Here is a 55,507-nt window from a genome sequence, read left to right as displayed (position 1 = left end):
GACTTCGGCACCCAGGCCGAGGCCCAGCGCTACTACGTCCGCCTCGGCGGCCCGGACCAGGACCCCGACAACCTCGACTCCGACGGCGACGGCGTCGCCTGTGAGTCCAACCCGTGCCCGTGCTCCACCTCGACCGACGACTCCGGCTCCGGCGGCGGGACGTCCGACGGTCCCGGACGCCGTCCGCTCCACGTCAACCGAGCCGTCGTCGTCCACGTCGTCGACGGCGACACCGTCGACGTCCGACTGCGCTCCACCGACCGCCGCGTCCGCGTCCGCCTGATCGGCATCGACACCCCCGAGATCCACGGCAGCCGCGAGTGCGGCGGCGCCCCGGCGTCGAGGGCGCTGAAGGACCTCCTCCCCGTCGGCACCCGGGTGGTCGTGACCAGCGACCGCAGCCAGTCGCTCCGCGACCGCTACGGCCGGTGGCTCCGCTACGTCCAGAAGGCGTCGTCCCGTGCCGACGTCGGCCGTGTCCAGCTGCACCGCGGCCACGCCCGCGTCTTCGTCTACCGCAGCAACCCGTTCACCAAGGTCCGCACCTACCGCGCCGAGCAGTCCGCCGCCCGCCGCGCCGAGCGCGGCCTCTGGGCCCGCTGCCGCTGACGGCCCCTGAAAAACAAAGAGCCGAGCCGCTGGAGTCTCGGGTCACCAGCGGCTCGGCAAGAAGAACGTTAGCCGCGCCGCCCCGACCGCGCAGGAAAACCCGAAAACTTCTCCACCATCGGTGACGCTGCCCGATCGGGCAGCCGTGCCTTCGTCAACGGCCGGGTCCGACGCCCTTGCTGCCCTGCTCCGGGGGCTGCGACCGTCCCGAGGGTGGAGCAGACGTGGCGCGCCGACCGCCGTCCCTGACCGAGGGCGACGTCGAGCCCCACTCCGGCGTGCGGCCCGCGCGACGTGAGGAGCCCGACCACGCGGCCGCCGCAGCACGGGCGGACGGTCCGATGGGCGCCGGATCGGTGCAGCGGCTGCAGCGGTCGGTCGGGAACGCCGCCACCAGCGCCCTCCTGGTCTCGCGGATGACGGTCGAGGACGAGCCCGCGGGTCCCGGGTCGGGCCAGCAGGCGACGGCGGGCGGGGGTGGCGGGTTGCAGCTGCCGGCGCCGGCGACGACGTCGCCGCCGCCGGGCCCGACCGCCGGACCGCCGCCGGCCCGGCTGCTGCGCCGGGGCACCACCGGGCCCGACGTCACCGAGTCCCAGACCAGGCTGAACACCGCCGGTTCGGCCACCCCGCCGCTGGCGCTCGACGGCGTCTTCGGGCCGCTCACCGACGCCGCCGTGCGCCGGTACCAGGCCGCCCACCCGCCCCTCGTGGTCGACGGCATCATCGGGCCGCTGACCCGCGCCGCGCTGGACGCCGGCGGGGGAGGTGGCGGGGGCGGCGGAGGGACGGGTCCCGTCCCGGCCGACCCGCTGCTCGGCATCTGCACGGTCGACGGGCACGGCGCGTCCGACGCCGCCGTGGCGCGCGCCCGGGAGCAGGCGGTCGAGCTGTACGGCGGGATCGCCCCGGCCAACCGGACGGCGATGCAGGCCGACCCGGTGACCATCGACGTGATCCCGCACGACAAGAAGCTCACCGAGCTGGCGGAGTACGCCCACCTCGCCGGGACGAGGACGTTCGACGGCCGGGTCTGGGACGACGTCCGCGGCATCCAGACCACGGTCAACGGCGTACGCCGCGTCGCCGTCGCCGAGGAGGACCTGGTGACGGTGCCGGGCAAGGCGGCCAGCTACGGCGCGGGCTTCCTCGCGGCCCACGAGGGCGGCCACGGCCTCGAGGCGTCCGGCCTGACCCCGGCCCAGAAGACCACGCTCACGACGATCTACGACGCCCGCGTCGCCGCGCTGGGCAAGCCGACCCAGACGACGCCCGTCGGCCCGGCGACGGCGGGGTGGCTGACGCCGTCGTGGTACTCGGCGGCCAACCAGCAGGAGTACTTCGCCAACTCCGTGGCGGCCTACCACGGTCACCCCTACACCAACGACGCCGCGGACGTGGCAATCTACGACCGGGCCTGGTTGCAGGCCAACGACCCGTCGATGTTCGCCCTGCTGCAGCAGGTCTACGCGGCGTCGCCGACTCCAGGAGGCACCCCGTGAGCGCACCCGCCTACCGCGTCTACCGCGACGACGAGCTGGTCCTGGACGTCGCCGACGAGCCGGGCATCCTGGTCAGCACCTCCGCGCCGCCGCCGCTCCCGGGCCAGGGGCCGGTGACCCACCCGTTCGCGACCGCCAGCTTCTACTCGGCGACGGCCGAGGGCGAGCTCGGGGCGCTGCTCCGGGGCGCCGAGACCATGGCCGGCTTCCTCGATGCCGTCCGCGCCGCCGGTTACCGCGTCGAGCCCGTCTGAGCGCAGCCCCGGGTCACTGATTTGGGGGATCTACCGCCCGCTCGGGCGTGCGGCTCGACGGGTCCCGCTTGGGTGGGCCCGTGACCACCCTGCGCCGGGCCTGCGCCCGCTCGTTGCTCGCCGGCGTGCTCGGCGTCGCTGCCGTGCTGGCCGTCCCCGCGACCGAGGCGGTGACCGCCGCTGCCCCGGCCGCGCTCGCGCCGGACGGGATGGAGTTCGGGGCGCGGCTGGGCCCGCGCGCCGGCGAGACCGACCGCGACGCGATCGAGCGGGTGGAGACCGAGGCCGGCCGCAAGCTCGACGTCGTCCGCGACTTCCAGGTCTGGGACGCGCCCTTCCCGGAGAGCTTCCACACCTTCCTGCGCGACTCCGACCGGACCCTGCTCCTCTCGGTCAAGGCGCGCCGGGCCAACGGCACCCACGTCCGCTGGGCCGAGATGGCGGCCGCCCAGCCCGGCAGCCCGCTGTACGCCGACATGGCGCGGTGGGCCGACCGGGTGAAGGCGTTCGGCAAGCCGATCTACTTCACGTTCAACCACGAGCCCGAGTCCAAGGCCAGCGTCCCCAGCGGGGAGGCGGCCGACTTCATCGCCGCCTGGCGGCGCTTCCACGAGGTGTTCGCCGAGCGCGGCGTCACCAACGCGCGGTGGATGTGGATCATGACCGACTACGCGTTCTTCGTCGGGCCCCAGGCGGCCAACGACGCGGCGAAGTGGTACCCCGGCGACGACTACCTCGACGCCATGGGCGCCGACGCCTACAACTGGTACTCCTGCCGCACCGGCATCAACACGCCCTGGTGGTCGCTGGAGCAGATCATCGAGCCGTTCCGCGACTTCGGCGCGGCGCACCCGGACGAGGAGCTCTGGCTCACCGAGTGGGCCAGCACCGAGGACCCTGCGCGACCGGGCCGCAAGGCCGAGTGGATCCGCGACGCGCAGGCGCTCTTCAAGCGGCCCGACTACGCGCAGTTCGAGGGCGTCGCCTACTTCGACTTCCGCGGGCCGGACTCGTGCCAGTGGTACATCGACAGCAGCGACAGCGCCGAGGCGGCGTTCCACAGGATGGGAACCGACCCCTTCTACGGCGGTACGGCGACCGAGCCGCCGGCCGACATCGCGTTCGTCGCCGGCGCGACCACCAACACCAACGCGACCAGCCACGCCGTCCGGGTGCCGACGACGGTGCGCGCAGGGGACACGCTGCTGCTCTTCTACACCGCCAACCTCAACGCGGCCACCACCACGCCGCCGGCCGGGTGGACCGCGGTGCGCGGCGTCGACCCCACCGGCCTCCGCGGGCGGCTCTGGACGCGCACCGCCACGGCCGCCGCCGTCGGCGCCACCGTGACCGTGCGCAGCTCGGAGATCACCAAGGCCGACCTCAAGGTCGTCGCCTACCGCGGCGCCGGCCCGACCCCCATCGACGTGCACGCCGTGGCCACCGAGACCACCACCGGCACGACCCACCGGGCCCCGTCGGTCACCCCGACCCAGCCCGGCGACACCGTGGTCGTCTACTGGGGCGACAAGTCCTCCACCAACACCGACCACCGCGTCCCCACCCCCCTCGTCGAGGTGCTGCCGACCACCCGCGGCACCGGCGGCGGCTACATCACCGCGAGCGTCGCCGACCGCGTCGTCGCCGCAGCCGGTCTCCCGACCGGCACCTTCACCGCCACCGGCACCGGCCCGTCCAGCCGCGCGGTGATGTACACCGTCGCCCTCCGCCACTGAGCCGTCCTCCAACGGTGGTCGAGGAAGGCCGCGTAGCGGCCTGTCTCGAGACCACACCGGACCGCCGACGGCGACCGACGCTGGTCGAGGAAGGCCGCGTAGCGGCCTGTCTCGAGACCACCCGGACCGCCGACGGCGACCGACGCTGGTCGAGGAAGGCCGCGTAGCGGCCTGTCTCGAGACCACCCGGACCGCCGACGGCGACCCACGCTGGTCGAGGAAGGCCGCGTTGCGGCCTGTCTCGAGACCACACGTCCCGCCGGCCGAGGGGCCCCCGTCACCCGAGCCGGCGCGCAGCCCGCTGCTGCGCGCGCTCACGCCGCCGCCGCAGCAGCCGTCGTACGACGAGCGGGTCGTGGGCGAGGGCCTCGGGCCGGTCGATCAGGGCGTTGAGCAGCTGGTAGTGCCGCACGGAGGTGTGGCCGAGGGTGGCGCGGATGGCGGCGTCCTTGGAGCCGGCGTGCTGCCACCAGGAGCGCTCGAGGTCGAGGATCGCGACCTCGAGGTCGGTGAGCCGACCGCGAGGGTCGGCGTGCGCGGGTGTGCCGGTGGAGAGGGCCATGCGCGGGACGCTAGGCGCGACCACCGACACTCGACGGTCCGACCGCGATGAGTCGGGGCGCCGAGGCCGGTCGGATCAGCTCACCCCCGACGCTCCAGGAGCCCCGATGTCCTTCCAGGCCTACCTCGACAACGCCGAGAAGAAGACCGGCAAGACCCCGCAGGAGCTCGTCGACCTCGCGCACGCCCGCGGCTTCGGTCCGGACACCAAGGCCAACGAGATCCTGGCGTGGCTCAAGGAGGACTTCGACCTCGGCCGCGGCCACGGGATGGCGCTGGTCCACGTCATCAAGAACGGTCCCGGGATCCCCGACACCCACGTCGGCAGCACCGGTACGCACCGCGACGAGTCGGCGATGCTGCGGTTGGACGGCATCGCGGCCCGCTGAGTCCGCCCGAGCGTCCGCACCTCCGCGCTCAGGTGAGGCTCAGTGCCTCCTGCAGCTTGTCCAACCCCCGGGAGGTGTGGCTCTTGACCGTCCCGGTCGAGATCCCGAGCTCGCGTGCCGTCTCCTCGACGGAGAGCCCGAGCCAGTGCCGCAGCAGCACGGTCTTGCGCTGCATCACCGGCAGGGCCTGGAGGGCCTCGAACATCGCCGACCGCTCCTCGAGGGGGAGACCGTCGCGGACGGCCTCGTCGTGATCGTCCAGGCCCACGCGCTCCCGCCGCCACGGGCGGCGGTGCTCGCTGATGTTGGTGCGGACGATGATCTGCCGGACGTACGCCTCCGCGTTCCCGCTGCGGTGGAGCCGCGGCCACGCGGCGTACAGCTTGATGAGGGAGGTCTGCAGCAGGTCGTCGGCCCGGTGCCAGTCACCGCACAGCGCGTAGGCGATGCGCCGGAGATGGACCCGTCGCGCGGCGACGAACTCGCTGAACTCGTCGTCCCTGGACGGACTGCTCATCGCAGGCCCTCGCCCGAGGCGTACTGGGCCCGGGCGCCGGACAGGAGCTCGTCGAACGTGCTGCCGGCGACGTCACCGGGAGGGGTGGTGATCACGTCGAGCGTCCCGTCGATCACCCTCCACACCACGAAGTAGCGTCCCTCCTCGCCGGCGACCGAGACGAGAGCCGCGCCCGTCGTGTCGGCCGGGTCGGCGAAGTCAGGACCGAGCTGCGGGTCGTCGGTGCGGTCGGAGACGCGGGTGCCGGCCGTCGGGACGACCTGTCCCTGGTCGTCGAGCCGGAAGGTGTCCGGCCAGCCGCTCCCTGCGTTCACGTCGACCTGCTCGGCGACGTAGTCGGCGAAGCTCGCCCAGCCGTTGCTGGGCTCCGAGGTCGACGAAGCGATGCCGAGAGGGTGCGGGCGTTTCTCGAGAGTCAGCCACAGCCGTCGGTCCTTCCACGTGACGTCGAGCGCGTCGGAGCGCGAGGGCGGCTCGAGGCCGTAGGGGTTGCGGATCCGCTCGTGGACGGTCACCCCCGGCCGGACCTCGAGCTGCCCGTCGACGTACCGGATCAGCTCGCCGTTGGACCACGGCGCCGGGGGAGGCGCGGTGGGGGTGGGCTCCGCGACCTCCGAGGCGCTCGGCGTGGCCGTGGGCCCCTGGTCCTGAGCGGGCAGGTCGGGGCCGGCGGGGGAGCCCGGCCAGGCGGCGTAGGACGCCGTGACCACGACCACCGCGGCCGCCGCCAGGCCGGCGGCGCCTCGTGCCACCTTGCGCCGTACGTGGGCGTGCCTGGCGGCCACGACGTGGGTGTGGACCGGTGGGAACGGGGGACCGTCGCCGAACGAACGGTCGAGCTCTTCTTGCAGTGTGTTCATCTCGCGCCTCTCGAAGTTCCACTCTCTCGATGGGATGACGCAGCCCCTCGTCCATCGGTTGTCCCGCCGGTCCTCCCGGGTGAGGAGACGTCGAAGCGTCGCCTGCCTCGCAGGCTCTGGGCGCACCTAGGGCGCACGGGGGTCCTGAGACACAGCAAGGCCCCGCCTCCCTGGATGTGGGAAACGGGGCCTGACCTGCGGTGATGCGTGGTGGACGATACTGGGTTTGAACCAGTGACCTCTTCCGTGTCAAGGAAGCGCGCTACCACTGCGCCAATCGTCCGTGGTGGTGCTGTTGAGTTGTCGTGTGGAGGTGGGTACGGGATTTGAACCCGTGTACACGGATTTGCAGTCCGTTGCCTCGCCTCTCGGCCAACCCACCGTGATCTGGCTGGAGGTCGGGCCGTGACACTGACCTCTCCGAGCGGACAACGAGACTCGAACTCGCGACCTCAACCTTGGCAAGGTTGCGCTCTACCAACTGAGCTATGTCCGCACGCGCTCCGGTGATCTGGAGTGCGTGAGAACCGTACCCGATGCCGCGCGCGGCCCCCAAACCGGTATGCCTCTCGCCGTGTCGGGGCGGGTCCGGTCCCTACGATGCGGGCATGCAGGCATGGGTGGACGGGACGCTTCTGGAGGATCCGACGGGGCCCGCGATCAGCGTCGCCGACCACGGGCTGACGGTCGGGGACGGGGTGTTCGAGGCGGTCAAGGTCGTCGACCAGCAGCCGTTCGCGCTCGGGCTGCACCTCGAGCGGCTGGCGCGCTCGGCGGCGGGCCTCGGGCTCGGCGAGGTCGACGAGGCGCACGTGCGGGCGGGGGTGGACGCCGTCCTCGACGGCCAGGACCTGCCGCTCGGCCGGATCCGGATCACGCTGACCGGGGGACTGGCGCCGCTCGGGTCGGGACGGGGCGACCACCCGATGACGGTGGTCGTGGTCGCCGCCCCTATGTCCCCCCAGCCGGCGACGACGGCCGTGGTGACCGTGCCCTGGCCGCGCAACGAACGCGGGGCGCTGGCCGGCCTGAAGACCACGTCGTACGCTGAGAACGTCGTGGCGCTCGCCGAGGCGCAGCGCCAGGGGGCCTCGGAGGCGGTGTTCGTCAACCTCGCTGGCCACCTGTGCGAGGGCACCGGGACGAACGTCTTCTACGTAGTCGACGGCGAGCTGCGCACCCCGACGCTCGCCAGCGGCTGCCTCGCCGGCGTCACCCGCGCCCTGCTGCTCGTCTGGTACGGCGGTCGCGAGGTCGACGAGCCGATCGGCGTGGCCGAGGCGGCCGACGAGGTGTTCCTGGTCTCGACGACCCGCGACGTCCAGCCGGTGGTGCGGTGGGGCGAGCGGACGCTCGAGATTGGTCCGGTCACCCGCGAAGCCGCGGCGGCGTGGCGCGCGCGGGAACCGGAGCTGCTGGGCCGCTGACGGTGGTCGAGGGAGGCCGCGTAGCGGCCTGTCCCAACGGTGGTCGAGGAAGGCCGCGTATCGGGCCTGTCCCAACGGTGGTCGAGGAAGGCCGCGTAGCGGCCTGTCTCGAGACCAGGCTCAGCCCAGCAGGTCGGTGAGGAGGTCGTCGACGTCGATCGACTCCTCCCCGGGCCGCACTGCGAGCCAGGTGCGGCCGAGGAACGCGAGCAGCTCAGACGTGCGCACCTCGACCTCGAGGCGACCCTCGGGGGAGTGGAAGTCCATCCGGACCACCGCACGGCCGTCCTCGTCCAGGCCCGGCCGGAGCCGGATGTCGCCGTCTCCGGCAGGCTCGCCAAGCCCGCGCATCAGCAGGTTGCGCGACACGACCCACGGGATGTCGCCCGCCGGCACGTGGAAGGTGACGCGGACGGCGTAGGGGTCGGCGGCGTCGTAGGAGAACGTCGCGATGAACGCCATCGGACGACCCAGTTCGTCGTCGCAGTGCAGGGCGATGTCGGCGGTGACCGCGGGAGCAAGCGGCTGCTGCGTCATGTGGGGAGTTCCCTTGTCCGAGACGGATGGAGCAGGTCCTGCACCCATAGACGCACCTGCAGCCGGTTTGGTTGCCTGTTTCCCCAAAACTTTCTTCCAACCGTTACCGGGTGCGGGACGCCGTCCGCCATGCGCTAGGCTCGGCGACCGCACGGGGGCGATTGGCGCAGTGGTAGCGCGCTTCGTTCACACCGAAGAGGTCACTGGTTCGAACCCAGTATCGCCCACCCCATTTCCGCAGGTCAGAGGCACGTTTTCCGGTTCCGCAGACTCGGTGAGGAACATACGAGGAACAGCGCACGCCAGGTTCGGGCGGCGCCGGCGCCAGTTGGAGCCCCGCGCGGAAACCCCGATGAGGTTTCGCGAAGGGGTCTTGAGCGCGGGGTCGCGCCGGCAATCCCCTGTTCCGGGTCGACGCCATCAGTGTGCCGCCTGCGCGTAGTCGCCCAGACTCGCCACGCGCACTTCGGAGCGTCGGTGAGACCGATGCTTTCAAGCATCCAGAGACAGCCTTGCGGCCCCGGCGGTGGAGTCAAGCACCAGGCGGCGTCTGAGCCGCGGCGACCTGCCGGCGCCACCGGCACGCACGGCCGCCCGCCGCGCACGTCTATGTGGGGTCTCCCAAGACTCCGCGAAGACGCCTAAGCGATCGAAACTGCGTGCGGATACGGTCCGGCGGTTGACGTGCCGCATCGCCCGGCCTTACTTGACCGAATGTTGATCACTCAGCCCCGGCTGCGGCTCTGTGTGGACGGCCGCCCCGGTCAGAAGCGTTGGAGCCTGGCCGCAGTCCGACGCGGTACACCTGATCATTGGAGACGAGCGCAAACCTCTCAAGGTCAGTCCGTGCGCCCGAAGACCGGGACGGGCGGGTGGATGTTGTGCACGAGTGAGCGGCTTCTTTCGTCGAGGCAGATACCGGTGCCCTGGCGATGACGTGCCAAGCACCTGAGAGTAGTTGCATCCGTGGCCGTCCTGCAGGCATGACCGTCTTGGCTGCCTTAGTGCGAATTGCGGTCAGTCCAGCAGTGGTTCATTGAGAGGACCGTGTGCTGTCACATGAGGCACTCACTTCGCAGTGTCGCCGCTCCTGGGTTCTTCTGCCCGGTCGAGCATCGCGGCGAGGAGCGCGTATGAGTCCTCTGCGGCCTCTTCGAAGAAGCCCGCCGGCCACGACCTCATGGAACCATCCGGCTCAGGTGTCGCCTCGTGATACCTGGTTACTCCGTCGTGTCTCTCGGCAAAGACGATGCGGATACTTTGCCGAGTCGACTCAGTTTGGTCCTCTGCAGCGCGCCGGCGGAGCCGAGAGACTAGGTAATCGCTGTGGGTCTCAACGATGAGCTGGCGTCCACTGCGTGCGACCGCAAGAAGGAAGTCAGCCAGACCCTGCTGCACCGCAGGGTTGAGGTGTAGCTCGGGCTGCTCGATAAGCAACAGCGAGCCTGGCGGCGCGTGCAGACACATGACCAGGACGGGGAGGAGCTGACTGACGCCGGTGCCTACGCTCGTCAGGTCCAGTTCAATGTCGACATCTGGCTGCGTGACGAGCAGTTGCAATCCGAGGCGGCCCTGGTCGGTCGTTTGGAAAGAGTCACCGATTCCTAGATACGCAGCCCAGGCGTTAACGGCTTGCCCCAAGGTAACGAGGTGACGAGGGGTTCGTTGCGTCGGGCCTGGCGGCATGGGGGCGTCAGGTGCTGGCTGACGTCCGCTGGTCTGTAGCACTGACGCGGAGTACTCGCCTTTAGCGCCGATGAATCCCGGCTGTGATGCCGGGGAGGAGCGGTACACCACTTGTGGGTCCATGCGCAGCGGGCCGAGATGCTGGACCCTATTGGCCAGGAAAAATCGGACCTCATCTAGTGCCTCATCGATGACGTCGGGCAACGGCATTGGGCGGGTTGCTCGCTTCTTCCAACCCAGTTCCTTCGACACGGCTTTAAAGACCCGAACGGTCTTCTCCGGTGTCCAGTTCACTGAAACGGGGTCCTGGTTGTAGAGGTCGCGTAGCCGCGCGGAGAGCATGCGGCCAGCCGTGTGTCGGGCGGCGTCGACGGGCAAATCGTCGACCGCCTGGCCAATGTCGGCCACGATGCGCGCGATGAGCACGCTGTCGTCGTCGACCTCTCGCGGTTCTTGCCGACGTTGTGACGCGGAAAGCCTGTTGATGTTCGAACGGACCGACAGGCTCTGCGTCTCCTGCCAGGCCCAGAAGAGGTCGTCGACAAGGTCGACCTCGCGCAGGAGTTGTTCGGGGAAGCCGCCGCTGATGCTGACGTCGACGACTTGTTCGGTCCAGTCGCCGACATGGACGGTGCCGTCGTAGCGGCGGTCGCGTCCGAATCCGTGTCCGCGACCTCCTGGTTTCGCACTCGCCGACAGGTGGGCTTCGGGTTCGCCTCCTTGCGAGGCAGTCACCTCGATGGCTTGCACGTTGGTGGCAGCCGACTGGTCTTCCGGCGTGCCGTGCAATCGGAGTTGCCAGTTAAGTTGAACGTCCTCGTCCCGTCTTCTCCGCGGTCGTGGCCTGCGGTAGGCCCGCGCTTGATGAGGTTGGTCGTAGAAACGGGTCCTGAACTGTCCGACATTGAAGTCGCCACCAATCTCGATAGCGTCGTCATCGGAGGCGCCGGCGAACCGAGTTTCGGCGAACGTTCCCGGTCGGAATTGTTCTCCGTTGAGTGGAAACACTGACGAGTCGGAGGTCGCTGCTTGCGACGCGACTCGAATGGATTGCAGTAAGGTGCTCTTTCCTGCGGAGTTCCCGCCGACCACCACCGTGAGGGGAGCAAGATGAACGGTTGCCGCCCGCACAGATTTGAAGTTCCCGAGGTGCCATGACCGCAAGGTGAGTCCCTCGTGCCAGATGTCAGACATGGGCGCCTCTGTTCGGGGTATCGAAAGTGTCGATGTGGTCGCCTCCGTCGATAGCATGCACGACTAGCTGATGACGTTTCCCGTGCACATGTAGTTCCCAGACGCCGGCAGTAGCTTCAGCGCTTTGAGTCATCAAAACGTTAGCCGCGGAGCCGGTCATGGCGGCATCAGTCCACAGTGACCGCAAGGTGAGGAGACGCAACGACCGATGTCCGGGCGGCTGACGCACAATCATCGAGCCGATGGCGTGGCCTACCGCGCCGGCCGCTAGAGGAGCTGGGGTCTCTACGTCATGTCGAGCACTGTCGTTGAGGATGAGTTCGCGTCGGCGGGGGAGGAGCTCGAGAAGGTAGTGCACTGATGCCCAGTAGCCGGAGCGCGAGTCGATGGGCTGGGCGCTGAGGTTCCTCAATGCTGTCGTGGGCAGACAGATGAGTCCCGCGCGGAGTAGCGGCTCGGTTGCTCGCATGACAGCGGCAAGTTCGCTTTCACTGACGGCGCGCAGGTCGAGAGCCGACGGGTCGAGGAGACTGTCGGGGCATTCGTCGATGACCTGCCGTGTGCATTCACCTGTGAGCGCGACGAGCCCATCATGTTCGCTCTGCTTCCACGTCCACCGCGGGTCGGCCGGGCCTTGTACGTCGATTCCTGCTGGGGCGTACAAATCGGGGGTCTCTAGGTCGAGCGAGGTGAGGACCGGACCCAGCTGCACAAACCATGCCGGAGCGGTGACGTCGAAAAGCGCAATAAGGTCGTAGCCGAGACCGGTGCGACTCGCGGGCACTAACGCGTCCTGGTCGCTTCCCATAGAGACCTCATTGCTCAGTGCAACCACTTGAGCCGCGCCATGCGAGCGGTCAACATCGATGACGAGGACTAGCATCGATGAGGTGCCGTCGGGGTCCATGGGGTCAAGTCTTCTAACTTGCCCACGTGCTGGTGTCGTCACGTCCTGGACCGCGCCAGCACTCGTCGACCCCGTCGATGAGCCAAAGTGCTTGATCGGGTTGTTTGGGGTGCTCCCGGCGCTTCGGGCCTGAGCGGTGGCGCGGAGCAACCATGTCGGCACGAGCTGCGAGTTGGTCATTGCTATGGCTTCTCCGACGTTTCGGCGTGCTGAATGTTGGATGGGGAGGCTGGCAGGTAGACCTCGAGGCGCTGCGGCAGCGCACCGAGGACGTCGTCTTGGAGCCGGGCGGGCAGGTCCGTCAAAGCGTCCTCGATGAGTTGAGTTGCCTCACGGAACCTCTTTGCTGCGGTCGGACGCGAGACGTGTAGGTGTTCGGCTACGTCAGTGTCAGAGGCGTCTGCAAGTTTGAGCGCCACGACAGTGCACTGTTGGGCAGTCATGGTGTCGATGAGGTGGGAAAGTACATCGTCGGCAACCACCTTTTCTTCGGGCGAGAGTTCTGGGGACGGCTGATTGATGCGTCCATCACCCTGGTCAAGGGGGCTTGGTAGGTAACTTGTTAACACGTGCTCGAAAACCCTTGCGAGGTCACGTTCGGCGAAGCCAGCGCCGAGGTGCCGAGTGGCGGCGTCGAGGATGTCGCTGAGGGTGGTTGTGGCGTAGACCGCGGGGGCTCGCTGCTCGTTTCGGATGTTGAGGCGCGGCAACCGGACCACTTCGCGTGCGGCGGCGAGGACAGCTTCGGGTGATGCGCCCGGTCCGGTCTGGGATCCCATAGCGCGCAGCTTGCGGCAGCGATCAAGGAGGTTGTCGATGACGGTGCGGCGTCGGGTCTCGCTCAGAGTGCGACGCACGATGCGGTGGAGCAACGCACGCGCCGTGCTGGTGCTGGTGGCCGTGGCGATGATCCAATCCAGCTGCCGTTGCGCGAGGAGTTGCTGGACGGTCACGTCTTGGACGACGTTTTCCACGGCGTCGGTGTTCCACTCGCCGGTCTCGGAGTACACGCTTGGTGGGTAGCTGCGTACGACGGAGCCGACGACATCCTCGATGAGCTCAAGCCACAGGGGCCCCAGGATGTCGCGATGGTACTCGTCGAGGAGGTCAGGCCACGGTGGCGCGGACGTCATGGGGCTATCGCCTAACCGGGATGGGCGCTGCGAGCACGGCGGCCGTGGTCGCCTGGTCCGGTTCGGGACACATGGAGGCGGAGCTGTCTAGAAGGTGGGACTTCACGCTGAGTGCCCAGGTGGTGACAATTTTGGCGCGCTCGTTGAGCCAGCATCGCTGGTAGTCGCTCTGGTGGCGATGCGGGTCGTGCGGCCATCCCCGAATGCTGGTCCTAGAACGGGCGAACACGTAGGTCATCGGGGCGTTGGCTTGCCAGTGCCGGACGATGACGGCCCGATGTCCGGGGCTCTTCTGAGGAGCGAAGCCGACGTCGGCCTCGTCGAGGCTGAACCATGCGACTCCAACCTCAGGGCCGATACCGAGCCTGGCTCTGATGAGGGAGACGTCCATAGTCGAGACAGGCTCTCACGAACCGCTGGCAAATCAGGCCAATCGACGTAATGGGAGCCCCCCAGGTCGCGCGCGTTGCAAAGTTAGAAGCCGGGAGATGGTCGACGCGGCGCGCAGTTGTCATCGGAGGCCGCAAGCGGGCTTGAGCACGGTGTAGGCAACAACGCAGTCAGCAGGAGGAATCGATGACCCCCAAGCCTGAGCAGCCGGGCAAGCCGCAGCACCCGGAGCACCCGGAGCACCCGGAGCACCCGGAGCACCCGGAGCACCCGGAGCACCCGGAGCACCCGGAGCACCCGGAGCACCCGCCGAAGCCTCCGAAGCCCGGGCCGGTCGACCCACCGAAGCCGCCGCACCGCCCCGTGGCCTGACGGTGTGGTTTCGAGCTGACCCCGAGCGCCTCCAGCGTGAACTGAATGCGCTGGAGGCCGCTGGCATCACTTACACACTCGACGAGGACCTGCTGAAGTCGCGTGGCGTCGCACGCGTCATCGCACAGGTGGTGGTTGGCGGACATAGGCACCAGTTCACCGCGACCTACCCTGACGAGTTCCCCTATTTCAAGCCGTTCGTGACCGGTCCCGACCTGGGATTCAGCCACCACGTCAGTCCGACTACGGGCGAGTACTGCTTGCTTGAGACCGGGCGAGGCGCGTGGGCTCCGAGTGACACCCTCGCATGGCTGCTAACTGAACAGATGGGCAAACTCGTCGAGGCGAACCGAGCGGCACCCAGCGCCGTAGGGCCAGAGCTAGAGGTCGCTCAAGCCGAACCGTGGAGCGCCTACCTCGAGTTCGCGCGCCCCGATGAGGTTCTTGTCATTGACTCTTCTCTCACTCCGGGCGACGTCGCGTACGGTGTAGCGCCGCTGTTGTACACCGCCGGGGCTGAGAAGGCGCTGCTGCGCGGCCACGTCGTCGGTCTCCGGAATGAGCGCGGTGCCGACATCGTGCAACCAGCGCGACCCCCGTCGCGGTCTTCAGAGGTTGAGAGGCTGGGAGGAGTACACGTCGGTTGGGTGCAGTTGACGGGATCGCCGCCAGGGAAGGACCCGATGGCTTGGTGGGCAGCAGCAGCCGCGATAGCGCCGGACATCGAGCAGATGAGTCAGGGGATGCCCGGCAGGCCGCACTTCGCCCAATCGCGCGCCCTACAAATCGTCCTCGTGGCGTTTCCGGAGGAGACCGCTCACCGCACGACGGGTCAGGGGTGGGTCGCGCTCGTACGTTCGCGGGGGAAGTCACGACAACCGTGGAGCAGGCCTCGGTTCGTGCGGGTCGAACGGGCCGGCCACCTCGATCTCTACACCCGTGAGCCGCGGCTAATAGGCATGAGCGAGAAGCGCGTCGCTGTCGTCGGCCTCGGCGGCATTGGGATGCACTTGGTGCCCCTGCTCGGATGCATGGCGCCCGCCGAGATGACCGTCATCGACGGCGACCACCTTTCGCCGGCGACCGCTATTCGCAACCCGGGGGCGTCCGCCTTGGGTGGAAGGAGCAAAGCCGAGGTCGCGGCGGCCGTGGTGCACGCCACCCAGCCCTATACCGAGCTCCTCGGGTTAGGACGCCGGATCGGGCTGCCACGCATGTCGAACGTTGCCGCTGTCCAACTCCAAGAAGACGCCGGACCAACGGTGCGCGAGATTGTCGGAAGTGTCGATCTCGTCATCGACGTAGCCGCCGACCTCAGCCTCCAACACTTCCTTTCCGACTTAGCTCGCACGGCCGGCGTGGGGTACCTGCGTGCTGAAGCGCTACCCGGAGTGCGCTCAGGTCTGGTCGCGTTGCAGCGCCCCGATGGCGACGCGTGCTGGATGTGCTGGCAACACCACTTAGAAGTCCTTCCGAGCCCGCTGCCCTCCTATGAGCCCGACGGGGGAGTGCAGCCGCCCGGATGTCCCGACCCCACCTACCTTGGTGCCGGATTCGACCTCGCGGCCATCGCTGCGCAGACCGCCCAGGTAGCAGCGTCCTACCTCACCGGTCCTGACGGATACGGCCAACTGCCCGCTGACGTTATGTCGGTGCGATTCGTCGACGCTCACGGTGACCCGGTGCCGGCCCATTGGGAATCACATCACTTCGCCCGAAACCCCGACTGCGCCAACCACGGCCAACCGGCCGGATGAAAGCGTGGATCTCGCACCCAGCTGCAGATGAGATCACGGCCGACATCGCAGTCGAGTCGGGCGGCAACTTCGTACACGAGACCGGCGGGATGATCCTCGGCTACTGGTCCGACGATTCCGTCGTAATCACAGCGACCATCGGACCTGGCCCGAATGCACGACGCGGCCGGACGTGGTTCCTACCCGACCACGACTGGCAACTGACCAAACTTAGTGTCGCTTATGCAGCCTCACAGCGCACCGTGACCTATGTCGGGGACTGGCACACCCACCCCGGAGGCGCGCCGGCACCAAGCCGACGGGACAGGCGCACCCTGCGTGCAGTGCGACGGGACGCCCACGCACGTGCCCCGCAGCCGCTGATGCTCATCATCGGGCCACGCCACGACAGTGAGCCCGTCATGTGGTGCCTGCACGCCGGTCGACGCCCATCGACGATGCCCATCGTCTGGTTCAAGCCGTCGTCACGATGAGTTTGCTTCCGCACCGAAGGGTCTGGCGCGACGAGCTGCGCCAAGGCGTCAGCAGAGGCGCGCGGCGGCGGAGGTACGCAGCTAGGGCAGAGGCGGGGAAGAGCGGTACCAGCTTGCAGCACCGTGCGCGCGTTGGCGATGTAAGCATCGATCCGGCGGGCGCACCCGCGCGAAGCGGGTCAACTCAGCGAACGGCCGCTTTGACCGGCCATCCAAGAGTTCGTCCTCGGTAGGTCACCATCACAACGCCCCGCGAGGACTGTCTACTCTTCCGCCGACCGTGTCTCGGTGGCTGCACTGCCCGTCGCGGGACCACCAAGTGGTTGATGTTGGCAGTGCTCTGCGGGACCCTCCGGGGGCAGCAGGCCGTCGAGGACCTCGCCGAGGACGCTGTCGGACAACGTGGCGTGGTCGGTCGTGCGGCACGGGTATCGAGTCGCCGGCGAGCTCGTTGAAAGCAGCGCCAAGACGCTTCTTTCCCGGCGGCTCCGGTGCCCATGTCGGAGTCGACTCCGGTTCATTGGGCAGCGCGAGGATAGGCCGCCGAGATTCCTGTGCTCGCTCCGAATGTGCTCCTCGCGACGCGCGCGGCGTCGCTCGAACTTGCGTCGCGTCGACGCTGCGGGCACTCCTAGGTCGACGTCTTTTGGCGCCTCCCTGCAGCGGCCAACGCTGCCGCGCGGCGTCGACTGGGACGGCGACTCAGGTCGCGCAGCGCACTGACTTCGTGCTTCGTGCATGAGCGACCTCGCCCCTGTGCGGGAGCTCGATGGCACACACGGCATGTGCCCGGAGGAGCGCAGACGCCCGGGCTTGTCGTCAGCGACGATCGCCCTCATTCACGTCGTCAACCGCCATGGGTCTCTAAACCGCCATGTCTCGAGTTCGCAGCGATGGCTTGATCTCGTGACGACCGGTGACGGGCTCCGAACCTCCGCCGCCACAAGGCCTCCATGCCTGTAGGAACTCGGCGGCACGCATGCTACGAAGTTCCGTAGATCGATCAGCACGGCCCGTCCCCCTGGGACGGGCCGAGCGTCATTTCAAGGCTAAGTGACGAGCATTGACGGGCGGTGGGCGAGCGGATGCACGGCGGGGTGAAGTTCTACCGCGGCGCCGCAGCCGCCGCGCGCTCGTACGTCGAGTCTGACCGGTCCCGCATCGACGACTACTACCTCGCCGAGGGCACCGGACTCGCCACCCACTACATCGCGACACCGACGCACGGCGCTGACGCCAGCGTCCAAGTGGCAGGAGCGCTCGACGGCGACAGCTACGAGCGCTGGGTCGCCGGCTACGACGTCGCCACCGGCGCCGCGAAGGGTCGGCTCCGCACCGACGAGCACGGGCTGCGGTTCGTCGAGGTCGTCGTCAACGGACCGAAGACGTGGTCGCTCGCGGCCGCCATCCATCCCGCGATTGCCGAGGCCTACGACGCCGCCCAGGAACGCGCCGCCGTCGAGATCATCGGCTGGGTCGCCGACCACGCCACGACGCGCGTCGGACCACGCGGTCGGCAGGTGCAGGTGCCGGTCGAGCGGCTTGAGGCGGCCGTCGTACGTCACCACATCTCCCGGGCCGGCGACCCGCACCGACACCTCCACCTGCAGATCAACGCGCGCGTGTTCGCGCGTGGCGCGTGGCGCGGGCTGCACTCCGTCGGTGTCGTCGACAGCATCGAGGCGATCAACGGGATCGGTCAAGCGACCGTGGCCTGCGACCCCGAGTTCCGCCGCGTCCTGGCTGCGTACGGCTACACGCTCGACGCCCGCTCTGGCGAGGTCGCCGAGCTCGCGCCGTACGCCGGCAAGTTCAGCGCCCGCGCCGCGCAGATCAACCGCAACGTCGACAAGTACGAAGCCGCGTGGCGCACGAACCACCCCGGCCAAGAGCCGGGACCGCGACAGCGGCGTACATGGGACCGGCGCGCGTGGGCTGAGGCGCGACCGGACAAGGTTGTGCCCGTTCACAGTGACGATCTCGCGCTGCGTTGGCGCGAGGAGCTGCGCGACCTTGGGTTCCGTCCTCCGGCGCCGCCGACGGACCCACGTGCGTCGGTCCCGGCTGCGACCCCGATCGCGCGCCTCAACCGTGACGCCGTCGTCGAGCTCGTGCTGGTGCGGCTCGGAGCGCGACGTTCCAGCTGGAATGCTGCCGACCTTCGCGGCGAGTGCGAGCGGATCGTCTCCGACGTCGGTGTAATCGCTGACGGCGTCGTACGCCGCGAGCTGGGGGAGGACCTGACCGCTCGGGCCGTCGCCGCGTCGCGTCCGCTCCTGCACCGCGACGACGTACCCGACCACGTCCGCGCGCTCACCTCGCGTCAGGTACTTGCCGTCGAGTCCGACATCGTCGCCCGGCTGGTCGCACGAGCCGAGCGCCCCGCGGCACCCGCCAAGGTCGGACCCGTCATCGGACGCCACCAGCTCGACCCGGGTCAGCGAAGCGTCGTCGGCGCGCTCCTTGGCACCGCTCGCCTGGTCGTCGTCGAAGGCGCGGCCGGCACCGGAAAGACCACCACCCTCGCGGCGGCGAAGGACGGTCTCGACAGCGACGGCCACCGGCTGGTCGTGGTCACCCCCACCCTCAAGGCCGCGCAGGTCGCGGGCGAGCAAGTCGGATGCGCCGCGTTCTCGGCCGCGTGGCTCGTGCACCAGCACGGCTTCCGGTGGGACGACGACGGACGCTGGCACCGCGTCGACATCGATGGTCGCGCGAGTCCGGATGGGCTCGCGCGGCTGCTGCCCGATGACGTGCTGCTCGTCGATGAGGCCGGCATGCTCGACCAGGACGTCATGCAAGCGCTACTCATCGCCGCCGACGAGTCGCGCGCTCGTGTCGCGCTGGTCGGCGACCGCCACCAGCTGCCCGCCGTCGGCCGCGGCGGGGCCTTCGACCTCGCAATCCGGTGGGCGCAGAATGGGGCCCGCGTCGAGCTCGACGCCGTCCACCGCTTCGTCGACGACACCTACGCCCACCTCACCCTCCAGATGCGTACCGGTGAACGCAGCGGCGACGTCTTCGACGCGCTCGTCGCCCGCGGGGAGATCGTCGTACACCCGACCGAGGTCGAACGGCTCGCGGCCGTCACTGCAGTGGCTGCCGACGACACGCGGGCCGCTCCGTTGCTCATCGCCGACACCCGAGAGCAGGTCGGTCTGCTCAACGCCGCCATCCGCGACGAACGGCGCACGGGCGAGCGGGCCGAAGCGACGACCCTGACCACCTCCGCCGGCGAGCAGCTCAGCCGCGGCGACCGCGTCGCCACACGCCGAAACGACCGCGACCTCGGTGTCGCCAACCGCGACACCTGGACGGTCGCAGCGGTGGGCGACGACGGCTCGCTCGCCGTTCGCGGCCGGTGCGGCGAGCGGACCCTACCCGCCGAGTACGCCAACCGCCACGTCGAGCTCGCCTTTGCCACTACGGTCCACGGCGCCCAAGGCGACACCGTCGACCACGCGCACCTTCTCGTCGGAGGATCGACCGGTGCCGCCTCGGCTTACGTCGGCATGACCCGCGGCCGCCACAGCAACACCGCCCACCTCGTCGCCGACAACCAGGACGAGGCACGCGCGCAGTGGGTCGACATGTTCAGCCGTGACCGCGCCGACCTCGGGCCTGCACACGCCGCCGAGCGCGCGGCCGAGGCGATCGACACCTACGGCCCACAACCGCCGCCGGCCACAGCCGGCCCAGACGACTCCCAACCCCAACGTCCTCGCCCGGAGCACCTGCCCGCGCCAGCGCACCGAACCTCCGCCAGGGGTGTCGATCGATGACGAACAGTGACGAGTCCCGGCCGAAGTGATCGCCAGGGACCCGTTTTTCGCCCTAGCTAAGTGAGAGGACAAATCCCGCCAACCGCGGAACGCGCCGGACCCGACCAACGCGGCCCCGTCCTCGCCGACCGGAGGACCCCATGAACCAGATCTACATCCCCGAGGAGTGGCACGACCAGGCCCTCCTCACCTTCGAGGATTTCTGCGCCCTCATCCACACCCCGCAACGCACCGTCCGCGACTGGCGCCGGCGAGGCGTCGGACCGAGGTGGGCACGCTTCGACGGCTGCGGCCGGCTCTACATCCGAGTCGCCGAGGCCCGGCGCTTCCTCGACTCCGCCACCACGCGCCCGGCGCGAGGTGACGCGCGATGACCAGGAAACGCGAGCTCCCCGTCTACGTCAGCCTCGAGGAGGCAGCCGAGATGATGTCGCTGTCCACCCGCACCATCCGCCGCCGGATCAGCGACGGCACCATCCCGGCATACCAATGCGGCCGGCGCTCCATCCGGCTTCGGCTCGACGAGCTTGAGTCCGCACTCCGTCGAATCCCTTCAGGTAGACGGTGAACTCAACTCGGCCAGACAAATTGGTCGAGATCGAGGGCGCGTACCTCGCGACATCAAGTGTGCGATTCCTTAGGTTCGACGCATGGCAACGAATGCAAGGGTCGACCCCCCACTAAGACGCGCACTCGACGAGGCGGGCCAACGCCCCGAAACACTTCCAGCGAAGGGCGCGAGCTCCAACCAAGCTGTCAAGAAGAACTGGGCTCAACGGTTCAGCAACGCTCTGGCCACTACAGTGGCTGACGAGTTGCGCCGCTCCTACCCGAAGGCACTCGTCACGCCGAGCGCTGATGGTTCCAAGCAGGAGTTCACCGTCGGTGGGAAGGTCGACCGGAAGAAGACCGATGTCGCGGTCCTCGACAGCACTGCTGGTCTGATCGCCGGAGTCTCGATCAAGACCCTTACGTTCAGGGACGCCAGCCAGGACTCGAATACGAAGGAATGGTTGGCGGGCCGTTACCAGAAGAACGTCAAGCGGAACGACATGGAGTTGAGGGACGAGGCCGATACACTCCACCGCCGCCAGCCCTTCGCGGTCCTGACGGCCGTTCTCTTCCTACCCGAGGACGGATGCTGGGACGGAGTCAACGGTCACAGCAGCTTCGCCCACATCGTTCTTACCCTGCGCAAACGAACCGGACGTCAGGAGCCTGATAGTCGCTTCGATCTATTCGAGAACGCCTACGTCGGCCTCTTCGACTTCGAAGGCCACGTGCGGTTCTTCAACGTCCTCCAAGCTCCACGCAAGAACCAGCCTCCTGACGATGATGAAACGCTCAGCCTGGAGCAGTTGATCGATGAGATCGACCAAACCGTCGAGTTCCGCAATACGGGTGTCAGCGGAAAGGAGAAGTACGCGGAGCCTAGGGTCGACTGGTTTCCCCCGGAAGGTTCGTTGCCGTTAGGCATCGAGTACGAACCTAGTCTCGATCTGCAAGCAGTCATCGAGAACGCCGGCGAGTCGGAGGACGATCTAAGGCTATTCGGCGTAGACGACGCCTAACGAACGGCGGACTCGATACGAGCGGCCGCGTCGGCCGGGTCCTCGTGCTCCCAGATGCGCAAGGAGGCCCACCCAATCTCCACCAGACGATGGTCGGTGTCTCTGTCGCGAGCAACGTTGCCCTCGAATTTCTTTCGCCACCAGTCGGCGTTCGCCTTGGGACTTGTGCCATGGATCGGACACGAGTGCCAGTAGCAACCATCGACGAACACGGCGACCTTAGCTCCCGAGAAGAGCATGTCGGCTCGACGTCGAATTCCCTGAATCGGGAGCGGAGCGTCGACTCGGTACCTAAGGCCCTTGGCAAAGACCAGCTTGCGGATGGCAATTTCAGGTGTAGTACCAGATCGCTTCTGCAACTGCATGCGACGGAGAGCATCAGGACTGCTGGGCGTCGGCATTAGACTTAGGCAGTGGCACGGACGTGTGTTGCGACGTCCGCACGGAACTGCGGATCGAAGCGAAGTGTCGACCGCTCCATGCGGCTAAAGAAGCCGGCGGCGCCACGGTGGCTGACCGCTTTAGCCGCAGTGATATCGACGGTCTCAAGCAGGTGCTCGTACGGTACAAGTGTCGGCCACATCGTGACCGGGGACTTGAAGATTTTCCCGTCACCGCCCCAGGCCGCGAGTGGCCACTTCTCAGCGTCGATCTTGATCCCCTCGTTGTGGTCGTGATGTCCGGGGGACACCAGACGGTGACCTAACCACTCGCTGATCCCAACGGTGACGGCGTTGCCGACGAGCTTCCAGCGGGGTCCTTTAGTCTTGCCGAGATCTGCAGCAGAGGTCCAACCGCGGTCGAAGCCTTGTAGTGCCTCGGCGTCCTCAATGAGTGGAGTAACGAGCTTTCGGCCGTCCTCGGCATCCGGGTACCAGATGGCCGGGGGACTTGGGATTCCGATTGTGCTGCCGCCTTTGAGTGTCGGCACCGCGTCATGAGCCCACCCGAGCCCCCGAAGACCCTCGGTCCAGTAGAAACCGTATGCCTTGCCAGTGAAGTAGTCACTGGTCGGCTCGCCGGCATCGTCGACTAGTAAGATGTCGGCCGGGTTCTCAGTTTTGCTGGCCAGCATGATGACTCGCTGGCGGCGCTGCGCCACGCCAGCGCTACGGCTGTCAACCAGCCGGTAGGCCCATCGGTAGCCCAGTTCTTCGAGCCGATCGACCAGGTAGTGCATTGCGCGCCCGCCATCGAGCACAAGCATGTTTCGGACGTTCTCGAACACGAGCCACGTGGGCTGCGCAGACTTCAACAGTCGGAAGACATGACTAACCAGACCGCTCGCCTGCCCGCCGATCCCCGCCGTACGTCCAGCCTGTGACAAGTCAGTGCACGGGAACCCCGCAGCCATCACGTCCACACGTGGAACAGACTTCAGCAGGGAAACGTCGCCCTCAAGCTTGGCCTCCGGGAAGCGGTCGCGAAGCACTTCTTGCGCCGGCGTCCAGTTCTCGACAAGGAGTTCGGCCTCCGCGGCCCCAGCGCGACGCAAGCCCTCCTCGACGCCGCCGATTCCGGCGAACAGGCCGACCGCGGTCGTTGAGGTGCTCATGAGACCCATCTTCGCTCATGAGTGGTTGCAGTGCAGGCGCGACGCGTCGAATGGGTGTTCGATCTTGTGGACCCGTGTCTGTGTTACTGGCTAGCCTGCCCGGAGCCTCGTAAGAGTCCACTGCGAAGTTTGCTGATGACCGCGGCCGCACGTCGGGCAGGGCGCGCCCCCCGCCGACGTGCGAGCACACCGAACACACGTCCCCAGTGCCGTCCACTTGGACAGATGCTTGGTGTACATGCATGCCCGGCATCTGTACGTTCCAGGGGTGGCACGCGCTTTGCCGTCAACGGCGGCGATGCCTAGGCCGGTAGGTGTTCGGTCCGAAGACACGAGCGCGTCCGCTGCGTTCTCTAGTGCGTCCAGAATGAGGGCAAGGTTGGTCTTGGGCTGTCCCGGACGCTGGTACTGGAGCCATCGCGCCGGCTCGGCGAATGCAGCTTGACCCTTCCCGAGACGCTGCATGTAGGCAGAATATGCCTTCTCCCCGGAATGAGCGAGTCGGTTTCGCACAATTTGGAGACGGTCGAGGTGTTCCAAAATCTGATCGCGATTCCACAACCGGATGAAGGGCTGACCGTGGTGCAAGAATAGCACCGATCGATCCACAGTGGACTTGATGGGTAACCAATCGACATAGGCGCGGCCGCCTAGGACTAGATCGTTTACAGTCTCATCGCCAAGACCCCCTACGCGGCTCCGGATATTCGAGATTCCAGACGTGTCTAGTGCGCATTCGTAGAAAAGTTCGCGAACGAATCTTTCGAAGGCGACGTGGATGCTCAGACAGATTGCGTTGGTCGCTACGTCGAGTTCGTGGTTAGAGAGGCCTGCAGGGCCCGTCAACTGTACGAGTTTTGACGCCATTGTTCGAGCGTTGGCGATCTCGACATCGAAGTCGCTGCGAAGAGCGACAGCCGTCACGAAAGAATTTCCCCGAGTGCGTCGGACAAGTAGCTGTAGCGACTGTCTCGAGACGCCTTATCCGAGGCCGAACCACTAATCGCTCGAATGAGGTCTGGATTGGTCTTGCGGTCAGCGTTAACCTTCGCAGCTGCTTTGGCGAGGGCATCCTGTAGAACGCCGGGCGGCAATTGCTCGTATTCAGACTGCCAGGCAAACAGGATGTAGAACCAGCCTCGTGAGCGAAACGTCTTAAGTGGGTCGCGATTGGCGGGCCGCGCGAGCGCGTCGTCGAGAGCTGTCATTGTCTCGTCGAATCTGGCTTCGAGGTCCGACTCCTCTGGCACGGACTCCGCGAAGTCGGTATAGGCAGAGTCTATTTCTACCCGCCCTGTCTTGATGACTCCGTGCATGAGGAGGAGGATTAGCTCGCTCGTGAACTCGACGTCCTTCATGCGCGAAATCTCGCTGTCCCGGAGAATTCTCCAATCGGTCCATCTGCTCTGGTGTCTCCGAGCGAGGCGATAGCACAGATCAGAGAACCGTCCGTCGCGTCGGGCGTACCTCAACTCTTGTGCAGTTAAAGGCGATCCCGTTGAGTTGAGACGATCGTATATCTCTAGTACCTGACCGATAGTGGCGATCGACTCAATCGTGGATACCGAGAGGCGAGTTGATAGGACGCGGTTCATTACTCGCGTGGGCAGCTCGTGAAATCGGTATCCACGATTCGAACGACCTTCGCTGGTGAGCGGGTAGTAGAGCCACTCGTCTGAGTCGTTTCGATCGTCAAGGAGTTCGGGCTCAAGAAAGGCGATGATAGTACGTAGCCTTTGCTGGCCGTCGACTACCCGACGGATAACGTCGGTCGGACCGCCTCTTTCTTCATTCTGCAGGACGATTAGCGGAATCGGGAATCCTCGCACGATACTATCAATTAGGAAGCTCTTGGACTTGGCGTTCCAGACTGAGTCCCGTTGGAACTGGGGCCGCAACTCCAGAGATCCGTCGCGTTGCCAGCCGATGAGATCGCGTACGGCGTATGTGCCCTGATCAGGGACCAGCTCTTCGATCAGTTCGGGGCTTGAGTCGGCCATGACTGAACCTTGCCAGACGAAGGAAGACGAACGTGACAAGTGGACTCGTGGCGTGCAGCCCAGATGACCGGGCGGCGCCGCCGCCCGGGCTCAAGTCCCGCTGCGTCGGTCGGGGTCAGTTGGCTTCGACAGCGCGAGGTTGTAGCTCCGAGATCCGTGAACATTCAGGCACGACACCTCAGCATCTGCGAGTGTCCCGACTGACGCGGAGGCGGAGATTGCGCCCGGAGTGACCCGATTGCGTGGGCAATGCAAGCTGACCTGTTCCGCCGGTCCGAGGTCAAACGAAGACACGAAGGACCACCGGAGTGGCGTCCGGCGGAGCACATGCTCTGTCTGCAGATGGCTGCCTCTACAAGCCAGCAAGCTCCGACAATCGCCGCGCGATCTCGGCGTCGCGGTCGGCGGCGGCGTGCTGGTACCGCATGGCTGCTCCCGGTGTCGTATGGCCGAGACGACCCATCAGTTCTGCGAGGGTCGCGCCGGTCTGGGCGGCCAGGACGGCGCCGGTGTGGCGAAGGTCGTGCCACCGGAGGTCCTCACGGCCCGCCGCCGCGCGAGCGGGGTAGTAGACCTTGTAGAGCGTCGCCGGGGCCATGTGACGGTTGCTGTCGCCTGCAGCCGGGAACAGCAGTGACTCCCTGCCGGAGGCGGTGTGATCAGTGAGGTGGCCCTCCACCAGCGGCAGGAGGTGAGGCGGGATCGCGATATCGCGGACGCCGGCGTCGGTCTTGGGCGGGCCAATGATGAACTCGCCGCCGACGCGGACAACGCCCCGGCGGACCTTCACGCGTCCGGTACGGAGGTCGATGTCCCCGCGGCGCAGCTCGGTCAGCTCGCCGAAGCGCATGGCGCACCACGCGGCTAGCAGCGCCATCAGCTGGTAGCGGTCTGGCAGCGCCTCGACGATCGTCTTGAGCTCCTGGAGGCTGGCCGGTTGGACACGGTGGGCTCGCTTGGCGCTGCCGGCTCCACGAATGTGGGCAGGGTTGTACGGCACGAGCGGATACGGGCGCTCGGAGGCGGCGCTGGCGAAGACTGTGCGGAGCAGGCTGTAGGACTGGGCGCGGATGGTCTCGCGTCCGGGTGCGACGCCGTCGTACCAAGCGTCTACGTCATCGGCCGAGATCCTGTCGATGCGCTCATCGCCGAACGTGGGGTAGATCCACGTGTCGAGGAGCATGCGGTACTGCTGCCGGGTTGTCGGCCGCAGCGCGCGGCCCTGAGTCTTCCTGGTCTCGAGCCACTCGTCGGCGTACTCACGCAGGGTGGGGATCACCTTCTGCCTGGCGGCGCGAGCGGCGGCTTCGGGAGCCCAGAGCTCCAGGCTGATCTCGGCGCGTCGCGCGGTCAGCCACGCAATCGCGTCGTCCTTGGATGCGAACGTCTCAGGAGCGCGATAAAGCTTGCCGTCCGGACCTGTGTAGGCGGCCCGATACCGACCGGAGGCGAGCCGCTCCACACGGCCGAACCCTCGCCTCTTACTCGCCCTCTTCTTGGTCACGTAGGTCTCTCCCAGGTCGATCTCAAGGAACATACGAGGAACAACGAGGAATAACGGGGTCCGAACCTGTCCGGAGGTGTCCACATCTGTCGTCGGCCAAAACGCCCTCTGACCTGCGAGTTTACGACAAACCGGCTCAGAATGGCTCTTGACCCGGACCCGCTTCTCAAAACTTCGAACCCAGTATCGCTCGCCCTATTGAGCACGGCAAAGGCGTATTCCTCAGATCGAATCCCTGCGGTGAGGGAAATTGACGCGATCGCGAAAGCCGATTCGCGGCTCGCTCCATCTCCCCCTTTCGCGGCCGGTGGTCGTCGAACACCTCGGGCCGGGTCAGCGCGCGTCCAGCACCGTGATCGTCTGCGTCGTCCGCTTGTAGTCCACGTACAGCCGGATGGTGAGCTTCTCCACGCCCTCGCGGACACGGTCGGTTCGGGTCGGGAGCCTCAGGTCGAACCTGCGGGCACCTGCCTTGAGGCGGCCGTCGGGCGCGACGTAGAGCCGGTGGAGGGGCTTCGTCATATCGATCTCCGTGCCGACGCGCTTACGCATCCAGGCGGCCCGGATGTCGGTGCCGCGCAGGTCGGTCCCGGGGCCCTTGACGACCGTGCCGCCGACGTGGATGTCGTAGCCCGTCGGCGCGGAGGTGGTGAGCCGGAAGATGATCGGCTGCCCCTCGCGCACGACGCGCTTGACGGGCTTGAAGGTGATGGTCGCGTCGGGGTCGTCGTCGCGCACCGTCAGGCCCCCTAGGTAGTCGTCGGTGGCGATGCCGCGGGCCGGCCAGGCCCGGACCTGGGTGGTCAGGTCGTGGTCGTCGAGCCTGTTGCCGACGTACTCGATCGGGATCGTCCCCGACGTCTGGCCCGGAGCGATGTCGACGGTGAAGCGGCGCCTCGAGCCCCGGTGCTGGCCGAGGGTGGCCATGACGACGCGAGCCGGGCTGGTGACCGTGCCGGTGATGGTGAACGGCACCTGCGCGACCTTGGGGGTCTTGGAGCTGCCCTCGTCGACGACGAGCCGGCCCAGGTCGAGCTGGGGCAGCCGGGCGGCGGGCACGGGCGCGAGTGTCGACGGCGCGGCGGCGAGGTCGGCGACCCAGACCCGGCCCCGCGCGCTGGTCGAGACCAGCTCGACCGAGCGGATGTCGGCGAGGTCGACCCCGGCGAGACCCGTGGCGTCGACGAGCAGCGCTTGTGCCCAGAGCTTGGTGAGGGACGGCGCCTTGAGCAACGCGTCGAGCCGGGTACCGCCGACGGGCTCAACGACGGCGCTGTCGCCGTTGCCGTCGGTGAGGCGCACCCGCAGCCCGACGCCGCTGAACCGGGGGTCGACGATCGTGCGCAGCTCGAGCCGGTCGGTGCTGAGGTCGAGCGGGTCCGCGAAGGTGAGGCCGCCGGTGGCTCCGCGGTTGGTCCAGGACATCTCGAGGAACCTGCGGCTCGGGGTGGGCTCGCCCGCGAGGGCCCAGTGCGGGGTGATCTGGTTGCCCATGCCGCGACCGCAGAGGGCGGAGGCCGACGTCTCGAACGCCGACTTCCCGTTGCAGAGCTGCGTCTTGGCGCCCGACCGGGGCGTGGTCGCAGTAGCCTCGAGACCGGGCCGACGCTGGTCGCGACCGCCGCCGATGGCGTGGCTGCGCACGTCGGCGTCGCCGATCGAGGGCACGGTGACGTGGGACCCGTCGAAGAGCGGCAGGTAGGCGTCGTCGCCGGCGAAGAGCCTGACAGCACCGGCGATGTAGGCCGTGCCCACGCGGCGCTGCTCGCCGGCCTTGAGCCGGCCGGGATGGCGCCTGCCGCAGGGCCCGTCCCCGCCGTACCCGTCGTCGTGGGCGGGTGCGGCGGCGATGCCCGGTGTCCACTCGGTGTTGAAGAAGTTGTGGTTGGCGCCCATCACCAGCACCGAGCTCTTGAGCGAGGTGTCGTCGGTGGCGAGATCGCGGCCGGTGTCGGTGAACTGCTGGCCCTGGATGTCGGAGACGTCGCCGTCGCAGTAGGGCAGCACCGTCACGGTGGGCACGTACGGCGCGGTGTGGGAGGCGAAGTTGGTCGGCGCGAGCAGCACCTGCCCGGCGATCGTGTACGGCGCGCCCAGCGGGACCCCGATGGCGGCGCGGTCGACCCCCTCACCGCCACGGCTGTGCCCGACGAGCACGACCTGGCCGAGGTCGACCTGGTGCCCGGCGGCCAGGTCGACCCAGTGGTCGAGGTGGGCCTCCACGATCGTGGCCCGCGCGCCGGCGCCGCCGTCGTCGAGGCGGTGGTCCTGGGCGTTGATGCCGTTGACCCGCACCGAGACGGTCGTGTAGCCCTGCGAGGCCAGCACCTGCTGCACGTAGTCGTAGCCGAGGTGGCTCGGGATCTCGGCGAACGGCGCCCGGCACGGCCACCTCTCGCTGTAGCTGTCGGGGTTGCCCGGGTCGTAGCAGACGTCGTGGCGGCCGTGCATGAGGAGGACCAGCGGACGTGGCCCGGTCGGCTGGTCGGCCGCCGGCTCCACGACGTGGCCCACCATCTCGATCGGCCGACGCATGCCGGCCACCTTCAGCGGCTCGAGGGTGTAGTCGCTGGTGACCGTGGAGAACGCGCCGCGCTTGCCCGGGTCGGGCGCCGCCAGCGGAGCCCTGTCCGGGGGCGGGCCGGCCGTCTCGCCGCCGGTGTCGGCCGGGTCGGCGGGGTCGAGGCCATGCTCGTCGACGCGGTCACCGGACAGGACGACGTCCAGCTCGGCGGGGTCGGGGCGCTCGGCCGCGGTCACCACGGCGGTCACGGTGCGGCCGTCGTCCTCGATGGTCGGCGCTCCGAACGCGAGCCCGGCGCCGCCGATCGTGGGCCGGTCGGAGGTCATCGGGAAGGCGTCGGGCGCCGTCCACGACACCTCGTAGCGGTCGGCGCCGATCGCGACGACCCGCCACGTCCCCTCCGGGCCGACCGCGGTCGGCCCGGGGCCGGCAGTGGGTGCTGCGGATGGGCCGCTCGGGTCGGGGGCGGCAGCAGCCGGCGCCGGGACCGTCGGTAGCAGGCCCGTCAGGAGGGCGGCAGCGGCCACTGCGGCGAGACGGGCAGGGACACGCGGGGAGATCGGCACCAGCCGACGATAGGTCTGCACACTCCCTTGACGCGGTGACGGGCCAGTTACGTCGCGCGCAGGGTCACAGACGCAGGGAGATGGCCCCTTCTGTGCTGCCGTCGTGGGGCCCGCAGAGGAATGGGCAAGCGGCGCGGAGCATCGGTCTACAGCCGCCGAGGCTTCGTTGGCTTGATGGAGCCATGAACGCAACCTACGGATTCCAGGCCACCATGACCGCCAAGCCAGGGCTGGGGGACCGGCTCGTCGAGCTCCTCCTCAGCGGCCGGCGCGAGGGCAACCCCGGCGCCACCGAGCACTGCCTCGTCTACCTCGTCAGCCGCTCCGCGTCGGACCCGGACGTCGCCCACATCACCGAGGGGTGGACCTCGGCGGAGGACCACCACCGGGTCTTCGCCGAGCCCGCGGCGCAGGCGGTCGTCGCCCAGCTCGCCGACCTCCTCGCCGAGGAGCCGACGTACGCCGACCTCACGCCCGTCGACGGCAAGGTCGTCGCGTGAGCGCCCGGCCCGGGGTCGACCCCGAGCTCCAGGCTCTCCTCGCGACCGTGCCGGAGGGACCCCCACTCGGGCCCGACACCCTCGCGCTGATCCGCCCGTACGCCACCGTCCCGCCCGAGACCGCGCTAGCCGGCCACGCCGTGGACCGGCGGGAGGTGACGGTCCCCGGCGCCGACGGTGCCGAGATCGCGATGACCGTCCTTGCGCCAGCCGGCGGCACCGGCACCGCGGCTGCCCCGTGCATCTACTGGATCCACGGTGGCGGCATGGTGCTGGGCGACCGGTACTCCCAGATCGACGTCCCGCTCGACTGGCTCGCCCGGTTCGGCGCCGTCGTCGTCAGCGTCGACTACCGCCTGGCGCCCGAGGCGAGCGGCACGACCCTCGTCGAGGACTGCTACGCCGGACTCGCCTGGACCGCCGAGCACGCCGCCGAGCTCGGCGTCGACCCCGAGCGGATCGTCGTCGCGGGCGTCAGCGCCGGGGGCGGGCTCGCGGCCGGGACCGTGCTGCTCGCCCGCGACCGCCGGGGGCCGGCCGTCGCGGCCCAGGTCCTGGTCTGCCCGATGCTCGACCACCGCGATGCCACAGTCTCGAGCCACCAGTACGACGACGCCGGTGCCGTCTGGTCGCGCGAGGCCAACGCGTTCGGCTGGGCCTCGGTCCTCGACGGCGTCGGCGAGGTGTCGGCGTACGTCTCCCCGGCGCTGGCGACCGACCTCTCCGGCCTCCCGACGACGTACGTCGACGTCGGCTCGGCCGAGGTCTTCCGCGACGAGGACGTCGCCTACGCGACGCGGATCTGGGAGGCCGGGGGACAGGCGGAGCTGCACGTGTGGGCCGGCGGTTGCCACGGGTTCGACGCGCTGTTCCCCGGGGCCGAGGTCTCCGTGACCGCCCGTCGGGCCCGCAGCGACTGGCTGGCGCGGGTCCTGAGCCACGCCGGGGACGCCAGCCCCGCCACCACCACCGACACCCAACACAACCCGGACAACCACGACAACCGAGAGCACGAGGTCAGCACCGCATGAAGATCGCACTCATCACCGGGGCCAGCGCCGGCATCGGCCAGGCGGCCGCCCGCGAGATCGCCCGCCAGGGGATCGGCGTCATCGTCACCTACCGCTCGCACCGCGCCGAGGGCGCGGAGCTCGTCGCCGCGATCGAGGCCGACGGCGGGAGCGCGGTCGCGCTGCCGCTCGACCTGGACGACGTCGCCAGCCTGGACGGGTTCGTCGCCGACGTCGGCGCCGCGCTGGCGGACACCTGGGGCGTCGCCCAGCTCGACTACCTGGTCAACAACGCGGGCGCCGGCGGCGGCGCACCGTTCGCGGAGACGACCGAGGAGGCGTTCGACCGGTTCCACCGGATCCTGGTCAAGGGCCCGTACTTCCTGACCCAGAAGCTGCTCCCGGTCCTGGCCGACGGCGGCGCGATCGTGAACACCGGGAGCTCCGCGGCCCTGGCCAACCGGGTGACCGCCGGCTACTCGGCCTACGCGGCGATGAAGGGCGCGATGCACACGCTCACGCCGTACTGGGCCAAGGAGCTGGCCGACCGCGGCATCCGGGTCAACGCGATCGCGCCGGGCACGACCCGCACCCGGATCGGCGACGACGCCTTCGCCAAGATGCCCGAGCTCGTCGCGGAGGTCGCGCGCGGCGTGGCGCTCGGCCGGATCGGCGAGCCCGAGGACGCCGCGGCCGTCATCGCGTTCCTGCTCTCCGACGCCGCTCGCTGGGTGACCGGTCAGGTCATCGAGGTCTCCGGTGGCGAACGGCTCTAGGAACGGTTCGAGCCGCGTGCGGCGGCTACGATCGGCGTCCCCGCCGGCTTGGAGAAGGGGAGCGTCGGTGAGCATCGACCGGGTCCGCACCCTCATCGCGGCGCACGCGCACCGCGACGACCTCGGGCTGCCCGGCGTACGCATCGCCAAGGTCACCGACCCGACCGAGCCCACGCCGTCGATGGCGGAGCCGGTCCTCGCGTTCTCGTTCCAGGGCGCGAAGCGGATCGCCCTGGGCGACCAGGTCCACGACCAGGTGCCCGGCACCTTCATGACCGTGGCCGTCGACCTGCCGATCACCGGCCACTACACCGTCGCGTCCCGCGCCGAGCCGTACCTCGGGTTCGCGCTGGAGCTCCGTACGTCGTCGATCGCCGAGCTGCTCGTCGGGGCGGCGTCCGGGCTCCGCGAGGTCCAGGCACCTCCCGAGCCGGGCCTCTCGGTCAACCAGGCGTCCGCGGAGATGGTCGACGCCGTCGCGCGGCTCCTCGCCCTGGCCGACCGCCCCGACGACGCCGCCGTCCTGGCCCCGCTGATCGAGCGCGAGATCCTCTGGCGGGTGCTCACCGGGCCGGCCGGGCCGGCGGTCCGCCAGATCGGGCTGCGCGACAGCAGCCTGACCCACGTCGGCCGCGCCATCCGGCACCTGCGCACCCACGCGTTCGAGCCGGTGCAGGTCGACGAGCTGGCCCGGCTCAGCGGCATGGCGGTCTCCTCCTTCCACAAGCAGTTCCGGACCGTGACCGCGATGAGCCCGATCCAGTACCAGAAGCGGATCCGGCTGCAGGAGGCCCGGCTGCGGCTGTTCCACGGACCCGCCGACATCGCGGCCGTGGGGCACTCGGTCGGCTACGGCAGCGCGTCGCAGTTCAGCCGCGAGTACCGCCGCGAGTTCGGCGTCGCGCCCAGCGTCGACGCCGTCCGGATGCGCGAGGCGGAGCAGGTCACGGCCTGACCGCGGCCGGGCAGGGACGCCACCCGAAGGATTCTCGAAGAGAACCGGAAACGCCGACTCGTACGTTCCGCGCATGACCCGCGCCCTGCCCGCGCCCACCCGACGCCTGTCCGTCCTGGTGGCCGCACTCCTCGTCCTGATCACCCTCGTGCCGACGTACGCCGGCCGCGCCGACGCGCGCCCGCCCGCAGTGACCGGCAGCGTGGGCACCAACAGCGGCGGCTCCGTCGCGGGCCTGACGGTGCGGCTGCGGGCCGTGGCCCGTGGCGGCGGCCCGGGTGCGGTCGTCGGGACCGCCAAGACCAACGCCCAGGGCCAGTTCGCCGTCGTCGGCGGCAAGGCCGGGACGAAGTACTTCGTCGAGCTCCTGCAGGGCACGTTCCAGCGCGGGCTCGCCGGCGGGAGCCAGCGGCGCGTGTGGCAGGCCGCCCTGAAGGACGCCGACAAGTACTTCGGCGGCGCCCACATCGGCAAGGTGTTCGGCGTGCCCGCGTTCGTCCGCGGGGTCTTCGTCGACTCCGAGACCAAGGTCGGTGTCCCCGGCGTCAGGCTGACGCTGAAGGCCCTCGACGGCGACGTCCCCGACATCACGACCACGACCGGCCGCCGCGGCTCGTTCCTGCTGTCCGGCCTGACGCGGGAGGACTGGGCGCTGAAGGTCAAGGGCTCGCCGGTCGGCTACGAGAACGGGGTCTTCGGCTGCGCCTTCGAGGTGGTTCCGGCCGCGTCCGAGTGCCAGTCGAACATCGGCGTCTACCCCAAGAAGATGCGCATCGACAAGGTCACCCGCGGCACCGCCCCGGCGGCGGCTCGGGGCTTCTACAACCCGCGCAAGATCTCCTTCGGACAGGTCGGGAAGGCCCGGGCCGGGATGACGGTCGCCCAGGCGATGGCCACCGGTGAGCTCAACGAGAACGTCCCCGCCGGGGAGTGCGGCCCGATCCGGCTGCAGCCCAAGGCGCCGTTCCGCTACCAGTACGTCGTGCTGACCGTCGGCAACAAGATCGCCGAGATCGACGTCGTCAAGAAGCGCCCCCGCACGCAGCACGACCTCGGGGTCGGCAGCTCCAACGAGCAGGTGCGGAGCGACTACCGGCAGAGGCTGAGCCAGCCCGTCGAGGCCGGCTACGGCCAGTGGGCGCGCTTCGTCAAGACCGGCACCGGCGCCGACCGTCGGTGGATCGGGTTCCTCTTCGGCAACGCGTACGTCGACGACGGTCCCCTGAGTGCCCTCGACAAGGTCACCCTGATCGGCGTGAGCAAGGGCAAGCGCCCCGACCTGATGCTGGACGGGTGCTGAGCGACACGGCCGACGTACGACGCCTCGCCACGTTCCTCGCCTGAGTCAGCCGAGCAGCCGCCCGACCAGGCCCCGCGCCGCGTCGTACGCCCCCGGGTCCTCGCCGGCCCGGGGGCCCGCGACGTCGAGGGCACCCTCGGCCACGGGCACGCCCGCGAGCCACGCCCGCACCGCTGCCGGGTCTGCGCCGTCGGTCACGAGGACGGGCCGGCCGACCGCGCGGGCCACGGCCACGGTCAGGTCGGTGCCGGGGGAGCGGACGCCGCCGCGCCGGACCACCAGGACGGCGTCGCCGGCACGAACGTTGAGCCTGGTGCGCACGGCGGGGTCGGCCGAGGCCGTCGCGCGCAGGTCGGGGTACGCCGCCAGCAGCCCCGGCGGGTCGGGGTGGTCCTCGGCCCAGCCACCGGCCGGGCACCACCCGGCGTACGGGACGCCGCGGGCGATCGCGGCGTCGAGGGCGGCGCGGTCGACGCCGGTCTGGCCGCCGGAGACGATGCGGGTGACGAGCACGGCGTCCATCCTGGGGGACGGGGCTTCGAGGCTCGCTGCGCTCGCACCTCAGCCGCCGTGGGCAAACCGGGGCGCAGTGCGGGGAGGGGCGTCGATACGCTGACGGTTCCACCCGTCGCTTCCACGAAAGGACCAGTCGTGTCCGAGATCAAGGTCGTCCGCATCCACGCCGGTGAGCGTGAGGAGCGGGGGACGACGACGGGCACCAAGGCCTGGGAGCTGTACGCCGAGCAGCCGGACGTCATCGCCGCGCGCGTGGGCGGCGAGCTGAAGGACCTCGCCCACGAGCTGCGCGACGGCGACGAGGTCGAGTCGGTGACCATCGACAGCGCCGACGGGCACGACATCCTGCGCCACTCCACCGCGCACGTGATGGCCCAGGCCGTCCAGGACCTGTTCCCCGAGGCCAGGCTGGGCATCGGGCCGCCGATCACCGACGGCTTCTACTACGACTTCGACGTGCCGACCCCGTTCGTGCCGGAGGACCTCGAGAAGATCGAGACCCGGATGCGCAAGATCATCAAGGAGGGCCAGCGCTTCGAGCGCCGGGTCACCACCGACGCCGACGCGCTCGACGAGCTGAAGGACGAGCCCTACAAGGTCGAGCTGATCGGGCTGAAGGGCTCGGGCAACAGCGACGACGCCGCCGAGGGTGCGAGCGTCGAGGTCGGGGCCGGCGAGCTGACGATCTACGACAACGTCAACCCGCGCTCCAAGGAGACCGTGTGGTCCGACCTGTGCCGCGGCCCGCACCTGCCGACCACCAAGCGGATCCCGGCGTTCAAGCTGATGCGGTCGGCGGCGGCGTACTGGCGCGGTGACGAGAAGAACAAGCAGCTGCAGCGGATCTACGGCACCGCCTGGGAGTCCAAGGAGGCGCTCGAGGCCCACCTCGAGCGGATCGCCGAGGCCGAGAAGCGCGACCACCGCAAGCTCGGTCGCGACCTCGACCTGTTCAGCTTCCCCGACGAGATCGGGTCCGGCCTGCCGGTGTTCCACCCCAAGGGCGGCGTGATCAAGCGCGAGATGGAGGACTACGTCCGCCAGCGGCACATCGAGGAGGGCTTCGACTACGTCGGCACCCCCCACATCTCCAAGGAGCAGACCTTCCACCTCTCGGGGCACCTGCCCTACTACGCCGATGGCATGTTCCCGCCCATGGAGCTCGAGGGCGCCAACTACTACCTCAAGGCCATGAACTGCCCGATGCACAACCTGATCTACCGCTCCCGCGGTCGGTCCTACCGCGAGCTGCCGCTGCGGCTCTTCGAGTTCGGGCACGTCTACCGCTACGAGAAGTCCGGCGTCATCCACGGCCTCACCCGGGTGCGCGGGTTCGCCCAGGACGACTCGCACTCCTACGTCACCCCCGAGCAGGCGCCCGAGGAGATCAAGCACCTGCTCGACTTCGTGCTCGGACTATTGCGCGACTTCGGGCTCGACGACTTCTACCTCGAGCTCTCCACCCGCGACGACTCCAAGCCCGACAAGTTCGTCGGCTCGCAGGAGCAGTGGGACTCCGCCACCGAGGTGCTCCGCGCCGCGTGCGAGGACTCCGGTCTCGACCTCGTGCCCGACCCCGGCGGCGCGGCGTTCTACGGCCCCAAGGTCTCGGTGCAGGCCCGCGACGCGATCGGCCGCACCTGGCAGATGTCGACGATCCAGTACGACTTCAACCAGCCCGAGGGCTTCGACCTGACCTACCAGGCCTCCGACGGCACCCGGAAGCAGCCGGTGATGATCCACTCGGCCAAGTTCGGGTCGATCGAGCGGTTCCTCGGCGTGCTCGTCGAGCACTACGCCGGCGCGTTCCCGCCGTGGCTCGCCCCGGTGCAGGTGCAGGCGATCCCGGTGGCCGACTTCGCCGCCGACTACCTGCACGACGTCGCGCGCCGCATGAAGACCCAGGGCCTGCGCGTCGAGGTCGACGACTCCGACGACCGGATGCAGAAGAAGATCCGCAACGCGCAGCTGCAGAAGGTGCCGTTCATGATGATCGCCGGCAACGACGACATCGAGGCGGGCGCGGTGTCCTTCCGCTACCGCGACGGGCGCCAGGACAACGGCGTCCCCATCGACGAGGCCATCGCCCGCGTCGCCACCGCCGTGAACGCGAGGGAGCAGGTATGACCGACGCTGAGAAGACCCTGGACCAGGCGACCGCCTCGACCGTGACCGTCAAGGGCGGCGAGGTCGAGATCCGGACCGCGATCACGCCCGACGACGTGCACGCCGCGGCGCACCTGTTCGAGCACGAGCTCGACCCCGGCGCCGTACGCCGGTTCCTCGGCGATGGCGGGCACCACCTGGTCCTCGCCTTCGACGAGGGTCGTCCCGTCGGCATGATCACGGTGATCGAGCTGACCTACCCCGACCGCGGCACCGAGATGTTCATCTACGACATGCGCGTCGACGACGACCACCGCCACCGGGGCCTCGGGCACGCCATGCTCGACGCGCTCGAGTCGCTGGCCCGCGACACGCTGTGCGTCGGTGTCTGGGTGGTGACCGGCACGGGGGAGAAGAACGCCGGGGCCCGGGCGACGTTCAGCAGCCGCGGCGCCGACGAGGACCGCGACCGGATCCGCTACTCCTGGCGCACCGCCATCGACTGAGTGGTCACGACGTAGCGCCGGCACGGCGAGACGTGGGTCTCGCCGCCCGAGACGACCTCGTAGGGCAGCGGACCGGCGTCACGCCAGCCGCGACGCTCGTAGAAGCGGCGGGCACGGGCGTTGCCCTCCACCACGGCCAGCCACGCCTCGGCGTGACCGGCGGCCGCGACCTGGCGCGCGGCCTCGTCGAGCAGCGTGCCGGCCAGGCCCGTACCGCGGTGGGTCGCGGCGACGTACACCTGCTCGACCTCGTCGCCGACGACCATGACGAAGCCGGCCACCTCGCCGTCGACCTCGACCACCGTCGTGTCCGGCACGCGGCCGGGCGCCCGGGCGTGGAACTCCTCGAGCGTGCGGGACGCCGTCAGCCCGTCGGGCACGTGACCTGGGTGGGCGTCGTGCCAGCCGGCGTACCAGAGGTCGGCCACGGCGGGCATGTCGATGGGCGTCGCGGGTCGCAGCGTCGGCATCCGCCGATGCTAGGCGCCCGGCCGGTTGGCGCCACGTGGTGAGGTGGACCCATGCCCCGACGCATCGCCACCACCGACCGGGTCGGTCGCGACGAGCTCCTGGAGTTCGCCCGCACCCGGCACCACCTCGTGCTCGTCACCCGCCGCCGCGACGGCAGCCCCCAGGTCAGCCCGGTGACCGGGGGAGTCGACGCCGACGGGCGCATCGTCATCTCGACCTACCCCGAGCGTGCCAAGGCTGCCAACGCCCGCCGCGACCCGGAGGTCTCGGTGCTGGTGCTCAGCGACGAGTGGGACGACGCATGGGTGCAGGTCGACGGCACCTGCGAGGTCATCGACCCGCCCGACTCGGTCGAGCCGCTCGTCGACTACTACCGCTGCATCGCCGGCGAGCACCCCGACTGGGACGAGTACCGCCAGGCCATGCGCGACCAGGGCAAGTCGCTGCTGCGGATCACGCCCACCCGGTGGGGTCCCGTCGCGACGGGTGGGTTCCCGGAGCGGTTGGCCGACTAGCCGGGGTAGTTCGACCTCTGGTCGACCTCCCGGCACGGTTCGAGGTCGACCAGAGGTCGAGCTATCCCGGGCGGGCTCGGTCGGTGCGACGGGGGATAGTTCGTGACCTGATCAACCTCGCGACCGGGAAAAATGTTGATGACGTCTCGAACTATCCCCGGCCGGGCTGACCGAGCCGATCGCTGACGCGGGCCAGCACCCGGTCGAGCACCGCCAGCTCGTCGGGGGCGAGGTCGTCGAAGACCAGGCGGCGGACCAGGCGGGCGTGGTCGGGGGCGGCCTGGTCGATCGTCTCGCGCCCGGACGGCGACAACACTGCCCACGCCCCGCGGCCGTCGTCCTCGCACTCCTCGCGGGTGATCAGGCCGCGCGTCTCCATCCGGCGCACCTGGTGGGACAGCCGGCTGCGCTCCCAGCCGATGCCGGCGGCCAGGTCGCCGACCCGACGGCGGCCGTCGTCGGCGTCGGTGAGCGCGACCAGGACGTCGTAGTCGGCCAGGGAGAGCCCGGAGTCGTGCTGGAGCTGCCGGTTGAGCGCGGCCGGGAGCGCGGTCTGCAGCGCGATCCACCGGCGCCACGCCTGCTGCTGCGCGTCGTCGAGCCACGGGTCCTCAGCGGTCATGCGCTCATGATACCGGAATAGTTGACACGTCACCTAAGTTAGGGCAATCATGACCACCATGAAGCTCGAGCCCACCATCGACGTCCGTCGTGCCGAGGAGCGCCCCGCCAGCAAGTTCGGCTGGCTCGACAGCAAGCACTCGTTCTCGTTCGGCCACCACCGCGACCCGGCCAACACGCATCACGGCCTGCTGCTGGTCAACAACGACGACGTCGTCGACGCCGGCACCGGCTTCGACACCCACCCGCACCGCGACATGGAGATCGTCACCTGGGTGCTGCGCGGGTCGCTCGTGCACCAGGACTCCACCGGCCACAACGGCCTGATCTACCCGGGCCTGGCCCAGCGGATGAGCGCCGGCCGCGGCATCCTGCACTCGGAGAAGAACGACTCCTGGCGCCTGCAGGGCGACACCCACGAGGAGCCGGTGCACTTCGTGCAGATGTGGGTCGTGCCCGACGAGTCCGGCGTCGACCCCGGCTACGAGCAGCTCGAGATCGACGCCGAGCTGATGAGCGGCTCGCTGGTCCCCGTCGCCTCCGGCATGCCCCAGCACGACGGAGCCTCGGCCATCCGCATCCGCAACCGGTACGCCGCCCTGCACGCCGCCCGGCTCGAGCCCGGGCAGAGCGTCGAGCTGCCCGAGGCGCCGTACCTCCACCTGTTCGTCCCCCGTGGCTCCGTCGCCCTCGAGGGGGCCGGCCCCCTCGCCACGGGCGACGCTGTCCGCCTCACCGCCACCGGTGGTCAGCGCGTGACCGCCACCGAGTCCGCCGAGGTCCTGGTGTGGGAGATGCACGCCGGGATCGCGTCCTGAAGGAGCACGCCATGACCGACACCGACCTGACCGCCGTCGAGGCCGAGCGCGCCCGGATCCGCGCGACCCACCTGCGCCCGCCGGGAGAGCGGCCGGCGTCGTCGGCCCGGGGGCTGCACCACACCGCGCTGATCAGCAGCGACGTCGAGCGGACGGTCCGCTTCTACCAGGACCTGCTGGAGCTCCCCCTCACCGAGCTCATCGAAAACCGCGACTACCCCGGCTCCTCGCACTTCTTCTTCGACCTCGGCCACGGCAACCTGCTGGCGTTCTTCGACTTCCCCGGTCTCGTCGTCGGGCCGTACGCCGAGGTCCTCGGCGGCCTGCACCACGTCGCGATCTCGGTCGACCCGACGCACTGGGACCGGCTCGTGGCCAAGCTCGCCGCCGCCGGCGTCGAGCACGTCGTGCACAGCGGGGTGTCGGTCTACTTCCGCGACCCCGACGGCGCCCGGATCGAGCTGATCGCCGACCCGCTGGGGGAGATGTACGGCGAGCAGGTGCTGTAGGGCCGCCGGCGTCGGATTCCCCGGTGCGCCGGGGATCCTGTCGGTTCGGGGCAAAACATCGCCCGAGAAGTGCTGGTTTCCCCGGTGCACCGTGGAACCCGCACCGAAGTTACTGAGACGTAACGTCACACATACCCTTTACACGTGACACCACGTCGCACTAACGTCGACGGAGTCCGCTCCCGACGACGCAGAGGTGACCCGCGATGACCAGCACGCTCCAGCCGGCCGCTCACCACGAGACCCCTCACCACGAGCACCCCCTCCAGACCTACGAGGAGCGGTTGCGCACCCTCAGCGAGGCGTCGGTCGAGCAGCACTTCGACGCGTTCCTCGACATCGACTGGGACCACCCCGACTTCGCGATCGACCCCACCGACGAGCGCTGGGTGCTGCCGGAGGCCGACGTCCTCGGGCGCCACGCGTGGTACCGCGGCCTGCCGCGCGGCGAGCAGGTCCGGATCGGCCTCTACCGCCAGGCCAACGTGACCAAGGTGGGTCTGCAGTTCGAGCAGATCCTGATCGCCGGGCTGATGAACTACGCCTTCAAGCTGCCCAACGGCTCGCCGGAGTTCCGCTACTCCACCCACGAGGCGACCGAGGAGTGCCACCACACCCAGATGTTCCAGGAGTTCGTCAACCGCTCGGGGCAGGACGTGCCCGGCGGCTCGCGCTTCTTCCGCACCATCGGCCCGCTCCTCCCGCTGGCCGCCAAGGTGGTCCCGTTCGCGTTCTTCTACGGCGTCCTGGCCGGCGAGGAGCCGATCGACCACGTGCAGAAGTCGATCCTCCGGGCCGGCGACGACATGCACCCGCTGCTGCAGCGGATCATGCAGATCCACGTCGCCGAGGAGGCGCGCCACATCGGCTTCGCCCACCAGTACCTCGTGCACCACGCCCCCCGGCTCAAGCGCCGCGAGCGGGCCGCGCTGTCGATCATCGTGCCGGTCATCATGAAGTGGCTGTGCAACGAGATCCTGGTGCCGAGCAAGAAGGCCCAGCAGGACATGGGCATCCCGGCCTGGGTCGTCGAGGAGCTCTACTGGGAGAGCGACGACGCGCAGAAGTTCCTGCGCGACCTCTTCGGCGACGTCCGGATGCTGGCGGAGGAGACCGGGATCATGAACCCCGTCTCGCGCCGGGTGTGGCGCCGCCTCGGGATCGACGGCCGCAGCTCGCGGTTCCGCAGCCAGCCCGCGTCCGCGGCCGCCTGACCGGCTCGCCGAGATGGCGTACGTCGTCACGCAGTCGTGCTGCGCCGACGCCTCGTGCGTCGTCGCCTGCCCGGTCAACTGCATCCACCCCGCCCCCGGCGAGCCGGGGTTCGCCACCGCGGAGATGCTCTACGTCGACCCCGCGTCCTGCGTCGGCTGCGGCGCCTGCGCGACGGCGTGCCCGGTCGACGCGATCAAGCCGGAGTCGGTGCTGACGCCGGAGGAGCGACCGTTCGTCGCCGTCAACGCCGACTACTACGACTGCTTCCCGCACCCCGACCGCACGCCGCTGTCGGTGGTCACCAAGCAGCGCCGCCTCCGGCGTCCGGGCCGCTACCGCGTGGCCGTCGTCGGCGCCGGTCCCGCCGGGCTCTACACCGCCGACGAGCTGCTCCAGCACCCCGAGATCACGGTCGACGTCTACGACCGGCTGCCCACGCCGTACGGCCTGGTGCGCGCGGGCGTCGCGCCCGACCACCAGCACACCAAGCGGGTCGAGAAGCTGTTTCGCGCGATCGAGGAGCAGCCCGGCTTCCGCTACTTCCTGGGCGTCGACGTCGGCCGCGACGTCACCCTCGCCGACCTCGAGGCGCAGTACGACGCCGTGGTCTACGCCGTCGGCGCCAGCGCCGACCGCAGCCTGGGCATCGAGGGGGAGCGGCTCCCGGGTTCGCTCTCGGCCACCGAGGTCGTGGCCTGGTACAACGGCCACCCCGACCGCACCCACCTCACGGTGCCGCTCGACCACGAGCGTGCCGTGGTCGTCGGCAACGGCAACGTCGCCCTCGACGTCGCCCGGATCCTCGCCCTCGACCCCGCCGCCCTCGAGCGCACCGACATCGCCGCGCTGCCGATGGCCGCCCTGCGCCGCAGCGCGGTCCGCGAGGTCGTCGTCCTCGGCCGCCGCGGCCCGGCCGAGGCGGCGTTCACCCTGCCCGAGCTGGTCGGGCTCGCCGGTCTGGTCGAGCGTGGCGAGCTCGACGTCGTCGTCGACACCGGGGGGCACCCGCTCCCCACGGGCACCCGCAGGCTCGAGGTGCTCGCCGAGCTTGCCGCGCGTCCGCGCCGCGCCGGCCTGCGCACCGTCGTGCTGCGGTTCCGCAGCCGGCCGGTGAGGATCCTCGGCGACGACGTCACCGGCGTCACCGGCGTCGAGGTCGAGCGCGACGGCGCCACCGAGACGATCCACGCCGGGCTCGTGCTGCGGGCGATCGGCTACCACGGCCTCCCGGTCGCCGACCTGCCGTACGACGCCGCCACCGGCACCGTGCCCCACGGCGGCGGGCGCGTGCGTCCCGGTCTGTACGTCGCCGGGTGGTGCAAGCGCGGCCCCACCGGATTCATCGGGACCAACAAGTCGTGCGCCGCGGAGACGGTCGGGAAGGTCCTCGACGACCTCGACGCCGGCCTGCCGGCCCCGGTCGGCACGCCCGGGTCGATCGCCGCGGTCGTCGCCGGCCGCCGTCCCGAGGTCGTCGACCTCGCCGGCTGGCGCGCGATCGACGCCGAGGAGCGCCGCCGCGGGCAGGCGGGATCGCGCCCGCGCGCCAAGATCGTCGACGTCGAGGAGATGGTCCGCGTCGCCCGTGCCGGAGCGGTCGCGCCGCGGCGCCGTTACGCTTCGATGAGGCGGCTCGTGCGGGGGGCCGGTCGGGACTAGCGATCAGGCGCGAGCGAGGTGGCATGGCGCAGCAGGACGGGCGGCAGGCCCGCTGGGACAAGCACAACGAGGCTCGTCGCGCGCAGATCCTCGACGCCGCGCTCGCGGTGATCAGCGCCGGCGCGCCCGGCGAGGAGTTCCACGTCCAGCAGATCGCCCAGCAGGCCGGGCTCAACCGCACGGTCGTCTACCGGCACTTCGAGGACCGCGCCGACCTCGACCGGGCGATCCGGGCGCACATCTTCGACGACCTCTCCGACGGACTGATCCCCGAGGTCAGCCTCGACGGCACCGTCAACCAGATCATCCGGCGGATCATCTCGGCCTACGTCGAGTGGGTCGTCGCGCACCCCGCCGCCCACGCCTTCGTCTCCCAGGAGACCTCCGGCCCGGTCGAGCAGGGCACCGACCGCATCGCCGGCGCGGTCACCGACATCGTGCAGCTCGCCATCGCCCTGCTCGGGGCCGAGCTCGACGAGGACGAGCAGGCGCTGGTCGACCCGCTCAGCCACGGCCTGGTCGGCGCCGTCCTCGGCGCCGTCCGCCGCTGGGTCTCGCGCGAGCCGCGCCGACCCGATGCCGCCGTGCTGATCGACCTGCTGTCGCAGTCGGTGTGGAACCTGCTCGACGGCCACGCGCGTCGCCTCGGGCTCGACCTCGACCCCGACGTCCCGCTCGTCGACCTGCTGCCGGCCCCGGCCGAGGGTCCCGCGTCGTGACCGGTTCGGCCGACCCGTTCCAGCAGGACGGTGCGGGGGAGAGCGACGACCTCGACCGGCTCTGGACGCCGCACCGGATGGCCTACATCCGGGGCGAGAACAAGCCCGAGGACGACACGGCGCCCCAGTGCCCGTTCTGCCGCATCCCCGGCCTCGACGACGTCGCCGGTCTCGTCGTACGCCGCGGCGAGCTGGCGTTCGCGGTGCTCAACCTCTACCCCTACTCGCCCGGTCACCTGATGGTCTGCCCCTACCGGCACGTCGCCGACTACACCGAGGTGACCGACGCCGAGTCGGCCGAGATCGCCGACCTGACCCGGGCGGCGATGCGCACGGTCCGCGCCGTCTCGGGGGCGGGCGGCTTCAACGTCGGGATGAACCAGGGCCACGTCGCCGGCGCGGGCATCGCCGGCCACCTGCACCAGCACGTCGTCCCGCGCTGGCCCGGCGACCAGAACTTCATGCCGATCATCGGGCGCACCAAGACCCTGCCCGAGCTGCTCACCGACACCCGGGCGCTGCTCGCGGACGCCTGGTCGTCGGGCTGAGCGTCCGCTGCCGACGCTCGGGGACGGGTTGGTTCGACCCAGCAACAAATACCTCCCCGAAACCCTGGACGCGCACCCCGTCGGCGCCATATGTTGTGCATCGCAACATACCGAGTGACTGCGGTCACAGATCCTGCCGATGGCAGGACCGAGCGATGGAGGGGCGCATGCGCCAGACGACGGGCCGCAAGGCCAGGAACCACGGGGCACGCATCGCGTCCCTGGCTGCGGTGGGGGTGCTGGCGCTGTCGCTGGCCGCCTGCGGCGACGACAGCGACGGCGGCGACGGCGGCAACGGCGGCAGTGGCGGTGGCGGCGGCGAGGTCTCCGGCACCGTCGGCGTCATCCTGCCCGACGCCACGACGTCCCCGCGCTGGGAGGAGCAGGACCGTCCCAGCCTGGAGGCCGCGTTCGACGAGGCCGGCGTCAAGCACACGATCGAGAACGCCCAGGGCGACGTCGACCAGTTCGGCCGGATCTGCGACAGCATGATCAACGACCAGGTCAACGTGCTGATGATCGTCAACCTCGACTCCGACTCCGGCTCCGCGTGCCTGAGCAAGGCCGCCGACGCCGGCATCCCGAGCATCGACTACGACCGCCTCACCCTCGGCGGCGGCGCGTCCTACTACGTGTCCTTCGACAACGTCCGCGTGGGCGCGCTCATGGGCGAGGGCCTCGTCACCTGCCTCGACGAGGCCGGCAAGACGCAGGCCAACATCGCCTACATCAACGGCGACCCCAACGACAACAACGCCGCGCTGTTCAAGCAGGGCTACGAGGAGGCGCTGGCCGAGAAGATCGACGGCGGCGACTACACCCTCGTCGGTGACCAGAGCGGCTTCTGGGACGCCACCAAGGCCGGTACGGCGTTCGAGCAGCTGCTCACCGCCGAGGGCGGCAAGATCGACGGCGTCGTCTCGGCCAACGACACCATGGCCGGCGGCATCATCGCCCGACTGCGGGCCCAGAGCCTCAACGGCCAGATCCCGGTCACCGGCCAGGACGCCTCGGTCGAGGGTCTGCAGAACATCCTCAAGGGCGACCAGTGCATGACGGTCTACAAGAACACCTCCCTCGAGGCCGAGACCGCCGCCAAGGCGGCGATCGCGCTGATCACCGGGTCGACCGAGGAGGCCGACGCGCTCGTCACCGGCACCGTCCCCGACACCGAGACCGGTGAGGACGTGCCCTCGATCCTGGCCGAGCCCGTCACCGTGACGGTGGAGAACATGCAGCAGGTCTTCGACGACGGCAGCGCCGACCCGGCCGAGGTCTGCACCGGCGACGTCGCCCCGCTGTGCGAGGAGGCCGGGGTCGGCGGCTGACCGTCGCCCCACCCGGTCGACGTCGCGTCCGCGGCGTCACCCGCACCACACACCGACCGGGGTCGCCCCCACCGTGGCGGCCCCGGTCGGCCTGCGGCTCGCCCGAGCCCACCCCTGACCCCACACCCACTCGTCCCGTCCCGTCCCGCCCCGTCCGGGGCCGATCCCCGTCCGTGGAGGACCACCCATGACTGCGCCCGCTCTCGAGAAGGAACCGTCGAGCAAGGCGCCGCCGCCGTTGCTGTCCCTGCGGGGCGTGCACAAGAGCTTCGGCGCGGTGCACGTGCTCAAGGGCGTCGACTTCGACGTCCGCCCCGGCCAGGTCACGGCGCTCGTCGGCGACAACGGCGCTGGCAAGAGCACCCTGATCAAGGGCATCGCCGGCATCCACGGCTTCGACGAGGGCTCCTACACCTACGACGGGAACGAGGTGCAGGTCCACAGCCCCCGTGACTCCAGCGCCCTCGGCATCGAGGTCGTCTACCAGGACCTCGCGCTGTGCGACAACCTCGACGTCGTCGACAACATGTTCCTCGGCCGCGAGCTCACCAAGGGCATCGTCATCGACGACACCACCATGGAGCGCCGCGCCCGCGAGACCCTCGACACGCTGTCGGTGCGCACGCTCGCCTCGGTGCGCACCAAGGTCGCCTCGCTCTCGGGCGGTCAGCGCCAGACCGTGGCCATCGCCCGCGCCGTGCTGTGGAACTCCCGCGTGGTCATCCTCGACGAGCCGACCGCGGCGCTGGGTGTCGCCCAGACCGAGCAGGTCCTCAAGCTCGTGCGCCGGCTCGCCGACCAGGGCCTCGGCGTCGTGCTCATCTCCCACAACCTCAACGACGTCTTCGAGGTCGCCGACGACATCGCCGTGCTCTACCTCGGGAAGATGGTGGCCCAGGTGCCGACCCGCGAGGTCAAGCACGGCCAGGTCGTCCAGCTCATCACCGCCGGTCGCTACGAGGAGGACGCCCGATGACCGCCGTCGACACGCCCGCGACCCCCGGGCCCGTCGAGCCCCAGGGCTCCGGATCCGCCGACCGCAAGCGCGCCACCCCCGGCCAGCTGCTCCAGGACTACCTGCTCAAGATCCGCGGCGGCGACATCGGCTCGCTGCCGGCCATCCTCGGCCTGGTGACCCTCGTCGTGCTGTTCTCGGCGATGCGGCCCGACAGCTTCGTGACCTCCGGCAACTTCGCCAACCTCATCAACCAGTCCGCAGGCCCCGTCATCCTCGCGATGGGCCTGGTGTTCGTCCTGCTGCTCGGCGAGATCGACCTCGCCGCCGGCTTCACCGCCGGCCTGTGCGCCGCCAACCTCGCCTGGGCCGCGACCCGCCAGGGCTGGTCCGTGCCGGTCGCCCTGCTCGTGGGCCTGGCCACCGGGGTCCTGATCGGGTTCATCATCGGCTGGATCGTGGCCAAGATCGGCATCCCGTCGTTCGTGGTCTCGCTCGCCTTCTTCCTCGGCATCCAGGGCGTGCTCCTGCGCGTGGTCGGCGAGGGCAAGACGATCCCGCTGCCCGACGGCTTCCTCATCGACATCAACAACGACACGCTCCCGGTGTGGCTGGGCTGGGTGCTCGCCATCGGCGGCCTGGCCCTCTACTCCGGGCTGCGACTGCTCGGCAACCTGCGCCGGCGGCGCCTCGGCCTGGCCGCCGAGCCGTTGGAGCTGTGGGCCCTCAAGACCGTCGGCCTGACGGTCCTCGTCGTGGCCGCCGTCCTCTGGCTCTCGCAGGAGCGTGCGGTCAACCCGGCCTTCCGCTCGCTCAAGGGCGTGCCGATGGTGGTGGTGCTCATCCTCGGCCTGCTGGTCCTGCTCACCGTGCTGCTCAACCGCACCCGCTGGGGCCGGCACGTCTACGCCGTCGGCGGCAACGCCGAGGCGGCGCGCCGGGCCGGCATCGACGTCGCGCGGATCAAGATCACCTGCTTCATGCTGTCCTCGGGCATCGCGATGTTCGCCGGCCTGATGATCGCCAGCCGCAACAACAGCGTCTCCAGCGAGACCGGTGGCAGCGAGACCCTGCTGCTCGCCGTCGGCGCGGCGGTCATCGGCGGCACCAGCCTGTTCGGCGGCAAGGGCCGGGTCTCCGACGCCATCATCGGCGGCCTCCTCATCGCCGTCATCCAGAACGGCCTGCTGCTCCTCGACCAGCCCACCAGCACGTTCAACATCGTCACCGGCCTGGTCCTCCTGCTCGCCGCCAGCGTCGACGCCCTGAGCCGCCGCCGCAGCGCCGCCAGCGGACGGGCCTAGCCCGTGGCCCGCCCCACCGGGGTGGGCCCGGACGAGCTGCGCCGGGCCAACCTGCGCACGATCCTGCAGACGGTCCACACCCGGGGCCCCACGACCCGGGCAGAGCTGACCAAGCAGCTCGGCCTCAACCGCAGCACCATCGGCGGTCTCACCGGTGAGCTCCAGGCGCTGGGTCTGGTCACCGAGGAGTCCGCAGCGGTGGCCGGCCGGTCGGGGCGTCCGTCCCACCTGGTCGTGCCGCGCGCCGACAACGTCGTGGTGGCGGTCGACCTGGGGGTCGACCGCCTCTCGGCGGCCGCCGTCGGGCTCGGCGGCCGCGTGCTCGAGCGGCGTACCCGCCTGCACCACCGCGGCGAGCACGACGTCGGTCACGTCGTCGAGTCCGTCGCGCAGATGGTCGAGGAGCTGCTGGCCGCGCTCCCCGACGCGCGCTGCGTCGGGGTCGGCGTCGCCGTCCCCGGTGCGATCCGCAACCGCGACGGCATGGTGCAGTTCGCCCCCAACCTGGGCTGGTCACGCGCGCCGTTCACCCGGCGCCTGGCCGAGCGCCTGGGTCGCCCGATCACCTCGGGCAACGACGCCAACCTCGGCGTGCTCGCCGAGCACGTGCGCGGGGCCGCGGTCGGCTACTCCCACGCCGCCTACCTCGCCGGCTCGGTCGGTGTCGGTGGCGGCTTCCTGGTCGACGGGATGCCGCTCGGCGGGTCCGCCGGGTACGCCGGGGAGGTCGGTCACCTGCAGGTCGACAGCTCCGGTCCGGAGTGCCGGTGCGGCGCCATCGGGTGCTGGGAGATGAAGGTCGGCGAGAACCAGCTGCTGCAGCTGGCCGGCCGGCTGCCCGGTGGCGGGCCGAGCGCCGTCGCGGAGGTCATCGCCGCGGCGCAGGCCGGTGAGGAGCGCGCGACCGAGGCGCTGGAGGAGGTCGCCCACTGGATCGGGGCCGGGCTGCGCGCCGTCATCAACGTCTTCAACCCCGACGTCATCGTGCTCGGTGGGGCGCTGGCCCAGGTGTGGGAGGTCGCCGCCGACACCGTCAACACCGCGGTGGCGCGCACGGCCCTGCTGGCACCGCGCGAGGGCGTGACCATCACCGCGTCGCGCCTGGGCGGTGACTCCCCGCTGGTCGGCGCCGCCGAGATGGCGTTCGCGCCGGTGCTTGACGACCCGCAGTCGATCGCCGACCAGACCGGCCTGCGCCCGCCGGTCGCCGGCAGCACTGCGCCGTAGCCCGACCCGCGGCCGGCGTACGACGTCAGCGCCGCTTGTCGCTCAGCTTGTCCATCGACGAGGACGAGTCCGAGGCCGACTTGTCGCGCTTGTCGGCCCGCTTCTCCTTGAGGGACTTCCCGGACTTCTTCGACATTCCCTGGCGAGGCGACTTGTCGCTCATGTGGGTTCCTCTGGTGGAGGGTCTGGGCGACCCCGTGGCCCGACCCTACGCCTGGCGTCCCCGGAGAGCGGCCGGTCCGGTGACTGCCCTACTCTGCTGCGCGTGCTGACGACGAGCGTCCTGGACCGGTTCAAGGACTTCTGGCAGGGCGTCATGCTGATGCCCTTCGTCAAGCTGTTCCTGCGCCTGGGCATCAGCCCCGACACCGTCACCCTGGTGGGCACGGTCGGCGTGTGTGCCGGGGCGCTGGTGTTCTTCCCGACCGGGCACCTGCTGGTCGGCGTCCTGTTCATCACCGCCTTCGTCTTCAGCGACCTCATCGACGGCAAGATGGCGCGCGAGCTCGGCCGGACCTCGAAGTTCGGTGCCTTCTGGGACTCCACGCTCGACCGGTTCGGTGACGGCGCGGTCTTCGTGGGCCTCGCCCTCTACTTCGCCGACGCCGAGGAGGGCGACAGCTACCTCTACCTCTGCGTCTCGCTCTACTGCCTGGTGATGGGGTCGGTGACCTCCTACGCCCGCGCCCGCGCCGAGTCGCTCGGCATGGACGCCCGGGGCGGCGTGGCCGAGCGGGCCGACCGGCTCGTCCTGATCCTGGTGCTCACCGGCCTCGCCGGCATCCTCGACCTGCCCGTGCTGATCCACGTCGCGCTCTGGTTGCTGGCCGTGGCCAGCACGATCACGGTCGTGGTCCGGGTCCGCAAGGTGCACCGTCAGGCGGTCGCGCTCGACGCCGCCCCCGAATCGGTCCAGGTCGACTGACGGCCTACCATCCAGGGATGGTCGAGCACTCCGAGGACACCGCAGACACCGGCACGACGCGCGTCAAGCGCGGCATGGCCGAGATGCTCAAGGGCGGCGTCATCATGGACGTGGTCACCCCCGAGCAGGCCAAGATCGCCGAGGACGCCGGCGCCGTCGCCGTGATGGCGCTCGAGCGGGTCCCGGCCGACATCCGCGCCCAGGGCGGCGTCTCCCGGATGAGCGACCCCGACATGGTCGACGGCATCATCGAGGCCGTCTCGATCCCGGTGATGGCCAAGGCCCGGATCGGCCACTTCGCCGAGGCGCAGGTGCTGCAGAGCCTCGGTGTCGACTACGTCGACGAGTCCGAGGTGCTCACCCCCGCCGACTACGCCCACCACATCGACAAGTGGGCGTTCACCGTGCCGTTCGTGTGCGGCGCCACCAACCTCGGTGAGGCCCTGCGTCGCATCACCGAGGGCGCGGCGATGATCCGCTCCAAGGGCGAGGCCGGCACCGGCGACGTCTCCAACGCGGTGACCCACATGCGCACCATCCTCGGCGAGATCCGGCGCCTCGCGGCGCTCCGCGGCGACGAGCTGTACGTCGCCGCCAAGGAGCTGCAGGCCCCCTACACGCTGGTGGCCGAGGTCGCCCGCGCCGGCAAGCTGCCCGTCGTCCTCTTCACCGCCGGCGGCATCGCCACCCCGGCCGACGCCGCGATGATGATGCAGCTCGGCGCCGACGGGGTCTTCGTCGGCTCCGGCATCTTCAAGTCCGGCAACCCGGCCCAGCGCGCCGAGGCCATCGTCAAGGCGACGACGTTCCACGACGACCCCGACATGGTCGCCAAGGTCTCCCGCGGCCTGGGCGAGGCGATGGTCGGCATCAACGTCGAGGAGATCCCGCAGCCCCACCGGCTCGCCGAGCGCGGCTGGTAGTCCTGACCCCGCCGGCCCCGCGGCGTCGCAGCCGCCAGGTCCTGGCGGCCGTCCTCGCGACCGCCGCCGTCGTCGCGGCGGTCGTCGTCGTGGTGCTCGCCGGCGCGGGGGAGGAGCCCGACCCGCGGCCCACCGACCCCACGCCGTCGCCCCGCGCCGAGGCCACCCCGCTCGACGACGTCGTCACCACGACGTCCGGTGACGTGCGCGGCGTCACCGACGGGTCGGTCCGCGGCTGGCTGGGGGTCCCGTACGCCGCCCCGCCGACCGGTCGGCTGCGCTGGCGCCCGCCGCAGCCGCCCCAGCCCTGGGACGACGTCCGGGAGGCGGACCGGCTCGGTGCCTCCTGCGTGCAGCCGGACCCGTACGAGTTCGGCGCCTCCGGGCTCTCGGTGCGCGCGGGCGCGGGGGAGGACTGCCTGTTCCTCAACGTGCTGCGCCCCGACGGCGACGTGCGCGACCTGCCGGTCGTCGTCTGGCTGCACGGCGGCGGCTTCTTCGCCGGCAGCGGCGGGAGTGCCGCCTCCGACGGCTCGGCGCTCGTGGAGCGCGGGATCGTGCTAGTCACCGTCAACTACCGCCTCGGCCGGCTCGGGTTCTTCGCGCACCCCTCGCTGGAGCAGGACGTCGCCAACTTCGGCCTGCTCGACCAGGTCGCCGCCCTGCAGTGGGTGCGCGACAACGTCGGTGCGTTCGGCGGTGACCCCGACAACGTCACGCTGGCCGGCGGGTCGGCCGGAGGCATGTCGGTCAACGCCCTGATGGCGTCCCCGGTCGCCGACGGCCTGTTCGACAAGGCGATCGCCCAGTCCGCACCGAGCGACGTCCGATCGCTGACGCTCGACCGGGCGCGGGAGCGCGGCGCCGAGGCGTTCCCCGGCCTGTCACCGAGCGCGCTGCGGGCGGTGCCGGCCCGCGAGCTGCTCTCGTCCACCTTCAACACGCTCTCGGGCGACGCCCCGATCGTCGACAGCGTGCTGCCGGTCGCCTCGGCACGCGCGTTCGCCGAGGGCAGCGAGCGCGCGGTCCCCTACCTCGTGGGCACCACCGCCGAGGAGTTCTCCGACGACGACTACCGGGCGTTCGGGGTCGACCCCCAGGCGCTGCGCGACCGCCTGGGCGGTGCGCGGCACGACGCCCTCGTGACGGCGTACGGGGAGAGGGCCTACGCCGCCGACGTCCTCGACGACCTGGTCTTCGACCTGCCCGCGGTCGAGCGCGCCGTTGCCCACGGCCGCCGCGCCCCGACCTACCGCTACGTGCTCGGGGGCACCGACTACGCCGGGCACGGCGCCGAGGGCCCCTACGTCTTCGACACCGTCGAGGGCGGGCCCGACGGCCGGCTCTCCGACGCCGTCGCCGACTACTGGGTGGCGTTCGCCCGTGCCGGGCGCCCCGACGTCGACGGGCTGCCCGCCTGGCCGGCCACCGGCGGCGGCGGGGCGGCGTACCTCTGGCTGTCCCCGGAGGGCCCGGTGGCGCGTGCCGACGAGGCCGGTCTGCAGCGGTTGCGGGCCCTGGGCCGCGCCGTCCGTTGAGCTGGGTCCGGTCCCTTGCGGTGACCTTGAGGTAGTGCGTGGGCTGGCTTGTGGGGTGCTTGACCTGGGTGGGGCTGAATAGGGGTCATCAGCAAGTCGTCACCGTCTGGATCTGGTTCGGGCGGTTCCACCCCACATCGAAGGATCGTCATGAACAAGACCACGAAGGGCGCCCTGGGCGCCTCTGCTGCTGCCGTTCTCCTGATGGGCGGCGTCGGCTCGCTGGCCTACTGGAGCGACGACGCCGTCGTCAACGGCGGCAGCGTGAACTCGGGCAACCTGACCATCGACCCGCTGGTCGTGGCTCCGAACACCGAGGCGTGCGACCCGACCTGGAAGCACACCAACGGTCCCAAGGTCGGTGCTGCGGTGACCTCGATCGTTCCCGGTGACGTGATCACCAAGTCGTGCACGTTCGTGGTCGGTGCCAAGGGTGACAACCTCTCGGCCACCCCGACCGTGCCGGCGACGGTCGGTTTCACCGCCACCCCGAAGACCGGTGCTGCGGCGCCGACGACGACCAGTCTGCCGGTCGCGGCGACGTACTCCCTGGACGCCACCGCGCTGGGTGCGACGCAGAAGATCACCGAGGCCGACGGTGGGAAGACCCTGACCGCGAAGATCCAGGTCAGCTTCCCCTTCGACTCCGCCGCGGCGAAGAACCTCAACGACACCCAGAACGTGCTGTTCAAGCTCAACGACCTCACCGTCAAGCTCGTCCAGGACAACAAGGGTCTCTGACCCCCTGGACCGGGTGATGCCGGTCCCCATGTCGATCCGAGCTGGTCCCCGGCCCACCGCGCCCGTCCGTCACCGATGTCCTCGGTGCCGGGCCCGGCACGGTGGGCCGTCGGCATCTCGGCGCCACCGGGGACGCGCACCTCGCCGGGTCTCGTCACGGACGGTGGTCACCGACGGTGGTCGAGCCGCGGGGACGAAGTCTCTGCGAGTCGATACCGCCGCAGGGTGCCTTGCCTCGCCGGGTCTCGACTCGGGCTCGCTGGCGCTCGCCCAGCTCGACCAGCGTGCGTCGCCGTACGACGGGCGGTCACCGACGGTGGTCGAGCCGCGGGGACGAAGTCTCTGCGAGTCGAGACCCCCGCAGGTGCCTTGCCTCGCCGGGTCTCGACTCGGGCTCGCTGGCGCTCGCCCGGCTCGACCGGCGTGCGTCGTCGTACGACGGGCGGTCACCGACGGTGGTCGCGGAGACGTCCGCCTCACCGGGCTCGTCACGGACGGTGGTCACCGACGGTGGTCGAGCCGCGGGGACGAAGTCTCTGCGAGTCGAGACCCCCGCAGGGTGCCTTGCCTCAACGGGTCTCGACTCGGGCTCGCTGGCGCTCGCCCGGCTCGACCAGCGTGCGTCGTCGTACGACGGGCGGTCTCCGACGGTGGTCGAGCCGCGGGGACGAAGTCTCTGCGAGTCGAGACCCCCGCAGGGTGCCTTGCCTCGCCGGGTCTCGACTCGGGCTCGCTGGCGCTCGCCCGGCTCGACCAGCGTCGCTGACGGTGGTTGAGGAGGGTGCGCTGGCAACCGTCTCGAAACCACCGTGAACCTGCGCACCTCGCCGACTCGTCTCGGACGGTGGTCACCGACGGTGGTCGAGCCGCGGGGACGAAGTCTCTGCGAGTCGAGACCCCCGCAGGGTGCCTTGCGTCGCCGGGTCTCGACTCGGGCTCGCTGGCGCTCGCCCGGCTCGACCAGCGTGTGTCGTCGTACGACGGGCGGTCACCGACGGTGGTCGCGGAGACGTCCGCCTCGCCGGGTCTCGTCACGGACGGTGGTCGAGCCGCGGGGACGAAGTCTCTGCGAGTCGAGACCCCCGCAGGTGCCTTGCCTCGCCGGGTCTCGACCCGGGCTCGCTGGCGCTCGCCCGGCTCGACCAGCGTCGCTGACGGTGGTTGAGGAGGTTGCGCTGGCAACCGTCTCGAAACCACCGTGAACCTGCGCACCTCGCTGGCGCTCGCCCGGCTCGACCAGCGTCGCCGACGGTGGTCGAGGAGGCCGGCCACGGCCGTCTGGAGACCCTTGAGGTGACCTTGAGGTAGTGCGTGGGCTGGCTTGTGGGGTGCTTGACCTGGGTGGGGCTGAATAGGGGTCATCAGCAAGTCGTCACCGTCTGGATCTGGTTCGGGCGGTTCCACCCCACATCGAAGGATCGTCATGAACAAGACCACGAAGGGCGCCCTGGGCGCCTCTGCTGCTGCCGTTCTCCTGATGGGCGGCGTCGGCTCGCTGGCCTACTGGAGCGACGACGCCGTCGTCAACGGCGGCAGCGTGAACTCGGGCAACCTGACCATCGACCCGCTGGTCGTGGCTCCGAACACCGAGGCGTGCGACCCGACCTGGAAGCACACCAACGGTCCCAAGGTCGGTGCTGCGGTGACCTCGATCGTTCCCGGTGACGTGATCACCAAGTCGTGCACGTTCGTGGTCGGTGCCAAGGGTGACAACCTCTCGGCCACCCCGACCGTGCCGGCGACGGTCGGTTTCACCGCCACCCCGAAGACCGGTGCTGCGGCGCCGACGACGACCAGTCTGCCGGTCGCGGCGACGTACTCCCTGGACGCCACCGCGCTGGGTGCGACGCAGAAGATCACCGAGGCCGACGGTGGGAAGACCCTGACCGCGAAGATCCAGGTCAGCTTCCCCTTCGACTCCGCCGCGGCGAAGAACCTCAACGACACCCAGAACGTGCTGTTCAAGCTCAACGACCTCACCGTCAAGCTCGTCCAGGACAACAAGGGTCTCTGACC

At 69.9% G+C, this 55,507-nt stretch carries 52 protein-coding genes and 4 tRNA genes (1 of these 56 cut by a window edge); 37 read left to right on the top strand and 19 right to left on the bottom strand.

The window, feature by feature from the left end:
• The 4 genes from AC4MBH_RS19800 to AC4MBH_RS19785 all read left to right on the top strand — a co-directional run.
• Positions 1-609, top strand: the 3' portion of a protein-coding gene (locus AC4MBH_RS19800; protein WP_491797116.1) for a thermonuclease family protein. The gene continues 111 nt to the left of window position 1, outside the view; the window shows 609 of its 720 coding nt (coding positions 112-720); its start codon lies beyond the left edge, outside the window; the stop codon is at positions 607-609.
• Between the two features lie 224 nt (positions 610-833).
• Entirely contained in the window at positions 834-2,111 is a 1,278-nt protein-coding gene (locus AC4MBH_RS19795) for a peptidoglycan-binding domain-containing protein (protein ID WP_491797115.1), read from the top strand.
• Entirely contained in the window at positions 2,108-2,365 is a 258-nt protein-coding gene (locus AC4MBH_RS19790) for a hypothetical protein (protein ID WP_491797114.1), read from the top strand. Before AC4MBH_RS19795 ends, AC4MBH_RS19790 begins: the two co-directional genes overlap by 4 nt.
• Before the next feature lie 80 nt (positions 2,366-2,445).
• Positions 2,446-4,101: a glycosyl hydrolase gene (locus tag AC4MBH_RS19785; RefSeq protein ID WP_491797113.1), complete on the top strand. Its 1,656-nt coding sequence runs from the start codon at positions 2,446-2,448 to the stop codon at positions 4,099-4,101.
• A 277-nt stretch (positions 4,102-4,378) separates the two neighbouring features.
• On the opposite strand, the gene AC4MBH_RS19780 is transcribed toward AC4MBH_RS19785, so the two are convergent.
• On the bottom strand, positions 4,379-4,663 hold the full coding sequence (locus tag AC4MBH_RS19780) for a DUF3263 domain-containing protein (RefSeq protein WP_491797112.1): 285 nt from the start codon (positions 4,661-4,663) through the stop codon (positions 4,379-4,381).
• Between the two features lie 106 nt (positions 4,664-4,769).
• Here AC4MBH_RS19780 and AC4MBH_RS19775 point away from each other — a divergent pair, with 106 nt between their 5' ends.
• Entirely contained in the window at positions 4,770-5,051 is a 282-nt protein-coding gene (locus AC4MBH_RS19775) for a DUF4287 domain-containing protein (RefSeq protein ID WP_491797111.1), read from the top strand.
• A gap of 28 nt (positions 5,052-5,079) precedes the next feature.
• On the opposite strand, the gene AC4MBH_RS19770 is transcribed toward AC4MBH_RS19775, so the two are convergent.
• The 5 genes from AC4MBH_RS19770 to AC4MBH_RS19750 form a co-directional block, all read right to left on the bottom strand.
• A complete protein-coding gene (locus tag AC4MBH_RS19770; protein ID WP_491797110.1) occupies positions 5,080-5,568 on the bottom strand; it encodes a SigE family RNA polymerase sigma factor in 489 nt (162 codons plus the stop codon).
• Entirely contained in the window at positions 5,565-6,428 is an 864-nt protein-coding gene (locus tag AC4MBH_RS19765) for a hypothetical protein (protein ID WP_491797109.1), read from the bottom strand. Before AC4MBH_RS19765 ends, AC4MBH_RS19770 begins: the two co-directional genes overlap by 4 nt.
• Positions 6,429-6,636: 208 nt before the next feature.
• Positions 6,637-6,711, bottom strand: a tRNA-Val gene (locus AC4MBH_RS19760).
• A 25-nt stretch (positions 6,712-6,736) separates the two neighbouring features.
• Positions 6,737-6,810 (bottom strand) — tRNA-Cys (locus AC4MBH_RS19755).
• A 41-nt stretch (positions 6,811-6,851) separates the two neighbouring features.
• Positions 6,852-6,924 (bottom strand) — tRNA-Gly (locus AC4MBH_RS19750).
• 112 nt (positions 6,925-7,036) lie between these two features.
• Between AC4MBH_RS19750 and AC4MBH_RS19745 the strand changes: the two genes are divergently transcribed.
• On the top strand, positions 7,037-7,855 hold the full coding sequence (locus tag AC4MBH_RS19745; RefSeq protein WP_491797108.1) for an aminotransferase class IV: 819 nt from the start codon (positions 7,037-7,039) through the stop codon (positions 7,853-7,855).
• A gap of 120 nt (positions 7,856-7,975) precedes the next feature.
• Here AC4MBH_RS19745 and AC4MBH_RS19740 read toward each other — a convergent pair whose 3' ends face one another.
• On the bottom strand, positions 7,976-8,392 hold the full coding sequence (locus tag AC4MBH_RS19740) for an SsgA family sporulation/cell division regulator (RefSeq protein ID WP_491797107.1): 417 nt from the start codon (positions 8,390-8,392) through the stop codon (positions 7,976-7,978).
• 155 nt (positions 8,393-8,547) lie between these two features.
• On the opposite strand from AC4MBH_RS19740, the gene AC4MBH_RS19735 reads away from it, so the two are divergent.
• Positions 8,548-8,619 (top strand) — tRNA-Val (locus tag AC4MBH_RS19735).
• An 841-nt stretch (positions 8,620-9,460) separates the two neighbouring features.
• Here AC4MBH_RS19735 and AC4MBH_RS19730 read toward each other — a convergent pair.
• The 3 genes from AC4MBH_RS19730 to AC4MBH_RS19720 form a co-directional block, all read right to left on the bottom strand.
• Positions 9,461-11,272, bottom strand: a complete 1,812-nt coding sequence (locus AC4MBH_RS19730; RefSeq protein ID WP_491797106.1) for an AAA family ATPase — start codon at positions 11,270-11,272, stop codon at positions 9,461-9,463.
• Entirely contained in the window at positions 11,265-12,179 is a 915-nt protein-coding gene (locus AC4MBH_RS19725) for a hypothetical protein (protein ID WP_491797105.1), read from the bottom strand. Before AC4MBH_RS19725 ends, AC4MBH_RS19730 begins: the two co-directional genes overlap by 8 nt.
• A 182-nt stretch (positions 12,180-12,361) precedes the next feature.
• On the bottom strand, positions 12,362-13,312 hold the full coding sequence (locus tag AC4MBH_RS19720) for a hypothetical protein (protein ID WP_491797104.1): 951 nt from the start codon (positions 13,310-13,312) through the stop codon (positions 12,362-12,364).
• A 576-nt stretch (positions 13,313-13,888) separates the two neighbouring features.
• Between AC4MBH_RS19720 and AC4MBH_RS19715 the strand changes: the two genes are divergently transcribed.
• The 7 genes from AC4MBH_RS19715 (at position 13,889) to AC4MBH_RS19685 (ending at position 21,657) form a co-directional block, all read left to right on the top strand.
• Positions 13,889-14,074: a hypothetical protein gene (locus AC4MBH_RS19715; protein ID WP_491797103.1), complete on the top strand. Its 186-nt coding sequence runs from the start codon at positions 13,889-13,891 to the stop codon at positions 14,072-14,074.
• A gap of 2 nt (positions 14,075-14,076) precedes the next feature.
• The gene (locus tag AC4MBH_RS19710; RefSeq protein WP_491797102.1) at positions 14,077-15,831 is read left to right on the top strand and encodes a ThiF family adenylyltransferase; all 1,755 of its coding nucleotides are present in this window, start codon (positions 14,077-14,079) and stop codon (positions 15,829-15,831) included.
• Positions 15,828-16,304 carry a Mov34/MPN/PAD-1 family protein gene (locus tag AC4MBH_RS19705; RefSeq protein ID WP_491797101.1) on the top strand — a complete coding sequence of 159 codons (477 nt, stop codon included), beginning with the start codon at positions 15,828-15,830 and terminating at the stop codon, positions 16,302-16,304. Before AC4MBH_RS19710 ends, AC4MBH_RS19705 begins: the two co-directional genes overlap by 4 nt.
• Positions 16,305-17,389: 1,085 nt before the next feature.
• Complete coding sequence (mobF, locus tag AC4MBH_RS19700) at positions 17,390-20,086, top strand: MobF family relaxase (RefSeq protein WP_491797281.1); 2,697 nt, start codon at positions 17,390-17,392, stop codon at positions 20,084-20,086.
• Positions 20,087-20,226: 140 nt separating this feature from the next.
• A complete protein-coding gene (locus AC4MBH_RS19695) occupies positions 20,227-20,460 on the top strand; it encodes a hypothetical protein (RefSeq protein WP_491797100.1) in 234 nt (77 codons plus the stop codon).
• A complete protein-coding gene (locus AC4MBH_RS19690; RefSeq protein WP_491797099.1) occupies positions 20,457-20,654 on the top strand; it encodes a helix-turn-helix transcriptional regulator in 198 nt (65 codons plus the stop codon). The genes AC4MBH_RS19695 and AC4MBH_RS19690 overlap by 4 nt, the downstream gene beginning before the upstream one ends.
• A gap of 82 nt (positions 20,655-20,736) precedes the next feature.
• The gene (locus tag AC4MBH_RS19685) at positions 20,737-21,657 is read left to right on the top strand and encodes a hypothetical protein (protein WP_491797098.1); all 921 of its coding nucleotides are present in this window, start codon (positions 20,737-20,739) and stop codon (positions 21,655-21,657) included.
• Here AC4MBH_RS19685 and AC4MBH_RS19680 read toward each other — a convergent pair.
• The 5 genes from AC4MBH_RS19680 to AC4MBH_RS19660 all read right to left on the bottom strand — a co-directional run bounded on the left by AC4MBH_RS19680 (position 21,654) and on the right by AC4MBH_RS19660 (position 29,806).
• Positions 21,654-22,022: a very short patch repair endonuclease gene (locus AC4MBH_RS19680; RefSeq protein WP_491797097.1), complete on the bottom strand. Its 369-nt coding sequence runs from the start codon at positions 22,020-22,022 to the stop codon at positions 21,654-21,656. The two genes, AC4MBH_RS19685 and AC4MBH_RS19680, sit on opposite strands and share 4 nt — an antisense overlap.
• Before the next feature lie 41 nt (positions 22,023-22,063).
• Positions 22,064-23,212 carry a DNA cytosine methyltransferase gene (locus tag AC4MBH_RS19675; protein WP_491797096.1) on the bottom strand — a complete coding sequence of 383 codons (1,149 nt, stop codon included), beginning with the start codon at positions 23,210-23,212 and terminating at the stop codon, positions 22,064-22,066.
• Between the two features lie 920 nt (positions 23,213-24,132).
• Positions 24,133-25,212, bottom strand: a complete 1,080-nt coding sequence (locus tag AC4MBH_RS19670) for a GmrSD restriction endonuclease domain-containing protein (RefSeq protein ID WP_491797095.1) — start codon at positions 25,210-25,212, stop codon at positions 24,133-24,135.
• A 352-nt stretch (positions 25,213-25,564) separates the two neighbouring features.
• The gene (locus AC4MBH_RS19665) at positions 25,565-26,674 is read right to left on the bottom strand and encodes a tyrosine-type recombinase/integrase (RefSeq protein ID WP_491797094.1); all 1,110 of its coding nucleotides are present in this window, start codon (positions 26,672-26,674) and stop codon (positions 25,565-25,567) included.
• A 375-nt stretch (positions 26,675-27,049) separates the two neighbouring features.
• Positions 27,050-29,806, bottom strand: coding sequence for an alpha/beta hydrolase (locus AC4MBH_RS19660; protein ID WP_491797093.1), 2,757 nt, complete (start codon positions 29,804-29,806; stop codon positions 27,050-27,052).
• A gap of 182 nt (positions 29,807-29,988) precedes the next feature.
• On the opposite strand from AC4MBH_RS19660, the gene AC4MBH_RS19655 reads away from it, so the two are divergent.
• The 5 genes from AC4MBH_RS19655 (at position 29,989) to AC4MBH_RS19635 (ending at position 34,347) form a co-directional block, all read left to right on the top strand.
• Entirely contained in the window at positions 29,989-30,306 is a 318-nt protein-coding gene (locus tag AC4MBH_RS19655) for a putative quinol monooxygenase (RefSeq protein WP_491797092.1), read from the top strand.
• Positions 30,303-31,337 (top strand): alpha/beta hydrolase, encoded by a 1,035-nt coding sequence (locus tag AC4MBH_RS19650; protein WP_491797091.1) that lies wholly within the window; start codon positions 30,303-30,305, stop codon positions 31,335-31,337. Before AC4MBH_RS19655 ends, AC4MBH_RS19650 begins: the two co-directional genes overlap by 4 nt.
• Complete coding sequence (locus AC4MBH_RS19645; protein ID WP_491797090.1) at positions 31,334-32,092, top strand: SDR family NAD(P)-dependent oxidoreductase; 759 nt, start codon at positions 31,334-31,336, stop codon at positions 32,090-32,092. The genes AC4MBH_RS19650 and AC4MBH_RS19645 overlap by 4 nt, the downstream gene beginning before the upstream one ends.
• A gap of 67 nt (positions 32,093-32,159) precedes the next feature.
• On the top strand, positions 32,160-33,047 hold the full coding sequence (locus AC4MBH_RS19640) for an AraC family transcriptional regulator (RefSeq protein ID WP_491797089.1): 888 nt from the start codon (positions 32,160-32,162) through the stop codon (positions 33,045-33,047).
• Between the two features lie 73 nt (positions 33,048-33,120).
• Positions 33,121-34,347 carry a hypothetical protein gene (locus AC4MBH_RS19635; RefSeq protein ID WP_491797088.1) on the top strand — a complete coding sequence of 409 codons (1,227 nt, stop codon included), beginning with the start codon at positions 33,121-33,123 and terminating at the stop codon, positions 34,345-34,347.
• 45 nt (positions 34,348-34,392) lie between these two features.
• Here AC4MBH_RS19635 and AC4MBH_RS19630 read toward each other — a convergent pair whose 3' ends face one another.
• Entirely contained in the window at positions 34,393-34,860 is a 468-nt protein-coding gene (locus AC4MBH_RS19630) for a YpsA SLOG family protein (protein WP_491797087.1), read from the bottom strand.
• Between the two features lie 138 nt (positions 34,861-34,998).
• On the opposite strand from AC4MBH_RS19630, the gene thrS reads away from it, so the two are divergent.
• Together thrS and AC4MBH_RS19620 are read left to right on the top strand one after the other, a co-directional pair.
• Entirely contained in the window at positions 34,999-36,990 is a 1,992-nt protein-coding gene (gene thrS, locus AC4MBH_RS19625; RefSeq protein WP_491797086.1) for a threonine--tRNA ligase, read from the top strand.
• The gene (locus AC4MBH_RS19620; protein WP_491797085.1) at positions 36,987-37,475 is read left to right on the top strand and encodes a GNAT family N-acetyltransferase; all 489 of its coding nucleotides are present in this window, start codon (positions 36,987-36,989) and stop codon (positions 37,473-37,475) included. The genes thrS and AC4MBH_RS19620 overlap by 4 nt, the downstream gene beginning before the upstream one ends.
• Here the strand turns inward: AC4MBH_RS19620 and AC4MBH_RS19615 are convergent.
• Complete coding sequence (locus AC4MBH_RS19615) at positions 37,448-37,945, bottom strand: GNAT family N-acetyltransferase (RefSeq protein WP_491797084.1); 498 nt, start codon at positions 37,943-37,945, stop codon at positions 37,448-37,450. The two genes, AC4MBH_RS19620 and AC4MBH_RS19615, sit on opposite strands and share 28 nt — an antisense overlap.
• 51 nt (positions 37,946-37,996) lie before the next feature.
• On the opposite strand from AC4MBH_RS19615, the gene AC4MBH_RS19610 reads away from it, so the two are divergent.
• A complete protein-coding gene (locus AC4MBH_RS19610; protein WP_491797083.1) occupies positions 37,997-38,461 on the top strand; it encodes a PPOX class F420-dependent oxidoreductase in 465 nt (154 codons plus the stop codon).
• A 151-nt stretch (positions 38,462-38,612) separates the two neighbouring features.
• Here the strand turns inward: AC4MBH_RS19610 and AC4MBH_RS19605 are convergent, their stop codons facing one another.
• Positions 38,613-39,083 (bottom strand): MarR family winged helix-turn-helix transcriptional regulator, encoded by a 471-nt coding sequence (locus AC4MBH_RS19605; protein ID WP_491797082.1) that lies wholly within the window; start codon positions 39,081-39,083, stop codon positions 38,613-38,615.
• Positions 39,084-39,141: 58 nt separating this feature from the next.
• Between AC4MBH_RS19605 and AC4MBH_RS19600 the strand changes: the two genes are divergently transcribed.
• From AC4MBH_RS19600 to AC4MBH_RS19555, 10 genes are all read left to right on the top strand, one after another.
• Positions 39,142-39,900, top strand: a complete 759-nt coding sequence (locus AC4MBH_RS19600; protein WP_491797081.1) for a pirin family protein — start codon at positions 39,142-39,144, stop codon at positions 39,898-39,900.
• Between the two features lie 11 nt (positions 39,901-39,911).
• Positions 39,912-40,409: a VOC family protein gene (locus tag AC4MBH_RS19595; RefSeq protein ID WP_491797080.1), complete on the top strand. Its 498-nt coding sequence runs from the start codon at positions 39,912-39,914 to the stop codon at positions 40,407-40,409.
• Positions 40,410-40,615: 206 nt separating this feature from the next.
• The gene (locus AC4MBH_RS19590; protein WP_491797079.1) at positions 40,616-41,623 is read left to right on the top strand and encodes an AurF N-oxygenase family protein; all 1,008 of its coding nucleotides are present in this window, start codon (positions 40,616-40,618) and stop codon (positions 41,621-41,623) included.
• A 13-nt stretch (positions 41,624-41,636) separates the two neighbouring features.
• Positions 41,637-43,283, top strand: a complete 1,647-nt coding sequence (locus AC4MBH_RS19585) for an FAD-dependent oxidoreductase (protein ID WP_491797078.1) — start codon at positions 41,637-41,639, stop codon at positions 43,281-43,283.
• A 23-nt stretch (positions 43,284-43,306) separates the two neighbouring features.
• The gene (locus AC4MBH_RS19580) at positions 43,307-44,002 is read left to right on the top strand and encodes a TetR/AcrR family transcriptional regulator (RefSeq protein ID WP_491797077.1); all 696 of its coding nucleotides are present in this window, start codon (positions 43,307-43,309) and stop codon (positions 44,000-44,002) included.
• A complete protein-coding gene (locus AC4MBH_RS19575; protein WP_491797076.1) occupies positions 43,999-44,550 on the top strand; it encodes an HIT family protein in 552 nt (183 codons plus the stop codon). The genes AC4MBH_RS19580 and AC4MBH_RS19575 overlap by 4 nt, the downstream gene beginning before the upstream one ends.
• A 167-nt stretch (positions 44,551-44,717) precedes the next feature.
• Complete coding sequence (locus tag AC4MBH_RS19570; protein ID WP_491797075.1) at positions 44,718-45,878, top strand: sugar ABC transporter substrate-binding protein; 1,161 nt, start codon at positions 44,718-44,720, stop codon at positions 45,876-45,878.
• A gap of 187 nt (positions 45,879-46,065) precedes the next feature.
• Positions 46,066-46,854, top strand: a complete 789-nt coding sequence (locus AC4MBH_RS19565) for an ATP-binding cassette domain-containing protein (RefSeq protein ID WP_491797074.1) — start codon at positions 46,066-46,068, stop codon at positions 46,852-46,854.
• Positions 46,851-48,137: a sugar ABC transporter permease gene (locus AC4MBH_RS19560; protein WP_491797073.1), complete on the top strand. Its 1,287-nt coding sequence runs from the start codon at positions 46,851-46,853 to the stop codon at positions 48,135-48,137. Before AC4MBH_RS19565 ends, AC4MBH_RS19560 begins: the two co-directional genes overlap by 4 nt.
• 3 nt (positions 48,138-48,140) lie before the next feature.
• Positions 48,141-49,364: an ROK family protein gene (locus AC4MBH_RS19555; RefSeq protein WP_491797072.1), complete on the top strand. Its 1,224-nt coding sequence runs from the start codon at positions 48,141-48,143 to the stop codon at positions 49,362-49,364.
• 25 nt (positions 49,365-49,389) lie between these two features.
• On the opposite strand, the gene AC4MBH_RS19550 is transcribed toward AC4MBH_RS19555, so the two are convergent.
• On the bottom strand, positions 49,390-49,527 hold the full coding sequence (locus AC4MBH_RS19550) for a hypothetical protein (RefSeq protein WP_491797071.1): 138 nt from the start codon (positions 49,525-49,527) through the stop codon (positions 49,390-49,392).
• 102 nt (positions 49,528-49,629) lie between these two features.
• On the opposite strand from AC4MBH_RS19550, the gene pgsA reads away from it, so the two are divergent.
• The 5 genes from pgsA (at position 49,630) to AC4MBH_RS19525 (ending at position 55,505) form a co-directional block, all read left to right on the top strand.
• A complete protein-coding gene (gene pgsA / locus AC4MBH_RS19545; protein ID WP_491797070.1) occupies positions 49,630-50,289 on the top strand; it encodes a phosphatidylinositol phosphate synthase in 660 nt (219 codons plus the stop codon).
• 17 nt (positions 50,290-50,306) lie between these two features.
• A complete protein-coding gene (pdxS, locus tag AC4MBH_RS19540) occupies positions 50,307-51,212 on the top strand; it encodes a pyridoxal 5'-phosphate synthase lyase subunit PdxS (RefSeq protein WP_491797069.1) in 906 nt (301 codons plus the stop codon).
• Positions 51,213-51,301: 89 nt separating this feature from the next.
• Positions 51,302-52,750, top strand: a complete 1,449-nt coding sequence (locus AC4MBH_RS19535; protein ID WP_491797068.1) for a carboxylesterase/lipase family protein — start codon at positions 51,302-51,304, stop codon at positions 52,748-52,750.
• 150 nt (positions 52,751-52,900) lie between these two features.
• The gene (locus AC4MBH_RS19530) at positions 52,901-53,491 is read left to right on the top strand and encodes an alternate-type signal peptide domain-containing protein (RefSeq protein WP_491797067.1); all 591 of its coding nucleotides are present in this window, start codon (positions 52,901-52,903) and stop codon (positions 53,489-53,491) included.
• Between the two features lie 1,423 nt (positions 53,492-54,914).
• Positions 54,915-55,505 (top strand): alternate-type signal peptide domain-containing protein, encoded by a 591-nt coding sequence (locus AC4MBH_RS19525; protein WP_491797067.1) that lies wholly within the window; start codon positions 54,915-54,917, stop codon positions 55,503-55,505.
• Positions 55,506-55,507 lie beyond the last annotated feature (2 nt).

This window comes from Nocardioides sp. WJ219 (genome assembly GCF_058559815.1).
The sequence above is the reverse complement of the archived record's forward strand: the minus strand, read 5'-3'. Positions and strand labels throughout refer to the sequence as shown.

What these genes read in the sequence shown, in the direction of transcription:
- AC4MBH_RS19680 (WP_491797097.1), bottom strand. Translation starts at nt 22,022, where the DNA reads ATGCAGTTGCAGAAGCGATCTGGTACTACACCTGAAATTGCCATCCGC.
- AC4MBH_RS19715 (WP_491797103.1), top strand. Translation starts at nt 13,889, where the DNA reads ATGACCCCCAAGCCTGAGCAGCCGGGCAAGCCGCAGCACCCGGAGCAC.
- AC4MBH_RS19690 (WP_491797099.1), top strand. Translation starts at nt 20,457, where the DNA reads ATGACCAGGAAACGCGAGCTCCCCGTCTACGTCAGCCTCGAGGAGGCA.
- AC4MBH_RS19600 (WP_491797081.1), top strand. Translation starts at nt 39,142, where the DNA reads ATGAAGCTCGAGCCCACCATCGACGTCCGTCGTGCCGAGGAGCGCCCC.
- AC4MBH_RS19605 (WP_491797082.1), bottom strand. Translation starts at nt 39,083, where the DNA reads ATGACCGCTGAGGACCCGTGGCTCGACGACGCGCAGCAGCAGGCGTGG.
- AC4MBH_RS19620 (WP_491797085.1), top strand. Translation starts at nt 36,987, where the DNA reads ATGACCGACGCTGAGAAGACCCTGGACCAGGCGACCGCCTCGACCGTG.
- AC4MBH_RS19610 (WP_491797083.1), top strand. Translation starts at nt 37,997, where the DNA reads ATGCCCCGACGCATCGCCACCACCGACCGGGTCGGTCGCGACGAGCTC.
- AC4MBH_RS19670 (WP_491797095.1), bottom strand. Translation starts at nt 25,212, where the DNA reads ATGGCCGACTCAAGCCCCGAACTGATCGAAGAGCTGGTCCCTGATCAG.
- AC4MBH_RS19570 (WP_491797075.1), top strand. Translation starts at nt 44,718, where the DNA reads ATGCGCCAGACGACGGGCCGCAAGGCCAGGAACCACGGGGCACGCATC.
- AC4MBH_RS19730 (WP_491797106.1), bottom strand. Translation starts at nt 11,272, where the DNA reads ATGTCTGACATCTGGCACGAGGGACTCACCTTGCGGTCATGGCACCTC.
- mobF (WP_491797281.1), top strand. Translation starts at nt 17,390, where the DNA reads ATGCACGGCGGGGTGAAGTTCTACCGCGGCGCCGCAGCCGCCGCGCGC.
- AC4MBH_RS19780 (WP_491797112.1), bottom strand. Translation starts at nt 4,663, where the DNA reads ATGGCCCTCTCCACCGGCACACCCGCGCACGCCGACCCTCGCGGTCGG.
- AC4MBH_RS19525 (WP_491797067.1), top strand. Translation starts at nt 54,915, where the DNA reads ATGAACAAGACCACGAAGGGCGCCCTGGGCGCCTCTGCTGCTGCCGTT.
- AC4MBH_RS19590 (WP_491797079.1), top strand. Translation starts at nt 40,616, where the DNA reads ATGACCAGCACGCTCCAGCCGGCCGCTCACCACGAGACCCCTCACCAC.
- AC4MBH_RS19720 (WP_491797104.1), bottom strand. Translation starts at nt 13,312, where the DNA reads ATGACGTCCGCGCCACCGTGGCCTGACCTCCTCGACGAGTACCATCGC.
- AC4MBH_RS19740 (WP_491797107.1), bottom strand. Translation starts at nt 8,392, where the DNA reads ATGACGCAGCAGCCGCTTGCTCCCGCGGTCACCGCCGACATCGCCCTG.
- AC4MBH_RS19615 (WP_491797084.1), bottom strand. Translation starts at nt 37,945, where the DNA reads ATGCCGACGCTGCGACCCGCGACGCCCATCGACATGCCCGCCGTGGCC.
- AC4MBH_RS19765 (WP_491797109.1), bottom strand. Translation starts at nt 6,428, where the DNA reads ATGAACACACTGCAAGAAGAGCTCGACCGTTCGTTCGGCGACGGTCCC.
- AC4MBH_RS19775 (WP_491797111.1), top strand. Translation starts at nt 4,770, where the DNA reads ATGTCCTTCCAGGCCTACCTCGACAACGCCGAGAAGAAGACCGGCAAG.
- AC4MBH_RS19695 (WP_491797100.1), top strand. Translation starts at nt 20,227, where the DNA reads ATGAACCAGATCTACATCCCCGAGGAGTGGCACGACCAGGCCCTCCTC.
- AC4MBH_RS19725 (WP_491797105.1), bottom strand. Translation starts at nt 12,179, where the DNA reads ATGGACCCCGACGGCACCTCATCGATGCTAGTCCTCGTCATCGATGTT.
- AC4MBH_RS19685 (WP_491797098.1), top strand. Translation starts at nt 20,737, where the DNA reads ATGGCAACGAATGCAAGGGTCGACCCCCCACTAAGACGCGCACTCGAC.
- pdxS (WP_491797069.1), top strand. Translation starts at nt 50,307, where the DNA reads ATGGTCGAGCACTCCGAGGACACCGCAGACACCGGCACGACGCGCGTC.
- AC4MBH_RS19560 (WP_491797073.1), top strand. Translation starts at nt 46,851, where the DNA reads ATGACCGCCGTCGACACGCCCGCGACCCCCGGGCCCGTCGAGCCCCAG.
- AC4MBH_RS19530 (WP_491797067.1), top strand. Translation starts at nt 52,901, where the DNA reads ATGAACAAGACCACGAAGGGCGCCCTGGGCGCCTCTGCTGCTGCCGTT.
- AC4MBH_RS19635 (WP_491797088.1), top strand. Translation starts at nt 33,121, where the DNA reads ATGACCCGCGCCCTGCCCGCGCCCACCCGACGCCTGTCCGTCCTGGTG.
- AC4MBH_RS19550 (WP_491797071.1), bottom strand. Translation starts at nt 49,527, where the DNA reads ATGAGCGACAAGTCGCCTCGCCAGGGAATGTCGAAGAAGTCCGGGAAG.
- AC4MBH_RS19565 (WP_491797074.1), top strand. Translation starts at nt 46,066, where the DNA reads ATGACTGCGCCCGCTCTCGAGAAGGAACCGTCGAGCAAGGCGCCGCCG.
- AC4MBH_RS19580 (WP_491797077.1), top strand. Translation starts at nt 43,307, where the DNA reads ATGGCGCAGCAGGACGGGCGGCAGGCCCGCTGGGACAAGCACAACGAG.
- AC4MBH_RS19745 (WP_491797108.1), top strand. Translation starts at nt 7,037, where the DNA reads ATGCAGGCATGGGTGGACGGGACGCTTCTGGAGGATCCGACGGGGCCC.
- AC4MBH_RS19705 (WP_491797101.1), top strand. Translation starts at nt 15,828, where the DNA reads ATGAAAGCGTGGATCTCGCACCCAGCTGCAGATGAGATCACGGCCGAC.
- AC4MBH_RS19595 (WP_491797080.1), top strand. Translation starts at nt 39,912, where the DNA reads ATGACCGACACCGACCTGACCGCCGTCGAGGCCGAGCGCGCCCGGATC.
- AC4MBH_RS19655 (WP_491797092.1), top strand. Translation starts at nt 29,989, where the DNA reads ATGAACGCAACCTACGGATTCCAGGCCACCATGACCGCCAAGCCAGGG.
- AC4MBH_RS19645 (WP_491797090.1), top strand. Translation starts at nt 31,334, where the DNA reads ATGAAGATCGCACTCATCACCGGGGCCAGCGCCGGCATCGGCCAGGCG.
- AC4MBH_RS19675 (WP_491797096.1), bottom strand. Translation starts at nt 23,212, where the DNA reads ATGAGCACCTCAACGACCGCGGTCGGCCTGTTCGCCGGAATCGGCGGC.
- AC4MBH_RS19770 (WP_491797110.1), bottom strand. Translation starts at nt 5,568, where the DNA reads ATGAGCAGTCCGTCCAGGGACGACGAGTTCAGCGAGTTCGTCGCCGCG.
- AC4MBH_RS19585 (WP_491797078.1), top strand. Translation starts at nt 41,637, where the DNA reads ATGGCGTACGTCGTCACGCAGTCGTGCTGCGCCGACGCCTCGTGCGTC.